The 57,671-nt window shown below is 32.8% G+C and carries 46 protein-coding genes (2 of these 46 running past the window's edge); 16 read left to right on the top strand and 30 right to left on the bottom strand.

Features of this window, described 5'->3' with window-relative positions; translation table 11 throughout:
• Both ABEB18_RS01025 and ABEB18_RS01020 read left to right on the top strand, forming a co-directional pair.
• Positions 1-96: the 3' portion of a GNAT family N-acetyltransferase gene (locus ABEB18_RS01025; RefSeq protein WP_348797143.1), read on the top strand. The gene continues 402 nt to the left of window position 1, outside the view; only the last 96 of its 498 coding nucleotides appear in the window; its start codon lies beyond the left edge, outside the window; the stop codon is at positions 94-96.
• A 60-nt stretch (positions 97-156) separates the two neighbouring features.
• Positions 157-1,104, top strand: coding sequence for a tRNA dihydrouridine synthase (locus ABEB18_RS01020; RefSeq protein ID WP_348797142.1), 948 nt, complete (start codon positions 157-159; stop codon positions 1,102-1,104).
• 71 nt (positions 1,105-1,175) lie between these two features.
• On the opposite strand, the gene ABEB18_RS01015 is transcribed toward ABEB18_RS01020, so the two are convergent.
• From ABEB18_RS01015 to ABEB18_RS00980, 8 genes are all read right to left on the bottom strand, one after another.
• The gene (locus tag ABEB18_RS01015) at positions 1,176-1,721 is read right to left on the bottom strand and encodes a glutathione peroxidase (RefSeq protein ID WP_348797141.1); all 546 of its coding nucleotides are present in this window, start codon (positions 1,719-1,721) and stop codon (positions 1,176-1,178) included.
• A gap of 112 nt (positions 1,722-1,833) precedes the next feature.
• Positions 1,834-3,741: an acetate--CoA ligase gene (acs, locus tag ABEB18_RS01010; protein WP_348797140.1), complete on the bottom strand. Its 1,908-nt coding sequence runs from the start codon at positions 3,739-3,741 to the stop codon at positions 1,834-1,836.
• Between the two features lie 418 nt (positions 3,742-4,159).
• Positions 4,160-5,632 carry a ketol-acid reductoisomerase gene (gene ilvC, locus ABEB18_RS01005; RefSeq protein WP_348797139.1) on the bottom strand — a complete coding sequence of 491 codons (1,473 nt, stop codon included), beginning with the start codon at positions 5,630-5,632 and terminating at the stop codon, positions 4,160-4,162.
• A gap of 87 nt (positions 5,633-5,719) precedes the next feature.
• Complete coding sequence (gene ilvN / locus ABEB18_RS01000) at positions 5,720-6,238, bottom strand: acetolactate synthase small subunit (RefSeq protein WP_348797138.1); 519 nt, start codon at positions 6,236-6,238, stop codon at positions 5,720-5,722.
• Positions 6,239-6,244: 6 nt separating this feature from the next.
• Positions 6,245-7,942 carry a biosynthetic-type acetolactate synthase large subunit gene (gene ilvB / locus ABEB18_RS00995; RefSeq protein WP_348797137.1) on the bottom strand — a complete coding sequence of 566 codons (1,698 nt, stop codon included), beginning with the start codon at positions 7,940-7,942 and terminating at the stop codon, positions 6,245-6,247.
• Positions 7,943-8,005: 63 nt separating this feature from the next.
• Positions 8,006-9,679 carry a dihydroxy-acid dehydratase gene (gene ilvD / locus ABEB18_RS00990; protein ID WP_348797136.1) on the bottom strand — a complete coding sequence of 558 codons (1,674 nt, stop codon included), beginning with the start codon at positions 9,677-9,679 and terminating at the stop codon, positions 8,006-8,008.
• Positions 9,680-9,953: 274 nt separating this feature from the next.
• The gene (gene leuB / locus ABEB18_RS00985) at positions 9,954-11,069 is read right to left on the bottom strand and encodes a 3-isopropylmalate dehydrogenase (RefSeq protein ID WP_348797135.1); all 1,116 of its coding nucleotides are present in this window, start codon (positions 11,067-11,069) and stop codon (positions 9,954-9,956) included.
• A gap of 30 nt (positions 11,070-11,099) precedes the next feature.
• Positions 11,100-12,269: a 2-isopropylmalate synthase gene (locus ABEB18_RS00980; protein ID WP_348797134.1), complete on the bottom strand. Its 1,170-nt coding sequence runs from the start codon at positions 12,267-12,269 to the stop codon at positions 11,100-11,102.
• Between the two features lie 154 nt (positions 12,270-12,423).
• Between ABEB18_RS00980 and ABEB18_RS00975 the strand changes: the two genes are divergently transcribed.
• Positions 12,424-13,968, top strand: coding sequence for a hypothetical protein (locus tag ABEB18_RS00975; protein WP_348797133.1), 1,545 nt, complete (start codon positions 12,424-12,426; stop codon positions 13,966-13,968).
• A 29-nt stretch (positions 13,969-13,997) separates the two neighbouring features.
• Here the strand turns inward: ABEB18_RS00975 and ABEB18_RS00970 are convergent, their stop codons facing one another.
• The 5 genes from ABEB18_RS00970 to lon all read right to left on the bottom strand — a co-directional run bounded on the left by ABEB18_RS00970 (position 13,998) and on the right by lon (position 21,733).
• Positions 13,998-15,656: a M1 family metallopeptidase gene (locus ABEB18_RS00970; RefSeq protein WP_348797132.1), complete on the bottom strand. Its 1,659-nt coding sequence runs from the start codon at positions 15,654-15,656 to the stop codon at positions 13,998-14,000.
• 217 nt (positions 15,657-15,873) lie between these two features.
• Positions 15,874-17,250: a nucleoside permease gene (locus ABEB18_RS00965; protein ID WP_348797131.1), complete on the bottom strand. Its 1,377-nt coding sequence runs from the start codon at positions 17,248-17,250 to the stop codon at positions 15,874-15,876.
• Positions 17,251-17,326: 76 nt separating this feature from the next.
• On the bottom strand, positions 17,327-18,019 hold the full coding sequence (gene cmk, locus ABEB18_RS00960) for a (d)CMP kinase (RefSeq protein WP_348797130.1): 693 nt from the start codon (positions 18,017-18,019) through the stop codon (positions 17,327-17,329).
• Positions 18,020-18,064: 45 nt separating this feature from the next.
• Positions 18,065-19,093, bottom strand: coding sequence for a type IX secretion system protein PorQ (porQ, locus tag ABEB18_RS00955; protein ID WP_348797129.1), 1,029 nt, complete (start codon positions 19,091-19,093; stop codon positions 18,065-18,067).
• Positions 19,094-19,279: 186 nt separating this feature from the next.
• Positions 19,280-21,733, bottom strand: coding sequence for an endopeptidase La (lon, locus tag ABEB18_RS00950; RefSeq protein WP_348797128.1), 2,454 nt, complete (start codon positions 21,731-21,733; stop codon positions 19,280-19,282).
• A gap of 573 nt (positions 21,734-22,306) precedes the next feature.
• Between lon and ABEB18_RS00945 the strand changes: the two genes are divergently transcribed.
• A complete protein-coding gene (locus ABEB18_RS00945) occupies positions 22,307-23,629 on the top strand; it encodes an ammonium transporter (protein ID WP_348797127.1) in 1,323 nt (440 codons plus the stop codon).
• 137 nt (positions 23,630-23,766) lie between these two features.
• The gene (locus ABEB18_RS00940) at positions 23,767-24,297 is read left to right on the top strand and encodes an NADPH-dependent FMN reductase (protein ID WP_348797126.1); all 531 of its coding nucleotides are present in this window, start codon (positions 23,767-23,769) and stop codon (positions 24,295-24,297) included.
• A 53-nt stretch (positions 24,298-24,350) separates the two neighbouring features.
• Here the strand turns inward: ABEB18_RS00940 and ABEB18_RS00935 are convergent, their stop codons facing one another.
• From ABEB18_RS00935 to ABEB18_RS00925, 3 genes are all read right to left on the bottom strand, one after another.
• Complete coding sequence (locus ABEB18_RS00935; protein WP_348797125.1) at positions 24,351-26,396, bottom strand: protein-disulfide reductase DsbD family protein; 2,046 nt, start codon at positions 26,394-26,396, stop codon at positions 24,351-24,353.
• Positions 26,393-27,706 (bottom strand): tRNA lysidine(34) synthetase TilS, encoded by a 1,314-nt coding sequence (gene tilS / locus ABEB18_RS00930; protein ID WP_348797124.1) that lies wholly within the window; start codon positions 27,704-27,706, stop codon positions 26,393-26,395. Before tilS ends, ABEB18_RS00935 begins: the two co-directional genes overlap by 4 nt.
• Before the next feature lie 87 nt (positions 27,707-27,793).
• Positions 27,794-29,080, bottom strand: coding sequence for an anthranilate synthase component I family protein (locus ABEB18_RS00925; protein WP_348797123.1), 1,287 nt, complete (start codon positions 29,078-29,080; stop codon positions 27,794-27,796).
• Between the two features lie 191 nt (positions 29,081-29,271).
• Between ABEB18_RS00925 and ABEB18_RS00920 the strand changes: the two genes are divergently transcribed.
• Positions 29,272-30,153 carry a DUF4349 domain-containing protein gene (locus ABEB18_RS00920; protein WP_348797122.1) on the top strand — a complete coding sequence of 294 codons (882 nt, stop codon included), beginning with the start codon at positions 29,272-29,274 and terminating at the stop codon, positions 30,151-30,153.
• A gap of 93 nt (positions 30,154-30,246) precedes the next feature.
• Positions 30,247-30,624 carry a DoxX family protein gene (locus tag ABEB18_RS00915; RefSeq protein WP_348797121.1) on the top strand — a complete coding sequence of 126 codons (378 nt, stop codon included), beginning with the start codon at positions 30,247-30,249 and terminating at the stop codon, positions 30,622-30,624.
• 61 nt (positions 30,625-30,685) lie between these two features.
• On the opposite strand, the gene lpdA is transcribed toward ABEB18_RS00915, so the two are convergent.
• From lpdA to ABEB18_RS00900, 3 genes are all read right to left on the bottom strand, one after another.
• Positions 30,686-32,089, bottom strand: coding sequence for a dihydrolipoyl dehydrogenase (gene lpdA / locus ABEB18_RS00910; RefSeq protein ID WP_348797120.1), 1,404 nt, complete (start codon positions 32,087-32,089; stop codon positions 30,686-30,688).
• A 360-nt stretch (positions 32,090-32,449) separates the two neighbouring features.
• Positions 32,450-34,051 carry an arylsulfatase gene (locus ABEB18_RS00905; protein ID WP_348797119.1) on the bottom strand — a complete coding sequence of 534 codons (1,602 nt, stop codon included), beginning with the start codon at positions 34,049-34,051 and terminating at the stop codon, positions 32,450-32,452.
• A 253-nt stretch (positions 34,052-34,304) separates the two neighbouring features.
• On the bottom strand, positions 34,305-36,236 hold the full coding sequence (locus ABEB18_RS00900; RefSeq protein ID WP_348797118.1) for an amino acid permease: 1,932 nt from the start codon (positions 36,234-36,236) through the stop codon (positions 34,305-34,307).
• Positions 36,237-36,631: 395 nt separating this feature from the next.
• Between ABEB18_RS00900 and ABEB18_RS00895 the strand changes: the two genes are divergently transcribed.
• The 6 genes from ABEB18_RS00895 to ABEB18_RS00870 all read left to right on the top strand — a co-directional run bounded on the left by ABEB18_RS00895 (position 36,632) and on the right by ABEB18_RS00870 (position 42,679).
• Positions 36,632-38,191: a glycoside hydrolase family 10-like protein gene (locus tag ABEB18_RS00895; RefSeq protein WP_348797117.1), complete on the top strand. Its 1,560-nt coding sequence runs from the start codon at positions 36,632-36,634 to the stop codon at positions 38,189-38,191.
• Between the two features lie 23 nt (positions 38,192-38,214).
• The gene (locus ABEB18_RS00890; protein ID WP_348797116.1) at positions 38,215-39,531 is read left to right on the top strand and encodes an MFS transporter; all 1,317 of its coding nucleotides are present in this window, start codon (positions 38,215-38,217) and stop codon (positions 39,529-39,531) included.
• Positions 39,532-39,541: 10 nt separating this feature from the next.
• Positions 39,542-41,140 carry a glycoside hydrolase family 3 protein gene (locus ABEB18_RS00885; protein ID WP_348797115.1) on the top strand — a complete coding sequence of 533 codons (1,599 nt, stop codon included), beginning with the start codon at positions 39,542-39,544 and terminating at the stop codon, positions 41,138-41,140.
• Between the two features lie 120 nt (positions 41,141-41,260).
• The gene (locus ABEB18_RS00880; protein ID WP_348797114.1) at positions 41,261-41,899 is read left to right on the top strand and encodes a peroxiredoxin; all 639 of its coding nucleotides are present in this window, start codon (positions 41,261-41,263) and stop codon (positions 41,897-41,899) included.
• 165 nt (positions 41,900-42,064) lie between these two features.
• Positions 42,065-42,373, top strand: a complete 309-nt coding sequence (locus tag ABEB18_RS00875; RefSeq protein ID WP_348797113.1) for a thioredoxin family protein — start codon at positions 42,065-42,067, stop codon at positions 42,371-42,373.
• 48 nt (positions 42,374-42,421) lie between these two features.
• Positions 42,422-42,679 carry a DUF6952 family protein gene (locus ABEB18_RS00870; RefSeq protein ID WP_348797112.1) on the top strand — a complete coding sequence of 86 codons (258 nt, stop codon included), beginning with the start codon at positions 42,422-42,424 and terminating at the stop codon, positions 42,677-42,679.
• A gap of 76 nt (positions 42,680-42,755) precedes the next feature.
• Here the strand turns inward: ABEB18_RS00870 and ABEB18_RS00865 are convergent, their stop codons facing one another.
• Both ABEB18_RS00865 and ABEB18_RS00860 read right to left on the bottom strand, forming a co-directional pair.
• Positions 42,756-43,421, bottom strand: a complete 666-nt coding sequence (locus ABEB18_RS00865) for a bifunctional 4-hydroxy-2-oxoglutarate aldolase/2-dehydro-3-deoxy-phosphogluconate aldolase (RefSeq protein WP_348797111.1) — start codon at positions 43,419-43,421, stop codon at positions 42,756-42,758.
• Between the two features lie 12 nt (positions 43,422-43,433).
• Positions 43,434-44,456, bottom strand: coding sequence for a PfkB family carbohydrate kinase (locus ABEB18_RS00860; RefSeq protein WP_348797110.1), 1,023 nt, complete (start codon positions 44,454-44,456; stop codon positions 43,434-43,436).
• A 180-nt stretch (positions 44,457-44,636) separates the two neighbouring features.
• Here ABEB18_RS00860 and ABEB18_RS00855 point away from each other — a divergent pair, with 180 nt between their 5' ends.
• Positions 44,637-45,671: a LacI family DNA-binding transcriptional regulator gene (locus tag ABEB18_RS00855; protein WP_348797109.1), complete on the top strand. Its 1,035-nt coding sequence runs from the start codon at positions 44,637-44,639 to the stop codon at positions 45,669-45,671.
• Between the two features lie 77 nt (positions 45,672-45,748).
• Here the strand turns inward: ABEB18_RS00855 and galE are convergent, their stop codons facing one another.
• Both galE and ABEB18_RS00845 read right to left on the bottom strand, forming a co-directional pair.
• Complete coding sequence (galE, locus tag ABEB18_RS00850) at positions 45,749-46,762, bottom strand: UDP-glucose 4-epimerase GalE (protein WP_348797108.1); 1,014 nt, start codon at positions 46,760-46,762, stop codon at positions 45,749-45,751.
• A gap of 56 nt (positions 46,763-46,818) precedes the next feature.
• On the bottom strand, positions 46,819-47,793 hold the full coding sequence (locus ABEB18_RS00845) for an aldose epimerase family protein (protein WP_348797107.1): 975 nt from the start codon (positions 47,791-47,793) through the stop codon (positions 46,819-46,821).
• A 227-nt stretch (positions 47,794-48,020) separates the two neighbouring features.
• On the opposite strand from ABEB18_RS00845, the gene ABEB18_RS00840 reads away from it, so the two are divergent.
• Both ABEB18_RS00840 and ABEB18_RS00835 read left to right on the top strand, forming a co-directional pair.
• Positions 48,021-48,680, top strand: coding sequence for an HAD family hydrolase (locus ABEB18_RS00840; protein WP_348797106.1), 660 nt, complete (start codon positions 48,021-48,023; stop codon positions 48,678-48,680).
• 209 nt (positions 48,681-48,889) lie between these two features.
• Entirely contained in the window at positions 48,890-49,471 is a 582-nt protein-coding gene (locus tag ABEB18_RS00835) for a pentapeptide repeat-containing protein (protein WP_348797472.1), read from the top strand.
• Between the two features lie 33 nt (positions 49,472-49,504).
• Here the strand turns inward: ABEB18_RS00835 and ABEB18_RS00830 are convergent, their stop codons facing one another.
• The 7 genes from ABEB18_RS00830 to glyA all read right to left on the bottom strand — a co-directional run.
• Complete coding sequence (locus ABEB18_RS00830; RefSeq protein ID WP_348797105.1) at positions 49,505-50,692, bottom strand: L-lactate MFS transporter; 1,188 nt, start codon at positions 50,690-50,692, stop codon at positions 49,505-49,507.
• Positions 50,693-50,720: 28 nt separating this feature from the next.
• The gene (pflA, locus tag ABEB18_RS00825; protein ID WP_348797104.1) at positions 50,721-51,497 is read right to left on the bottom strand and encodes a pyruvate formate-lyase-activating protein; all 777 of its coding nucleotides are present in this window, start codon (positions 51,495-51,497) and stop codon (positions 50,721-50,723) included.
• Between the two features lie 170 nt (positions 51,498-51,667).
• Entirely contained in the window at positions 51,668-53,902 is a 2,235-nt protein-coding gene (pflB, locus tag ABEB18_RS00820; RefSeq protein ID WP_348797103.1) for a formate C-acetyltransferase, read from the bottom strand.
• 426 nt (positions 53,903-54,328) lie between these two features.
• Positions 54,329-54,826: a GNAT family N-acetyltransferase gene (locus ABEB18_RS00815; protein WP_348797102.1), complete on the bottom strand. Its 498-nt coding sequence runs from the start codon at positions 54,824-54,826 to the stop codon at positions 54,329-54,331.
• A 25-nt stretch (positions 54,827-54,851) separates the two neighbouring features.
• The gene (locus ABEB18_RS00810; RefSeq protein ID WP_348797101.1) at positions 54,852-55,892 is read right to left on the bottom strand and encodes a GMP reductase; all 1,041 of its coding nucleotides are present in this window, start codon (positions 55,890-55,892) and stop codon (positions 54,852-54,854) included.
• Positions 55,893-56,004: 112 nt separating this feature from the next.
• Positions 56,005-56,598 carry a MiaE family protein gene (locus ABEB18_RS00805; RefSeq protein ID WP_348797100.1) on the bottom strand — a complete coding sequence of 198 codons (594 nt, stop codon included), beginning with the start codon at positions 56,596-56,598 and terminating at the stop codon, positions 56,005-56,007.
• 134 nt (positions 56,599-56,732) lie between these two features.
• Positions 56,733-57,671, bottom strand: partial view of a serine hydroxymethyltransferase gene (gene glyA / locus ABEB18_RS00800; protein ID WP_348797099.1) — the 3' portion only. The gene runs 336 nt beyond the window's last position; the window shows 939 of its 1,275 coding nt (coding positions 337-1,275); the start codon falls outside the window, past its right edge — the gene reads right to left on this strand; its stop codon occupies positions 56,733-56,735.

Here is a 57,671-nt window from a genome sequence, read left to right as displayed (position 1 = left end):
AAATTCGGATTTAAAGTCGTAGGAATCATAAAAGAATCTGGTTATAAATTTGACCGATGGCTACATTCAGTTTTTATGCAATTGATTTTAGAATAAAGCCAATTCTAAAAAGTTAAACTTATAAAGATATAGTACCTTTGCATTTTTACAACTATCATGAGTTTCACGTTACTTTCATCGCCCTTACAAGGTTTTACCGATTTTCGCTTTAGAAATGCTCAAAATAAATATTTTGGAGGAATCGATACTTTTTACGCACCATATATTCGTTTAAACGGAAAATTAGAAATCAAAAACTCGTATCAACGCGATTTACTACCCGATAATAATTCTAGTTTAGAAGTTATTCCGCAAGTCATTACTAACGATGCAGATGAATTTTTATTTGTTGCAAAATACGTTAAAGAATTGGGCTATAAAGAATTAAACTGGAACTTAGGTTGCCCTTACCCTATGGTTACAAAATCTGGAATGGGATCAGGACTTATAAGTAACACCGAAAGAATCAATCATATTCTCGACAAAGCACACTCTGAAGCCGATATAATTGTATCTATGAAAATGCGCTTAGGATATGACACTACAGAAGAAATTCTTGATGTTTTACCCATTTTGGATCAATATCCGATTAAAAATATTGCCATTCATGCCCGTATTGGTAAACAATTATACAAAGGAGGAGTCCATCTAGAAGCTTTTCAACAATGTATTGATAATACGAAACACAAATTATACTACAACGGAGATATTACCACAGTAGCAAAATTCCATGAAATGCAACAACGTTTTCCTACTATCGATCATTGGATGATTGGAAGAGGGCTAATTGCTGATCCTTTTTTACCGAGTATGATAAAAAACAACATCTCTGAATATCCAAAAAATAAAATGGATTTATTCAGTGCTTTTCATGACACTCTTTATGAAGGTTATAGTGAATCTCTATCAGGACAAACACACATTCTTTTAAAGATGCATCATTTATGGGAATACTTTTCAGTAATTTTCTCAAATCCTCATAAAATTCACAAAAACATTAAAAAAGCCAAAAGCATAAAGAATTACGAAGCCACAGTTAAGGAAATCATCAATAAAGAAAGGTGATTTTCATCTGGAATGAATATAAAGTCCAACAGCTAATTGGACTTTATTTTCAAAATATACAATTATAAACTTTAACCTTTAATCCAATTCACTATTTCAGGATCTTTTGGTAAAGTTTTCGGAGAAATAACTTTTACTAATTCTCCTTTTTCATTAATCAAATATTTCTGAAAATTCCATTTTACTTCCGAATCCTCAACTCCATTTATTTTTTTTTGTGTCAAAAATTGATAGACAGTACACATGTCATCCCCTTTTACAGAAACTTTTTCCATCATCGGAAAAGTAACTCCGTAATTCAATTGACAAAATGCCGCTATTTCATCATTGCTACCTGGTTCTTGTGAAGCAAAATTATTAGCCGGAAACCCAATAATAACAAACCCCTTAGCGGAATACTCTTTATACAAAGCTTCTAAATCTTTATATTGTGGAGTCAATCCACATTTTGAAGCTGTATTTACAATCATAACTTTTTTACCTTTTAACGAGGCAAAATCAAAAACCTCACCTGATAAATCTTTTACCTTAAATTGATAGATAGTCTGTTTTACCTGTGCTTGAATTTGAATATGATTTAAAAACAATGCTATGATAGCAATAATTAGTTTTTTCATGATTTATTTTTTTATAAAATTAAAAAAGAATTTCTGTTTATAAAAAAATCTGAAACTAAAAAATGGCTGCCTAAACAATAGACAGCCATTAGTATTTAATATATTCTCAAATTTACAATTTCCCTTTTATAATTTCATCAACTATTTCAGGATTTAATAATGTAGTAATATCACCAAAATTTGAAGTATCGCCTTCAGCTATTTTCCTCAAAATACGTCTCATGATTTTTCCTGATCTTGTTTTTGGCAAACCAGTAACGTATTGAATTTTGTCTAACTTAGCAATTGGCCCAATATGATCTGATATATATTGATTGATCTCTTTACTTAAGTTTTCTTTATTTCTAACTTCTCCAGTTTCCTTAAGAATCACATACCCATACAATGCATTACCTTTAATATCATGAGAAAAACCAACTATTGCTGACTCAGCAACAGCTGGATGCTCATTAATAGCATCTTCTATTGGAGCTGTACCTAAATTATGACCAGAAACAATTACAACATCATCCACACGACCAGTAATTCTATAATATCCTACTTCGTCACGCAATGCTCCATCTCCAGTAAAATATTTACCTGGGAATGCAGAAAAATAAGTATCCTTATATCTTTGATGGTCTCCCCAAATGGTTCTAGCTATTCCAGGCCATGGGAATTTAACACACAAACTACCTACAACCTGATTTCCTTCAATTTCATTGCGTTTTTCATCCATTAAAACGGGTTGAATTCCAGGCAATGGTAAAGTAGCATAAGTAGGTTTTGTTGGTGTAATAAATGCAATTGGAGCAATCATAATTCCACCTGTTTCTGTTTGCCACCAAGTATCTACAACTGGGCAACGTTTTCCACCAACGTGGTCATTATACCAATGCCAAGCTTCCTCATTAATTGGCTCTCCAACAGAACCAATCACTTTTAGAGATTTCAACGGAAACTTTTGAACGTATGATAAATTTTCTTTTGCCAATGCACGTATTGCAGTCGGAGCTGTATAAAATTGATTTACTTTATGCTTTTCTATGATTTCCCAAAAACGGCTAAAATCAGGATAAGAAGGAACTCCCTCGTAAATTACAGTTGTAGCACCATTTAACAATGGCCCGTACAAAATATAAGAATGTCCAGTAATCCAACCTATATCAGCTGTACACCAAAAAATATCATTTTCTTCGTAATTAAAAACGTTTTTAAAAGTATAGGCCGTATAAACCATATAACCAGCCGTAGTATGAACCATTCCTTTAGGTTTCCCCGTTGATCCAGAAGTATATAATACAAACAACGGATCTTCAGCATCCATAATTTCGGCAACACTATTATTTACAGCATTTTCTAACAATGGAGCCAACCATTGGTCACGACCAGACTTCATATTGATTTCAGCATTGGTTCTTTTTGCAACCAAAACATTAGTTACAGAAGGACAATTTTGTAAAGCCTCATCAATAATTCCTTTTAAATCAATAGTTTTATTACCACGAAAACCTCCATCAGAAGTAATAACCATTTTACATTGGCTATCATTTATTCTTGAAGCTACCGCAGAAGCCGAAAAACCTGCAAAAACAACAGAATGAATAGCACCAATTCTTGCGCAAGCAAGCACAGAAATAGCTAATTCTGGAATCATTGGCAAGTAAATACAAACACGATCCCCTTTAGAAATACCTTGTTCTTTTAAAACATTGGCCATTCTTGAAACGCGTTCATAAAGATCATTGTAACTAATGTGCAATGCTTCCTCACTTGGGTCATTGGGTTCAAAAATAATTGCCGCTTTGTCGCCTTTTTTTGCTAAATGCCTGTCAATACAGTTCTTAGTTATGTTAACTTTTGCATCAACAAACCATTTTACTTCTGCATCAGCCATATTAAAATCAACAACTTTGTCCCAGTACTGATACCAAGTGAAATTTTCTTCAGCTATTTTACCCCAAAATTTACGAGGCTCACGTATCGATTTATTGTAGTGTTTAAAATATTGTTCTAAACTGTCAATTTTAAAATAACTCATCTTTTTAAATTTTTTATAAAAGTATTAAATCTGTTTGGTATTCAAAACTATTAGTTTGTAAAGTAACATTAAAAATAATAAAAAAAAAGGTGTTTTTCTAAATTTAGTACTTTTTTCATAACGATTTTCAACCAACAACCGTTTTATATCAATAAAAGGCGAAATAGTCTAAAAACTAAAACACCTTTTAAAAATTTACAAATAAGCTAATAATCTTATTATATTTTTATAAAATATTTAAAAATAACTAGGGATTACTTCACTTAACTTGCAGTATATCGAAGTTAAGTGAATGTAATTTTATGCATAAATATCTTCCAATTATCAATAAGTGCTTACTAATTCAAAATATTTAAACCTTTAGGATATTTTATGCAAATCCCCTCACCCCCTCATGTGTGGTAATTCTAAATTTTGTTTATACAATTTTTTTCATTGCTGTCATTGACTCTCTCAACCAAGCTCCAACCTCTTCAACTGGATGATTTCTGATGATAGCATTAACATCAATTAATTCTTTGTTATCGACACCATTATTACCATTATTAAAAGGGCGACCAATTAAATTACTAGGTGCATTTTTCACATACTCAGCAATTAATGGCTTACAAGCATGATCAAATAAATAACATCCGTACTCTGCTGTATCAGAAATCACACGGTTCATTTCGAATAATTTCTTTCTTGCAATGGTGTTCGCAATAAGTGGTGTTTCGTGTAATGACTCATAGTATGCTGACTCTTCAATAATTCCTGAATCTGTCATTGCTTCAAAAGCCAATTCAACTCCAGCTTTTACCATAGCAACCATTAATACTCCATTATCAAAATATTCTTGCTCAGAAATTTCAACATTTCCAGCAGGCGTTTTTTCAAAATTAGTTTCACCAGTTGCAGCTCTCCAAGCTAACAAGTTAACATCATCATTAGCCCAATCTTCCATCATTGTCTTAGAAAAGTGGCCAGAAATAATATCATCCATATGTTTTTGGAATAATGGACGCATGATATCTTTTAATTCTTCAGAAGCATTGAATGCGGCAATTTTAGCAGGATTAGACAATCTGTCCATCATATTAGTGATTCCTCCATATTTCAAAGCTTCAGTAATTGTCTCCCATCCGTATTGGATTAATTTAGATGCATAACCAGCATCTATACCTTCTGCTACCATCTTATCAAAACATAAGATTGATCCTGTTTGTAACAATCCGCAAAGAATTGTTTGCTCTCCCATTAAATCAGATTTTACTTCGGCAACGAAAGATGAACGCAATACTCCTGCTCTATGTCCTCCAGTAGCAACTGCATAAGCTTTTGCTTGATCTAAACCTAAACCATTAGGATCGTTTTCTGGGTGAACGGCAATAAGAGTTGGCACACCAAAACCTCTTTTATATTCTTCACGAACTTCAGAACCTGGACATTTTGGAGCACACATAATTACTGTTAAGTCTTTACGAATTTGCATTCCTTCTTCTACAATATTAAAACCATGAGAATAAGCCAATGACGCTCCTTGTTTCATTAATGGCATAATAGCATTAATTACTGCTGTATGTTGTTTATCTGGGGTTAAGTTACAAACTAAATCTGCTGTTGGAATTAATTCTTCATAAGTTCCTACTTTGAAACCGTTGTCTGTTGCATTTTTAAAAGAAGCTCTTTTCTCCGCAATAGCATCAGCACGTAACGCATAAGAAATATCTAAACCTGAATCTCTCATGTTTAAACCTTGATTTAAACCTTGAGCTCCACAACCTACAATGACTACTTTTTTTCCTGCTAACGCATCTATTCCGTTTGAGAACTCTGATTGATCCATGAATTCACAAACTCCTAACTGTTCTAATTGTAATCTAAGTGGTAATGAATTGAAATAATTTGCCATTTTTTTTTAATATTTAATGAAAGTAAAATTTAATAATTGAATTATAATCGTTGTTAATTATATTTTAACAAAATCTTTGATTTTATTTTATAATGATTCTAATAATGCTGAAATTTCCATTTTCTCTTTGGAAACTGAAATCCTTCCTGAGCGAACAAATTGCATAATCCCATAAGGCTTCAATTTTGAATATAAATCCAAAATTTCTGCTCGCTTTCCTGTTTTCGAAATCACAAAAAAGTCTCGTGAAACCGTTACGATTTCAGAATGGCTTTCTTTAATGATGTTTTGAATTTGCCTTTCATCAAACAACAAATTAGAAGCTATTTTGAAAATGGCACTTTCTAAAAAGATTGTCTCTTCATCTACATGATAAAATGCTTTTATAACCTCTATTTGTTTTTCTATCTGCCCTACAATATTTTGCACCCATTTTTCAGTAGTTTTTACCACAACAATAAAACGGGAAACTCCTTCAATTTCTGATTCAGATACATTTAAACTCAATATATTGATATGGCGTTTCAGAAAAATTACTGAAATCCTGTTCAATAAACCAACGTTGTTTTCTGAATAAACAGAAATTGTGAATATTTTATTTTCCATAACTTTTTAACTTAATCTCATATCAGAAACCGAAGCTCCAGTAGGAATCATCGGGAATACGTTGTTTTCTTTTTCTACTAAAACTTCAAGGAAATAAGAATCTTTTGAAGCCAACATTTCGGCAATTGCTTCATCTAACTCCTCACGTTTTGTGACTTTTCTTGCTTTAATATAATATCCTTCGGCAATTGCACAGAAATTAGGATTTATCATTACAGTTGAAGCATAGCGATAATCAAAAAATAATTCTTGCCATTGTCTAACCATTCCTAAGTACTCATTGTTTAATACTACAATTTTCACAGGAACTTTTGTTTGATAAATAGTTCCCAGCTCTTGTATATTCATTTGAAAACCACCATCTCCAATAATTGCAACCACCTCTCTATTTGGCATTCCCATTTTGGCACCAATTGCGGCTGGTAAAGCAAACCCCATAGTTCCTAAACCACCAGATGTCACATTACTTTTGGTCGAATTGAATTTAGCATAGCGACAAGCAAACATCTGATGTTGTCCTACATCTGAAACCATAATAGCATCACCTTTTGAATGCTTATTAATCATTTCAATCGTCTCTCCCATTGAAATTCCTTTTCCATTAGTTGGAGTTAACTCTTCATTAATTACAGCATCAAACTCAACTTTATATTTTTCCTTGAATTCTTCATGCCAAGAATCATGTGATTTTTTATCAATTAACGGAATTAAAGCTGTCAAAGCTTCTTTAACATCAGCCACTACAGCAACATCCGTTTTAACATTTTTATCAACTTCAGCTGGATCAATTTCAAAGTGAATAACTTTTGCTTGTTTGGCATAAGTTGCTAAATTTCCTGTTACACGGTCATCGAAACGCATTCCTAAAGCAATCAATACATCGCATTCATTTGTCAAAAGGTTTGGTCCGTAATTACCATGCATACCGACCATTCCAACATTTAATGGATGATCTGTTGGCAAAGCCGAAAGACCTAAAATTGTCCACGCAGCTGGAATTCCTGATTTTTCAACAAACCTTTTTAACTGCTCTTCAGCTTCTCCAAGAATAATTCCTTGACCAAAAACAATATAAGGTTTTTTGGCTTGATTAATAATATCAGCTGCTTCTTGAACCTTTTGTAAATCTAAAACTGGTCTTGGATGATAACTTCTAATTCCAGTACACTTTTCATATTTAAAATCCAACTCATCAAATTGAGCATTTTTGGTAATATCAATCAAAACAGGTCCTGGTCTTCCTGAACGAGCGATATAAAAAGCCTTTGCAATTGCCGCAGGTATATCTTTAGCTTCAGTAACTTGAATATTCCATTTTGTAACTGGTGTAGAAATACCAATAATATCGGTCTCCTGAAAAGCATCAGAACCTAATAAATGTTTAGCAACTTGCCCAGTAATACAAACTAGTGGTGTCGAATCGATTTGCGCATCTGCAATTCCTGTAACTAAGTTTGTTGCTCCTGGTCCAGATGTAGCAATAGCAACACCTACTTTACCAGTAACTCTTGCATAACCTTGAGCCGCATGAGCAGCTCCTTGTTCGTGACGCACCAAAACATGGTGTAATTGATCTTGATATTTATACAACTCATCATAAACAGGCATAATCGCTCCTCCTGGATAACCATAAACCAAATCAACTCCTTCGGCTAATAAGCATTTAATAACAGCTTCTGCACCTGATATTTTATTATTTTCCATTTTATTTTTTTTTACTTTAAAACCTTCAACTGAAGATTTAAAAGAAGTTAGTTTTATTTTAAATTATTTGTCGGTAACACATCCTTGAGATGCACTAGAGACCGAACGCATATATTTAAGTAAAACACCTTGAGTAATTCCATTATCTTTACGTGTCCAATTAGCTCTACGTTTAGCTAATTCTTCATCAGAAACTTTCATGTTTATAGTATTATTAACAGCGTCAATAGCAATCAAATCTCCATTTTCTATTAATGCAATTCCACCACCTTCATAAGCTTCTGGAGTAACGTGTCCGACGACAAATCCGTGAGATCCACCAGAAAAACGACCATCAGTAATTAATGCAACGGTACTTCCTAAACCAGCCCCCATAATAGCCGAAGTTGGTTTTAGCATTTCAGACATACCTGGTCCTCCTTTTGGCCCACAGTAACGAATAATGACGACATTTCCAGGTTTCACTTCTCCACCTTGAATACCTCTGATAACATCTTTTTCATTTTCATAAACTATCGCAGTACCTTCAAAATACTCTCCTTCTTTTCCAGAAATTTTAGCCACACAACCTTCTGTAGCAATATTTCCGTATAAAATTTGGATATTCCCAGTTGCTTTTAACGCTTGTTCTACTTCAAAAACTACTTTTTGTCCATCATGTAAATCTGGAATTGAAGCTAAATTTTCAGCAATTGTTTTCCCTGTAACAGTTAAGCAATCTCCGTGTAAGAAACCTTCTTTCAATAAATATTTCATTACAGCAGGAACACCTCCTACATTATGCAAATCTTCCATCAAGTACTTACCACTTGGTTTCAAGTCAGCCAATAATGGCGTTTTATCACTAATATCTTGAAAATCTTTCAAAGTCAATTCGATACCTACTGAGTGTGCCATTGCAATTAAGTGCATTACGGCATTAGTAGAACCTCCTAAAACGGCGACCATCGTAATTGCATTTTCAAATGCTTTACGAGTCATGATATCTCTTGGTTTAATATCTTTCTCTAATAAAACTTTAATAGCTTTACCTGCGTTAGCACATTCTTCTCTTTTCTCTGGGCTCAAAGCAGGATTAGAAGAACTATATGGCAAACTCATTCCTAAAGCTTCAATCGCAGATGACATTGTATTTGCAGTGTACATTCCGCCACAGGCACCAGCACCTGGGCAAGCATTTTGAACAACACCTTTGAAATCTTCTGGTGAAATACTGTTGCTGAATTTTTTTCCTAATGCTTCAAAAGCTGAAACAATATTTAAATCCTGACCTTTCCATTTTCCTGGATGAATAGAACCTCCATACACCATAATAGATGGACGATTTACTCTACCCATTGCAATTAGAGCACCTGGCATATTCTTGTCACAACCTGGAACAGCAATCATACCGTCATACCACTGTGCACCCATAACAGTTTCAATAGAATCAGCAATAACATCACGAGAAACCAAAGAAAAACGCATACCGTCATTACCATTAGACATACCGTCACTTACACCAATAGTATTAAAAATAAGTCCAACCAAATCCTCTTTCCAGACACTATCTTTAATGTCTTTTGCTAAACCATTTAAGTGCATGTTACAAGGATTTCCATCATACCCCATACTCACAATTCCTACTTGCGCTTTTTTAAGATCATCCTCTGTTAATCCAAGTGCGTAGAACATAGCTTGAGAAGCCGGTTGTGTTTCGTCTTGAGTGATAATTTTGCTGTATTTATTTAATTCCATTCTATTTTTAATTTTGTGTATTCGATTTTATTTTAAAAAAAAACCTCCCAAATCACTGGGAGGTTTTATATATATTTTCACTTATATTTATACCAATCCCCTTTCATATGTGTTAACCACAATGACACTTACTACTACAAGGACGTTGATATTGTATTTCATTTCTTTTTTTTAACGTTGCAAAAATACACAAAAAAACTAAAAACAAAAACTATTTATCAACAAATCAACAGTAATTAGTGATATAATCTATTTTTTTTAAGACTTTTTATAATTAAACGATAGTTGACTGCCCAATTTGAACATTATCGTTTTTAAAATATAAATCATCTTTACTTAATATGACATTAGAAATAAAATCTCCAACATCATTTGTTCCAAATCTTGAATCTGGGTTTAAATCTACTGTAACTACCTTATACTCTATAGCCTTATCAACAGCTTCATAAACTTTCTGTGCTTCTTTTACTAATCCAAAATGCTCTAGTAGCAAAGCTGCAGATAAAATAGAAGCAATAGGATTAGCAATATTTTTCCCTTTTGCTTGTGGATAGGACCCATGAATTGGTTCAAATAGTGCTTTACTCTCACCAACAGAAGCCGAAGCCATTAGACCAATAGACCCCATAATCGCACAGGCTTCATCTGACAAAATATCACCAAACAAATTTTCAGTCAATATCACATCATATTGTTTAGGATCTGTAATAATCTGCATCGCAACATTATCAATATATTGACACTCCAATTCTACATCAGGGTATTCTTTTGCAATTTTTTTAACCAATGTTCGCCACAACCTTGAAGTTTCCAAAACATTAGCTTTATCAACTAATGTTACTTTTTTTCTTCTTTTTTGAGCTGCTTTAAATGCTTGATGTGTTATACGTCCGATTTCATTTTCAGAATATTCACAAATATCTGAAGCAAAATTTCCAGCTTCGTTTATAATTTTTTCACCATAATAAGACCCTCCTGTTAATTCTCGATAAATCACAAAATCAACATTCTCGATTACTTCTTTTTTTATTGGGGAAGCATCCAAAAGATTTTTAAATGGTTTGATCGGTCTAATATTTGCAAACAAACCTAATTCTTGTCTAAGCCTTAACAATCCTTGTTCTGGCCTTACTTTTGCTTCAGGATCATTATCATATTTAGGATTTCCTATTGCTCCAAATAACACTGCATCTGTATTCAAACACAAATTCAAAGTCTGGTCTGGCAAAGGATTCCTTGTTTTTTCTATAGCAACAGCACCAATAAAGGCGTCTTCAAAAATAAATTCATGATCATAGGCAACACTTATAGCATACAAAGCTTTTTTGGCTTGCAAAATAACCTCTGGACCTACACCATCACCCGAAAGCACTGCTATTTTTAAGTTCATTTTTTTTATTTTTTAAGTAAAAACTTTTTGCTAAAAATTGTTCACGTATATTTTACTAGCCTCTATAATTTGATGAATATCATTATCTAAAACTTCTTTTTTGATATCTGCAAATTTCAAAAACTCTACATATACAATATCTAATTGTGTTTTTGTAAGCTCATAACCTACTTTTTTAGCTCTATACGCTAAAGCAGCTCTACCACTTCTAGCCGTAAGGATAATAGATGACTCATTAACCCCAACATCTAGTGGATCCATAATCTCATAAGTCGCTCTGTTCTTAATTACGCCATCTTGATGAATTCCAGAACTGTGAGCAAAAGCATTAGCACCAACAATAGCTTTGTTTGGCTGTACTATCATCCCCATACTTTCAGAAACCAATCGACTCATTTCATTCAATTGCTTACTATTTATATCGGTATATAAATTTAAATAAGGGTGTTGTTTAAAAATCATCACAACTTCTTCTAGAGCAGTATTTCCAGCTCTTTCCCCTATTCCATTAATAGTACATTCAATTTGACGAGCGCCATTTATTGCACCAGCGATTGAATTGGCAGTAGCCATCCCCAAATCATTATGACAATGACAAGAAATAGTAACATTATCAATACCTTTTACATTTTCTTTAAGGTATTTTATCTTAGCTCCGTATTCTTCTGGTAAACAATAACCTGTAGTATCAGGAATATTAAGTACTGTAGCACCCGACTTAATAACTTCTTCGCAAACTTTTGCCAAAAACGCATTGTCTGTTCTACCAGCATCTTCGGCATAAAATTCTACATCTTCTACATATTTTTTGGCATGAGCAACTGCATGTTTTGCTCTCGCAATTACATCTTCTGGAGTTGTTTGCAGTTTGTGATAAATATGAGAATCTGAAGTCCCGATTCCTGTATGAATCCTTGCTCTTTTAGCATTTTTCAATGCATCGGCAGCAACATCTATATCTTTTTCTACAGCTCTGGTGAGTCCGCAAACTGTAGCATTTTTAACAATTTTACATATTTCAGAAACAGATAAAAAATCTCCTGGGCTAGAAACAGGAAAACCAGCTTCGATGATATCTACCCCCATTTCGTCAAGACGATTGGCTATAACTAGTTTTTGATTGGTGTCTAATTTACATCCTGGAACTTGCTCTCCGTCTCTTAAAGTGGTATCAAAAATTTGAACTTTGTCTCTATTCATTTTAATTTATTTAATGTAATTTCACATCTTGAAACAAATATAATTTTCATTTACTCAAAACTAAACCTACTTTTAAGTAAATATACTATTCATAAAACAAAAAAATACATATTAACTAATTGATTATCAATTATTTAAATACTATTATAATACAATGGCTAACCATCAAAAAGATTTTTTATTTGTCTTAATAAAATCCCTTTCCAAATCTGAAAAAAGACAATTTAAAATATTTGCAAGTAGATTAGAAACTAGTTCAAACACAAAGTTTATAGAATTATTCAACATTCTAGATAAATCCGAAACTTATGATGAGAAACTAATTCTAAAAAATGGGTTGATTAAGAAAGTTCAATTATCCAATTTAAAATCTTACTTATACAAACAAATTTTGGTTAGTATTCGATTGAATATTCCTAGTCAGAATATCAGATATCAACTTAGAGAACAAATTGATTTTGCTGTAATTCTTTACAACAAAGGACTTTACAAACAAAGCTTAAAAATCCTAGACAAAACCAAACAGCAAGCCATAGATAACGATGAAAAATATATGGCCTTTGAAATTGTTGAATTTGAAAAACTAATAGAATCACAATACATCACTAGGAGTATTCAAGGGCGAGCCGACGAACTTGTTATTCAAGCAAAAGAATTGAATTATCGCAATACAATTTCGAGTAAATTATCTAATTTATCCTTACAATTGTACGGCATAATGCTCAAAACAGGTTATGTTAAAAATGATGAGGAATTTAAATATATAGACGACTATTTTGTAAAACACACAGAACATTTAAACCAATCAAAATTTGGTTTCAGAGAGAAATATTGGTTTTATAATGCTAATTTGTGGCGTAGTTTTTTGGTACAAGACTTTTTATCTTGTTATAAATTTGCTTACAAATGGGTTACTTTATTTTACAACAATCCAAATATGATTTTTCTAAATCCTGTTTTTTTCTTAAAAGGAAATCATTATTTATTAGAATCACTATTTATGTTGAAATACAAGTCTAATTTTAAAAAATATTTGAACCTTTTAGAAGAAACCATAAAAGACCCAAGATTTCCTGTTAACGATAATATCTCTTCATTGTCGTTTCTTTACGTATATAACAACAAATTGAATTATCATATTTTAGAAGGTACTTTTGCAGAAAGTGAATATCTTATTCCAGAAATTTTGAACAAAATAAAAGTACACAACGAACACTTGGATGAGCATCACGAAATGATGTTTTACTACAAAATTGCAAGTATCTATTTTGGAAATGAAAAATATGATAAATGCATCGTGTATTTGGAAAAAATCATCAATAACAAAAACTTATATGTTCGAGAAGATTTAGCCTGTTTTGCTCGTTTATTGTGCTTAATTGCTCATTATGAATCTGGGAAAGATTTTAATCTGGAAAGCCAATTGTTAAGCACTTATAAATTTTTGATTAAAATGAATGACTTGCATAAAGTACAAAAAGAGATCATTCGTTTTCTGAAAAACCTAAGCAATTTATACCCAAGCGACATCAAAAAAGAATTTATTAAAATGAGAGAACGCTTTATCGAATTAGAAAAAGACACTTACGAAAAAAGAGCTTTTTTATATTTAGATATTATTTCTTGGCTAGAAAGCAAAATTGAGAACAAAAAAATTAGCGATATTATCAAAGAAAAAGCAAAACTGATAAACCGCTAATACATTCTAAAAATGTTGTAACTAACAAACTATTTGTTAGTTACAACGTTATTAAAAACATAAAAGTTTTTGTCAACTTCTACTTTTTCAATTTTTGTAGAATTCTCAAAATTTAACCAATCTGATTTTGGTTTCAAATTGACACTTACTCCATTTATAAATACATTAACAGGCATTTCAAAACCTGAAACAATGTTTGTCCATCTATATTTTAAAGCTTTTCCGTCATAAGAATATTCTAATGTTGGAATTCGTGTATCTCTTAGATATTGATTAAAGAAAGCATTCAAATCGAAACCTGTTTGTTGAATGATATAATCTTCAATTTGTTTAGTCGTAACTGTTTGATGGTAAAAAGTACTATTCAAACCTCTTAAAATACTTCTCCATTTCTCGTCATTATTTATCAATTGACGTAAAGTATGCAACATATTAGCTCCTTTGTAATACATATCCCCAGAACCTTCATTATTCACATCATAATGACCAATAATCGGTTTATCATTTTCGATGTTTTTACGAATCCCCTGAACATATTCTGCACCAGCATCTTTACCATAATAATACTCTACAAAAAGACTTTCGGAATAGCAGGTAAAGCTTTCATGAATCCACATATCAGCAATATCTTTGTAGGTAATATTATTTGCAAACCATTCATGTCCTGATTCATGTATGATGATAAAATCAAATTTCAATCCCCATCCTGTTCCGCTTAAATCATGCCCCAAATAACCGTTTTGATAACCATTACCATAAGTTACGCAACTTTGATGTTCCATTCCTAAATATGGTGTTTCGACAAGTTTAAAACTATCTTCATAAAACGGATAAGGTCCAAACCAATGCTCAAAAGCTTTAAGCATTCTAGGTACATCTTTAAAATGCTTTTTAGCCTTTTCTAAATTATCTTTTAGAACATAATAAGTACAATCTAAATTGCCTTTTTCGCCTTTATACTGTTCTGAAAACATAACATAATCCCCTATATTAATATTAACACCATAGTTGTTTATAGGATTTTTTACAACCCAAGTATAAGTTTTAGTACCGTCTTTTAATTCTTTTACATTTTTCAAGCGACCATTAGAAACATCAATTAAATTCTTCGGAACATTCACCTGGATAGTCATACCTTCAACTTCATCATACATATGATCTTTATTAGGCCACCAAACACTAGCTCCCAGTCCTTGACACGAAGAGGCTATAAAATCATTTTTATTTTTATCTTTTTTCCAAGTAATTCCACCATCCCACGGTGGATTAACAGCAATTTTAGGTTTGCCTTGGTAAAATATTTTAACTTCTTTGATCTCCCCTACTTTTGCTTTAGAAACCATTGTTATAAAAAAAACATTGCCGTCTCTTTTGTATTTTAATTCTTTACCATCTTGTAAGACCCTAGTAATTTGCATCGGATTTTGTAAATCTATCTGCATTATATTATAATTATCTAAGACTTTATACTGAATGGTATTTGACCCCACAATTGTACTATCAGAAGCGTTTACTTTGATATCCAAATTATAATGTTTCACATCCCACCATGCTCTTTCTTTGGTAACACTTCCTCTTAAAGTATCTTGATGTGTGAAAACTTTTTCTGACTTATTAAGAAGTCCTTGCGCATTTGATGCAAAACCAACCAAAAAAGTGGTAAAAAAACCAATAAAATATTTCCTCATTTTTTTAATAATTTGAAACAAATAAAAAGCCAATACTGACTTATTCTAAAACAAATGTACACATTTGAATCATTTCTTTATTGATTTTGTAATTTTTAAAATGAATTTTCATTAACCATTTCAACAACATTGCCTTATTTGTAAATAAATCTATTAGAGACAAAAAAATCCTAGTATCTAGCTAGGATTTATCGTAAGACATTTATTCAAAAAGAAATCAATGATGCAAATTTTCTACAGTGTTCGGATTATGTTCATGTTTGAATAAAATAGCAAAAGCAACCGCTATTATCAATGAATAAATAGCAAAAGCTAGCCAAATTTGATGCCAATCTTTCATCATAATTGTATTTTGCAATCCTCCTGTGTTTGTGATAGCATTTCCTTGACCTTGGATAAATTCAACTATTTTAGGATTCGCAACATCTGTTTTTAAAAAAGTAGCTAAATCAGACACCGAACTAAAAGACTTCGTAAAAAAACGATCAATTGCCCAGCCCGATGTAATACTCCCCAATATAGCGCCAACACCATTGGTCATCATCATAAACAATCCTTGTGCAGAAGAACGATTGGTTGTATCTGTATGTGTTTCTACAAATAATGAACCCGATATATTAAAGAAATCAAAGGCCATTCCGTAAACGATACAAGACAGAATTATCATCCATAATCCTTCGGCAGGATTCCCAAAAGAAAACAAACCAAAACGCAATACCCAAGCCAACATACTAATCAACATCACTTGTTTGATTCCAAAACGTTTTAAAGCAAAAGGGATTGCCAGAATAAATAATGTCTCAGAAATTTGCGAAATCGACATTATAATAGTTGAATATTTAACCACAAAAGAATCGGCATAAATCGGAAAATGTTTAAACTCATCTAGAAATACATCTCCATATGCATTTGTCAGTTGCAAAGCTCCTCCCAAAAACATTGAAAAAATAAAAAACAATGCCATTTTGTAATTAGCAAATAATTTAAAAGAACCTAAACCAAGTGTATCAATCCATGATGCGTTTTCTTTTATTAAACGTTGTGGTTTACAAGCAGGTAACGTAAAAGAATAAAATCCCAAAACAATTGCAGCAATTCCGGCTATATAAAACTGATAAGCAGTAGCCTTATTTCCAGTTAAATTAACAATCCACATGGCTACAATAAAACCGATAGTCCCAAAAACACGAATTGGAGGGAAATTTTTAACTACATCCTTATTATTAATTTTCAAGGCATTGTACGAAATTGAGTTACTCAAAGCAATTGTTGGCATATAAAAACACATCGCCAAAAGCATAACATAAATAAAAGCATTTGGAGTTTCTACCTGAGGCAGATAAAATAAGATTCCAGCATACAAAATTTGAAGTATTCCGTACAGTTTTTCAGCATTTACCCATCTGTCTGCAATTATTCCTGCAATGGTTGGCATAAATAATGATGCAATTCCCATCGTTCCGAACACTAAACCAAATTGGGTTCCCTCCCAATTTTTGGTTCCAAACCAATAATTTGCAATTGTAATTAACCAAGCTCCCCAAACAAAAAATTGGAGAAAGCTCATGAATATTAGCCTGTTTTTAATTCCCATAAGTAGATTTGAGTTTTATTTTTGAAGAATTTTGTAAGCCGTAAAACTACTATTTAAAATAAGATTAGCAAAAAAATTATAACGTATTAATAACATCGTTCACTAACTCTAAGACCGCATCAAATTGTTGCTTCCTATCCAGATAAGAATTATCAATCTCAATAGCATCACTGGCTATTACAAGAGGCGAATCTTCACGGTGAGTATCTACAAAATCCCTGTCAACCACATTTTTCAAAACCTCTTCATACGAAACACTGTCGCCTTTGGCTTGTAATTCCTCAAAACGTCTTTGTGCACGTGTTTCTGCAGCTGCTGTCATAAAAATTTTTAGTTCAGCATTAGGAAAAACAACTGTACCAATATCCCTACCATCCATAACAATTCCTTTGGCAATTCCCATTTCCTGTTGCTGCTCGACTAATTTTGATCTAACTTCAGAGATAGCAGCTATGGTGCTCACAAAACCAGAAACTTCTAAACTTCTAATTTCTTTTTCGACATTAATATCATTCAAATACATTTCTGCAAAACCTAATTCGGAATTAAAAACAAAACTCAATTTTACATTTGGCAAACTGTTAATTAATTTTTCTTTGTACAAAAAACCATTCCCTATATAATTGTTTTGCATTGCATACAAAGCTACTGCACGATACATTGCACCAGTATCTACATAAACATAACCTAAATGCTTAGCAAGTTGTTTTGCCAAAGTACTCTTGCCTGTTGATGAATATCCATCAATAGCTATAATTATTTTTTTCATATTTTAATGATTAGCTTAATTTTTTTTGTTCGCATTCATTTTGTCCTAAAATCCTTCTCCAAAATTTATAACCAACCCAAACAAGCTTGTATTTCCTGCCAAAGTATATTTTGAATACGAATAATTCAATTTTAATCTATTCAGTTTTAATCCAAAACCTAAAGAAACACCAGAAAAATTTCGTTGATCTTGAATTTGCAACTCCTGACCTCTTCTAAAATTATACCCAAATCTAAGATTAAAGGCTTTCTTAGGAAAAAGTTCGGCTCCAATTATGACATGTCGGAGTGCATTATTGAAAAAAGAGACTTTTTCTTCAGTTACAGTTCCGTCTAGAGAAGTTTCAGCATTCACAGGATTTGAAAAAGCTAAATTCCATTGCTGTAAATTTTCTAATGTTAAATACCATCGTAACGGAACATGTTCAAGTTCTTGAGAAACACCTGCAATAATCTCAAAAGGCAATTTTTCGCGAGTCCCGTCATAAGTGGTTAATTGTGTTCCTATATTTGTCAATGTCAATGCCCAGTTTATATCATTTTTTTCATCAATATAAACCACTCCAAAATCAACAGCTGCACCAAATGAATTGTATGTTTCTAAAGTAGAACCGATAAATTTCGCATTGGCTCCCAAATGAATGTCTGTGTATGGAATGTTATAAGCATACCCCAATGAAAGTGCAATTTCGCTTCCAGTAAACGAACTTGTCGGTAAACCATTTTCGTCATAACCGTCAAATTTCCCGTAATTTATATAATTGATACCAGCCTGGATTGTCTGTATATGTTGGTCATAGGTATAGGCGTATGAAGCCGTTCCGTAGGTAACTTCTTGATAGTAATTTCCGTAATTTAATGATAGGCGATTATGCATTTCGTCATTAATCGATGCGGGATTAAAAAGCGCCTGATTGACATCTTCATCATAAATAGTGATGACTTTTCCGCCTAGTGCAGCCTGTCTTGGAGATGTTATTAATGTTAAAAACTCATAAGTGTACTTCCCTCCTATTTGTCCGTAAGTAACTGAACAAATTAAGAATAAAAAGTAAAATAAAAGTTTTCGGAACATATAATTTAGAAAGAGAAAGTTCGAATTCAAGTATCAAACTTACGAAATAAAGAACGAATAAACTTAGAGTAATTTTCTAAAAAAAATCACAAGACATATTACAAGACTAAGGAATCAAAAAAAACACAAATTTTCACATTTGGATTTGTGAAAATTTGTGCAATCTATTTATTTAAATATGCCGTATTACTTTAAAACCTTTGCATTTTTAACTTTGTCTTTGGTAATAGCCAATTCTAGAACCTCACTCATTTCTTTTACATAATGAAACGTAAGACCCTCTAAATATTCTGGCTTAATTTCATCGATATCACTTTTGTTTTCATGGCATAAAATAATCTCTTTAATATTAGCTCTTTTGGCGGCTAATATTTTTTCTTTTATCCCACCAACAGGCAATACCTTACCTCTCAAAGTAATCTCTCCAGTCATGGCTAAGTTTTTCTTTACTCTTTTTTGAGTCAATAAAGAAACCAATGAAGTAAGCATTGCAATACCGGCACTTGGCCCATCTTTTGGAGTAGCTCCTTCTGGAACATGCAAATGGATATTGTATTTGTTCAATATTTCAGGATTCAATCCCATTATTTCGGCATTGGCCTTAATATATTCTAAAGCAATAGTAGCCGATTCTTTCATTACTGTACCTAAATTTCCAGTAATTGTCATAGAACCTTTTCCGGCAGAAAGCAACGATTCAATAAACAAAATATCGCCACCAACACTAGTCCAGGCAAGTCCGGTTACTACACCAGCCACTTCGTTATTTTCGTATTTATCTCTCTCTAATCGAGGAATTCCAAGAACTTTTACAATATCTTCTTCGGTTACTTTTTTGTTGTATTCCTCTTCCATAGCAACTGACTTCGCTGCATTACGAACAACTTGAGCAATTTTATTTTCCAATCCACGTACTCCAGATTCACGGGTGTAACCTTCGATAATCTTTTCTAATTGTTTTTTACCAATTGATAAGTCTTTAGATTTTAACCCGTGTTCGGTTAATTGCTTTGGAAATAAGTATTTTTTTGCGATTTCTACTTTCTCTTCAATCGTATATCCAGACATTTTTATCACTTCCATTCTATCAATAAGTGCAGGCTGAATAGCCGACAAATTATTAGAAGTAGCAATAAACATTACCTTAGACAAGTCATATCCCATTTCGAGAAAATTATCATAAAAAGCATTGTTTTGTTCGGGATCCAAAACTTCTAACAAAGCAGATGAAGGATCTCCGCTATGACTTGATGACAATTTATCTATTTCGTCTAAAACAAAAACTGGATTCGAAGTTCCCGCTTTTTTTAAACTTTGAAGAATTCGACCTGGCATTGCTCCAATATACGTTTTACGATGACCGCGAATTTCAGCTTCATCACGTAAACCTCCTAATGAAATACGAACATATTCTCTACCCAAAGCTTCGGCTACAGATCTACCAATTGAAGTTTTCCCAACACCTGGAGGTCCTGTCAAACATATAATTGGCGATTTCATATCATTTCGTAGTTTCAAAACTGCCAAATGTTCGATCATTCTTTTCTTAACATCCTCTATTCCAAAATGATCTTTGTCTAATATTTTTTGAGCATGCTTTAAATCAAAGTTATCTTTAGAGAACTCACCCCAAGGTAAATCCAAAAACAATTCCAAATAATTTCTTTGAATTCCAAAATCAGGTGCTTGCGGGTTCATTCTACGCATTTTTGATAATTCTTTATCAAAATGTTTTTGCGTTTTATCATCCCATTTTTTGGTTTTCGCTTTCAGACTCATTTCATCCATTTCCTCCTCTTGCGAAACGCCACCTAATTCTTCTTGAATCGTTTTCATTTGCTGATGCAAGAAATATTCTCTTTGCTGTTGGTCTAAATCAAATCGAACTTTAGATTGGATATCGTTTTTCAATTCTAATTTTTGCAACTCTATATTCATATAGCGAAGCGTTTCCAATGCACGCTCTTTTAATCCATTAATAGACAAAAGTTCTTGTTTTTCCTTAACAGACAAATTCATATTAGAGGAAACAAAGTTTATCAAAAATGAAGGACTACCAATATTTTTAATAGCAAATGTAGCCTCAGTAGGAATATTAGGGCTTTCGCTAATGATCTTAACTGCCAATTCTTTTACCGAATCAATAATTGCACTGAATTCAGTATCTTTTTTGGTTGGTCTTTTTTCAGGAACTTCTTTAATTTTAGCTTTCAAATACGGTTCTTCAGACACAACTTCGCTAATCTCAAAACGCTTTTTCCCTTGAAGAATAACCGTTACATTACCATCTGGCATTTTTAACACACGTAAAATACGAGCAACTGTACCAACTTTATTAATATCATTTATTGTTGGATCTTCATCTTCTTCATTATATTGAGCAACCACCCCAATTACTTTTCCATCAGCATTAGCATCGTTTATCAATTTGATAGATTTATCTCTTCCTGCAGAAATAGGAATAACTACTCCTGGGAATAAAACAGTATTTCGCAATGGTAAAATTGGTAGAAAATCAGGTAATTCTTCATTATTCATTTCTTCCTCATCTTCTGGAGTCAATAATGGAATCAATTCTGCCTCCGAATCAAGTTCTTGAAGTGACAAATTGTCAATAGTAAGTATTTTATGATTTGACATAATAGTATTTAAGTCTTTTTGTCATTAATTTATTAGATGGGAAGGCAAATATAAGCTATCACAACTAAATTTTAGGTTAATATCTGTATAGAAATACATTAATTTCTTGAGCCCTAAAATAAGGCAATCATTATGCCAAAATAAAAATCTTGATGATATAAATACCTTTTCTAGGAGTATCTAACACTTTACTATATCCAAAATGAGAATCTTCATTTAAATTCTGCAATAAAATATTTAAATCAGTTACTTATATATAGTGTCAAAAATCAAAAGGGTTTGAATATTCTTAAATCAATTTTAGAAATAACCATTATTGTGTTAACAAAATAATCGTTTAAAAGCAAAAAACAACGTTCAGATTACAAATTCACCATCAATTTCAAAACAAACCTTAAATAAAACTTAAAATTTAGTTAACACATTCTTTGTTTTTAAACTAAATTTTACCTACCCCTCAAAATACAATAGTCTAAATTGAAAAATTCACAAAAGTAACAGCGGCACCCCCGTATTTTTTGGCAGGTATTATATGATTTAATACTTTTATCAAAAATTAATAAATCAAAAACTATGCGAAAAATTATTTTAACTGTAACACTAATTACAATTCTGTTACTATCTGTATTCTCAATTTATTTCCTTGTAGAATCTCCAAAATTAGGAGCTCACGTTGTTGAATTAAAACTAGACACTGGTGACACAGCATGGATGATTGTTGCTACTGCCTTTGTATTATTAATGACTCCAGGTCTTGGTTTCTTTTATGGTGGTATGGTTGGCAAAAAAAATGTCATTAGCACAATGCTACAAAGTTACATGGCCATGATTATTGTAACTATTTTATGGGTTGTTATAGGGTTTGGATTATGTTTTGGTCCATCGATTGGTGGTTTAATTGGAGATCCATCATCAAATTTATTTTTTAATGGTGTAAGCGCAAATACTGCTTGGGAATTAGCTCCAACGATTCCAATGATATTATTTGCATTGTTCCAAGCTAAATTTGCAATCATAACACCAGCCTTAATAACGGGAGCTTTCGCTGAGAGAGTACGTTTTTGGGCTTACTTATTATTCATGATTTTATTCATATTAGTTATATATGCTCCATTATGCCACATGACATGGCATCCTGATGGATTATTCTTCGGATGGGGAGTATTAGATTTTGCAGGAGGAACTGTAGTTCACATGAGCGCTGGATGGGCTGCTCTTGCTGGTGCAATCTTCTTAGGAAAAAGAAAAGTACAAAAAACGAATCCTGCTCGTATTACTTATGTATTACTAGGTACTGCATTATTATGGTTTGGCTGGTTTGGTTTCAATGCTGGATCTGCTGTAGGTGCTGGTAGCCTTGCCGCTCAAGCCCTTGGAACTACTACTGTAGCTGCTGCTGCTGCTGCCATGGGATGGGTATTCCTTGATAAAATTTTAGGACACAAATTATCTGCAATGGGAGCCTCTATTGGTGCAGTTGTTGGTTTGGTTGCCATTACTCCAGCTGCTGGATTCGTAACTATTCCGCATGCAATGGCAATTGGTCTTATTGCAGCCATCATTAGTAACCTTGTAGTTAGCAAATTCCCTAAAGGAAAAATTGATGATGCTTTAGACGTATTTGCTTGTCATGGAGTTGGTGGTATGGTTGGTATGTTGTTAACTGGTGTTTTTGCATCTAAATCTGTTAACGGTGCTGTTACCAATGAAGGATTAATTTATGGAGACCCAACATTATTCTTAACTCAATTTAAAGCATTAATTCTTGTTTCTATTTTTGCTTTTGTTGCTTCTTATGTTTTGTTTTTTATTGTGAACAAAATTACACCTCTTAGAGTAACTGAAGAAAAAGAAGAGTTAGGATTAGACATCTCTCAACACGGAGAATTCTTATAAAAAAAAACACTCAAATTTCCTAAATACTACACTAAAACACTCTAGATGATTTTCTAGAGTGTTTTTTTTATACAATTTTATTTTTGCCTCCTTACCAACAATCTACTATCTTAGTAGTAACGATTTTATAATTAACTATGATAACTAAAAAAACAATTTTTATAATAATTGGCAGTGCAAGTGCAAATTCCGTAAATGAAAAAATCATCCATCACTTAGTCAACACAACAACTACTTATTGGGAGACAATTGTTTTCAAAGATTTAAAATCACTACCTCACTTTGATCCAGAACTTTCTATTGACAACACACCACAAGAAATAATTTCATTTAGAAACAATATCGAAAAAGCTGACGGAGTTATAATTTGTACTCCCGAATACATCTTTAGTATTCCAAGTGGATTAAAAAATGCAATTGAATGGTGTGTCTCGACAACTCTTTTTACAGACAAACCTACAGGATTACTTACAGCTTCTGCCAGTGGCGAAAAAGGACATGCAGAATTGCAGCTTATTTTTCAAACCTTGATGGCAAAATTCACAGATCAAACTACATTATTGATTCAAGGAGCAAAAGGTAAAATAAATGAAGAAGGCAATTTTACCCATGAAAAAACTAAAGAGGATTTTTATTTGTTTCTAAATTCATTTAAATCCTTACTATAAAAAATAAGGACACTCCAAGAGCATCCTTAAATTTTATCATTCTTATAATGGTATTATTTTTCGAAATTTGAAATCCCAATTTTTAACCATTTTTTATATTCAGCTATACTTACATAACTAATAGTAGGCTGTTGAGTATTAAGATTATTCCCTTCTAAATCCGTCAAAACATACAATGGTTGCGTATTAGTATTGTATTTTGTAATCATAAAGTCAGTCCATTTATCACCAATTGTTTCAATTTCTGAACCTGTCGTTTTCGAAATAAATTGTTCTGTTTTTGGCAATTCCCTTTGATCATCTACATACAAAGAAATCACTACCACATCATTTTTTAGGATTGAAAGAATTTCCTTTTCTGACCAAACATTATTTTCCATCAATCTGCAATTCACACATGCATGACCGGTAAAATCAAGCATTATAGGCTTATTTACAGTTTTTGCATAAGCCAATCCTTTGTCATAATCATCAAAAACAATAATTTGATGTGGCCCTAATTTTGCCCCATCTGGTAAAGCAGTGTTAGAACCATTTACTATTCCAGAACCTCCTCCTACACCAAGTGGGCTCTCACTATAAGACATTGGTGGAGGAAAAGCACTAATTAATTTAAGCGGAGCTCCCCAAAGACCCGGAATCAGATAAATCGTAAACGACAAAACCAACAATCCTAAATACAATCTTCCAACGGAAATATGAGTTATTGGACTATCATGAGGCAATGTGATTTTACCGAATAAATAAAAAGCCATTGCTCCAAAAATAGCAATCCAGATCACCAAGAAAACTTCTCTTTCTAGTAAATGCAATTGCAAAACCAAATCGGCATTGGATAAAAATTTAAAAGCAAAAGCCAATTCCAAGAAACCTAAAACCACTTTTACCGTATTCAACCAACCTCCAGATTTAGGCAATGAGTTTAACCACCCTGGAAACATTGCAAATAGCATAAAAGGCAACGCTAATGCTAATGAAAAACCAAACATTCCAACGATAGGTGCTATTCCTCCTTTGGATGCTGCATCTACCAAAAGTGTTCCTACAATAGGTCCTGTACATGAAAAAGAAACTATTGCCAATGCCAATGCCATAAACAATATCCCAATTACCCCTCCTCTATCAGCTTGACTATCTACTTTATTAGCCCAAGAATTTGGCAACATAATTTCAAAAGCTCCCAGAAACGAAGTTGCAAAAACAACCAAAAGAATAAAGAAAATGATATTAAAATAAACATTTGTTGATAATGCATTTAAGGCATCTGCACCAAAAATCCAAGTAACCACAAAACCTAATAGTACATAAATCAAGATAATAGAAATACCATACAGAATTGCATTTCTTATTCCTGCAGACTTCGTTTTGCTCTGTTTGGTAAAAAAACTTACCGTCATTGGGATCATTGGAAACACACAAGGTGTTAACAATGCTGCAAATCCCGAGAAAAAAGCGATGAAGAAAATCGACCATAAACTTCTATCCGAAGCTGCTTTGGGTTGCTCAACTGCATTGTTATCATTAGTTACAACCTTTTCCTTAGCCTCTACAGAAACTAAACTTGCGGAATCCTTTTGTACAACATCTAACTTAGCAGTGTCTTCTTTTACCGATTCGACAATAGTTGTTTTCACTGGTTCAATTACAGTCGAGGCTGGAATATTAAATGTGAATTTTTTCTCTAAGTTGATACAAACTTCTTTACAAATTTGATAATTCAACTCAACCTTAATCACTGTAAACTTAGGATTTACAAGTTTGATTTCTTGTTGAATTTGCGCTTTATCATGAAAAAATATTTCATTGACACCAAAAACATCATTGAATGCCGTAGTGGTTTTACTCTCTTTGGCTTTGCCTATCAAATCAAAATTTCCTTTTTGATCTTTAAAAATAATTTCTAATGGAAGAGGACCTCCATCGGGAGTAAATTGTGAATAGATATGCCAATCTTTTTCGATTACGGCATTGAAAGTTAAAATATAATTTGTTTCTGATTTTTTTTCGATTGAAGTAGTCCATTTTGCAGGATCTAAAACCTGAGCATTAATTTTTGCAAAAGCTAAAAAAGCAAAAACTATAAAGAGTAATTTTTTCATTCCAAGAATTCTATTTTAAGTATATTTTTTGTGTTATTATCAATTTTGAATCGGTGATCGGCTCGTAATCCAATGATCCAAACAATTTGATTATTCGAACATAAAATCCACGCATTTTCCTTTTCAATCAAAGACATTTTTTCGTCTTTAAAAAGTTTGCTTACTTTTTTAGATTTGCCCTCCATCCCGAAAGGCATAAAAACATCGGCTTCTTTCCATTTTCTAATTATCAAGGGATAAACCAATAAATCCGCATCGACAAATATAGCTCTATTTGAATTGTTATTTATGTGACTTACGTTACAGAACTGCAATTTTATAGGAAAATTAACTTCTGTTTGACTTTCAGATATGACAAACTCATCTAAACCTTGCTCTCGAACCAATGGATAAACTATGAGCGAATTTCTATCTTTTAATAATCGATAATCGGGTGCAAAAACCTGTTTTCCTGACTGACTATTGACTAAATCATAAATATCGTCCCAAGCCATAAACCCAAACTCCTTTAGCCATTGGTACAAATAAGATTGATAATTTGGTAGTTGTAGTAACTTTTTTAAATCAATATGAATTTCATCACCAACCTCAGTTGCAACTTGCTGATACACCATAATTGTAGCATCCTCAACCATTGCAAATGATTGTTGCAGGTAACTTTCGGTTTTTGAAAACGAAGTCATAAAATTAGAATTCAATTCCTTCAAAATTGGAATCAAATGATGACGGATTTTATTTCTCAGATACTTATCCGATGCATTACTGCTATCTTCTCTCCATTGAATATCATTTGCTTTGGCATAATTCTCAATTTCGGTTCGAGTCATAAAGAGTAAAGGCCTAACAATTTTGTCATTTTGCATCGGAATACCTGTTAAACCCTCCAATCCAGTACCGCGAGTAAAGTTAATTAGAAAAGTTTCTAAATTATCATCGGCGTGATGAGCCGTCAAAAGATAATCAAAACCTTCCTGCTCTAACAACTCATAAAACCAATTGTATCGTAATTCTCGAGCAGCAACCTGAGTCGATAATTTATAATCTTTAGCAAAAGCTTCTGTATCAAATTGGGTAACAAAAATTGGAATTTGATTAGTATCTGCATAGTCTTGAACAAATTTTTGATCTCCAAAACTTTCGATACCTCGAAGTTGAAAATTGCAATGTGCAATGGCCATTTCAAAATTTAAATTCTGAAATAAATGCAGTAAAACCATACTATCCAATCCTCCGCTCACTGCAAGAAGTAGCTTTTTTGAATTTAAAAAAGGAATCTCTTTTTCGATATGATTTTGAAGTGTGTCTTTCATTTATCAAAAGTACTATTTTTTTTAAAGACCGAGTTAGCTTGAAATACTACTTGAACAACCTTAAACTTTAAACTCTTAAACCCAAAACTACTCTAAAACTTCTCGCATTGCTTTGGCTTTAAGCAAACATTCTTCAAATTCTTTTTCTGGATCAGACAATGAAGTTATGGCACTTCCTACAGAAAATGATACATATCGACGTTCTTCATTGTACAAAATACTGCGAATTACGACATTAAAATCAAAGTCACCCGTTGGAGTAAAATATCCAACCGCTCCGCTATACAAACCCCGTTTGGTTTCTTCAAATTCTTCGATAAGCTTCATGGTCATAAATTTTGGAGCTCCTGTCATACTTCCCATCGGAAATGTAGTTTTTAAGGCATCGACTGGAGAATATTTAGGATCCATTTTGGCAGTTACTGTCGAAATCATTTGATGTACTTGCAAAAAAGAATAAATTCCGCAAAGTTCTTTAACTTCAACAGTTGCTTTTTGTGCCGTGCGTGATAAATCATTTCGAACCAAGTCCGTAATCATAATATTTTCGGCTTTTTCTTTAGGATCCTGAGATAAAGTCTCTTTAGAAATTTCGTCTTCAAAAGGATCAACAAAACGTTTTGAAGTACCTTTTATCGGTTGGGAAATCAAAGTCTCTCCCACTTTTTTCAAATAACGCTCTGGAGAAGCCGAAAGCAAAAATTGTTTGTTATTTTTTAAAAAAACTGAAAAAGGTGCTTGTGAAATCTCATTGAGTTTCAAGAATTTTTCCAGTGGATTTAGAGTAGTATTTTCGGCAAAAAACTCCAGACAAAAATTAGCTTCATACAAATCGCCTTGATGAATATGCTCTAATAATTTAGTCACTTTTTGACAATACTTTTCTTTAGAAATGCGTTGCCTAATTTCAATACCAGAATTGTGAACACTAAAATCTAAGTTCTGAACACTTATTTCACGAAAATCATCTTCGATTTCGTCATCACACATGTTCAGGTAAAGGATTTCGAGTTGATTTCCTTTTAACTGAAATATTTTTTTGGGTTGAAAAAAAAACAAATCTGCAAATCCCAAACCGTCAAAATTTTCGGATTTTAAATGCTCTACATCATTCTTTAAATCATAAGACAAATACCCAAATAACCAGTCTTTGGTCGATTGCTGGTATTGTTTCAAATCCTCAAAAGCATTATGGTAATCGGTCTTTATAGAGGTAAAAGCATCTACAGCCAGAACACAATCAAAACTAGAATACTCATCCGAAAATGAATTACTATCCAGAAATGCTATTTCTCGAAATTGTTGTCCCCAACACACAAGCTGCTGCTTAAATAAAATAGGGTTGTCAATAATTTTACAAATGGAAGTTCTCAAAAAAATAATCAATTTAGGAACCTCAAAATTACAATAAAAAACGGCTCTTCTCAATAAGAAATTTCACAAAACTCAAGCTTAGTTAAATAAATATTAAAAAGAATTTTTCCTGTTAAAACCTCCTATATTTGATATTCAATTCAAGCTTGAAAATCAATCCAAAAACAATCATTAATCCTCAAAAAAAATCTATGAACAAAATCGTAAAGCTCAGTTTTATACTACTGGCAATTGGGACACTATTAGTTAATTGCAAAAAAAGCGAAGCCATGGAAGAAGCAGCAGACATCAAAACTGCAGATAGCATTTCATCATCGGCAGCGGTTGAAAAAGAAGGAAGTGGCAGAAAATTTATCCGCACAGCCGATATTAAATTCAAAGTAAAAAATGTTACTCAATCTACTTATGCTATTGAAAATATCACTTCAAAATTTGATGGTTTTGTTACTTATACCAATCTGCAAACCAACATAACAGAACAATACAAAACCAAAATAAGTCAGGATAGCACACTCGAAACTACACATTATAACGTAGAAAACAATATCACGATTCGAGTCCCCAATAAACGTCTTGATACGGTTTTAAAAACTATTGCCAAACAAATTGATTTTCTAAATTATCGCATTATAAAAGCCGATGATGTTTCTTTGAAATTAACTTCGAATCAACTTTCGCAAAAAAGAAGTGCCGAAAACGAAAAAAGAATAACCAAAGCTATCGATAATAAAGGCAAAAAAATCAACGACATTATGGAGGCTGAAAACACATTGGCCAACCAAAAAGAACAAAAAGACAATACAAAATTAGAAACCTTATCAATCGAAGATCAAATCAATTTTAGCACGATAACTATCCAAATATACCAACAAGAATCCGTCAAACAGGAGCTAATTGCCAACTCAAAAGATTCAAACTATTATAAACCCAACATTGGAATTCGCCTATTGGATTCAATCCAAACAGGTTGGTATGCATTATTAGAAGTTGTTGTTTTCTTATTTCAAATTTGGTGGTTGCTACTATTGCTAATTGGTGGGTATTTTTGGTATAAAAAATCAAAACAAAAGTAATTTCTATAATTTTAAATAATAATTCGTTTCGGAAAATTTAATTACATTTGAAACAACCTATTAATTATTTAACAAACTTTAAACCAAAGAATTATGAGAATAGCGACAATTATTATTCGTTCCTTAGTTGGATTATTATTACTTTTTGCTTCAATAAGCTATTTTTTACAATTGTATCCACAACCAGTTATTACTGGTGATTTGAAAACTTTTAATGAAGGACTAGCTGCATCAAAATATTTAATGCCACTAGTAAAATCGGTAGAATTGTTATGTGGATTAGCTTTTATAACAGGGAAATTCAACAAGATTGCCAATATAATTTTGATGCCAATTAGTATAAATATTCTTCTCGTTCATGTTTTCTTGGATCCTCAAAATATTGGTGCGGCAATTTTCTTGTTTGCAGCAAATATTTTCTTAATCTATACCAAATGGGATAGCTATAAAAACTTATTTACAGCAAATTAAATCAAAACAAAAGCCCCGATAAATTGAGTTATCGGGGCTTTATTTTGAAAAAACTTTACTACTAAACGTGTAAAGCTCTATTATCTGTAGCTGCCAATGCTGCTTCTTTTACTGCTTCTGCAAAAGTTGGATGCGCATGAGACATTCTAGAAATATCTTCTGCCGATGCTTTATATTCCATTGCAACAACAGCTTCAGCAATCAAGTCTGCAGTTCTAGCTCCAATCATGTGAACCCCAAGAACTTCATCCGTTTTAGCATCGGCAAGGATTTTTACAAAACCATCCAAATCAGCACTTGCACGAGCACGTCCTAAAGCTTTGAAAGGGAAACTTCCAGATTTGTAAGCTACCCCAGCAGCTTTTAGTTGCTCTTCAGTTTGTCCAACAGCGGCAACTTCAGGCCAAGTATAAACTACACCAGGAATCAAATTATAATCGATATGTGGTTTTTGTCCAGCCAAGATTTCAGCAACCATAGTTCCCTCTTCTTCTGCTTTGTGAGCCAACATTGCTCCGCGAACTACATCTCCAATAGCATAAATATTTGGAGTTGATGTTTGTAAATGGTCATTCACTTCAACTTGACCTCTCTCTGAAATTTTAACTCCTGCATTTTCGGCATTCAATCCATCTGTATAAGGACGACGACCAACCGAAACTAATGAATAATCTCCTTCAAGAGTGATTACTTCCCCTTTAGTATTTTCTGCTTTTACAGTTACTACATCACCAGCTCTTTCTACCGATTGAACTTTGTGAGAAGTATAGAATTTCATTCCTTGTTTTTTCAATACTTTAGTCAATTCTTTAGACAAAGCACCGTCCATTCCTGGAATAATTCTGTCCATGAATTCAACAACAGAAACCTGAGCACCTAAACGCAGGTAAACTTGTCCAAGTTCGATTCCGATAACTCCACCACCAATTATTACAAGGTGTTTTGGTACTTCTTTCAAAGCCAAAGCCTCGGTTGAAGTGATGATTCTTTCTTTATCAATTGTAATAAAAGGCAATGAAGAAGGTTTAGAACCAGTAGCAATAATAATATTTTTAGCTTCAATGGTTTCTGATGTTCCATCAGCCTTAGCAATAGCCACGTGAGTAGCATCAACAAAAGACCCCAAACCATTGTAAACAGTAATTTTATTTTTTTCCATCAAGTAATTAACTCCACCTGATGTTTGATCAACAACTGCTTGTTTACGAGCAATCATTTTCTCTAAATTAATTTTTACATCTCCAGAAACTTCGATTCCGTGATCGGCAAAATGCTTAATTTCATCATAATGATGTGAAGAAGACAACAATGCTTTTGATGGAATACAACCTACGTTTAAGCAAGTTCCTCCCAAAGTTGAATATTTTTCAATAATAGCGGTTTTGAAACCCAATTGTGCACAACGAATAGCCGAAACATATCCACCTGGTCCAGAACCTATAATAACTACGTCAAATGAACTCATAGTATGTGATTTTTATTTTTAGTGTTGCAAAATTAAGGAATTAAGTTTTGTTTAAAGTTTAAATTTCAAGGTTTTTTGTTCGAATTATAACGATTTCAATAAGAATTTTCAAGAAACCCTTTTAATAACTCAAGTAAACCCAACAAACCTATTTGATCATTTTTTTTAGAAGCAAAAAATTTGTTTTTCATAGCAACATTACTTCCGCAATGCGTTGCAATATTTTACAAAGACGAGTTTAAAACTCATTTCTAAAAAGCTTTTCCTCTTTCATCGGGTATAACAAAAAACCCCTAAAAGCACTTGACTTTTAGAGGTTCTTTTTTAGTATTGAAATCTTCTTAAAAGGATTTCTACCATTTAATATTTAATATCTTCAGGTAATTTCATTCCTTTTTCTTCTAGCATTTTTTTAGCTTCTTGAATGTTTCTAAATCTAACTATGCTTTCATTACCCATATAAGTTTCTCCTTGTAATTGTCTTGGAGGATATTGAACATACGTTTTCATTAATTCCTGAATTGCTTTATTAAATACAACAAGAGTCCACGTTTTTTCAGTAAAACTATTCATAAATAAATCGTAGCGTTCCTGTGGATCTTGCCATAAATCATAAATAGCAGGAACTGTTGCTACGTATGTTTCGTCACCTCTCCAACCCAATTGTTGTCCTGGCATATCACTTCCAGCCATCGCTCCATTATCACCTCTTGTATTATATACTGCTTTGAAGTGGCTAAATCTTACAGCACCAGGAGATAATTCACTTTCTGTAAAATAAAACCAAGAATTACGAAGTGGTTTTCCTTTCTTGAACAACACATTAGACATATCATAACTATCAAACACCATTCCTTTTCCTTCACGATCCACTTTAGGCAATTCTACACCTGCAAGACTTGCAAATGTTGCCATTAAATCTAAACCTCCAACAATATCATGACTTGAACTACCAGCTTCAATTTGACCTGGCCACCAAGCAATAGCTGGTACACGGCTTCCTCCTTCTCTATCCGTTCCTTTAGAACCTCTAAATGGTGTATAACCAGCATCTGGATGTACATCTTGCCAAGCACCATTATCAACTGTATAAATTACAATAGTATTATCTGCAATTCCAAGTTTATTAATTTCGTCCATTACACGACCAACATTATAATCCATTTCCATTACACAGTCAGCATATTTACTAGCTCCAGGAGATTTCCCTTTAAACTGTTTTGATGGCAAGTTTGGCTGATGATTTTTAGCAAAATTCACACACATAAAAAATGGACTTCCTCCTTTTACATTTGAATTAAGTTCTTTCAAAACATTGTCAGTCATCATCATATCTAACTCTGCAATATTTTCCTCGGTAACTTTAGAAACTTCTCTTACTTTTCCTCCAGCCTCACCTTCTAACACGCCAGTTGTTACTTTTTTGAAGAAATTTAGCATCTCTGGAGTCATGTCTGGATTCCAAGACGGAAAAGCATAAGTATATGCGTTCAAGTGATACAATACAACATTTTGCATTTTATCAAAACCATGAGCCGTTGGCATCGCATAATCAGCTTCTCCTAAGTGCCATTTTCCTGAAAAATAAGTTTTGTAATTAGCTTTCTTTAAGACAGAAGCCAATGTCCACTCTGGAGCAGGAAGACCTCCTCCTTGACCTTGAAAAGCAACCGTAGTCATACCGCTTCGATTCGGGATACGACCTGTTAACATAGCAGCTCTTCCAGGTGTACAACTTGGTTGACCATAAAAATTCCAGAATTGCATTCCTTCTTTGGCCATCTTATCTAGATTTGGAGTAGGCATCCCGCGACCAGCTCCTCCTCCATAAACTCCTAAATCTCCCCAACCAGTATCATCAGAGATCAACATAATAATATTAGGCTTTTTCTTAGTTTGCGCATTTACAAGTGTAAAAGACAACAAAACTACAACTACCGACAAAAAACTTCTTTTGTTCATAATTTTAAAGATTTGTGTTTTTATAATAAATTGTTTGTAGGAAAAATATACAGATGAGGCATATCAAATATAAAACAAAACTAAATAAACAACAAGTGTATTACATTAAAAATTAGCTCATAAGGGGGCATAATTTAAATATACAATACTAAAACAATTATTGTCTTTATAACACGAACTAAAAAAGCCCTAAATAATACTATCTAAGGCTTTTTTAGTTTCTACAAAGTCATATTTTTATAATCTTAAAAAATTACTCGGTTTCCAAATTTAATTTACTATTTTTTCGACTATAAGTAAAATAGATAATCAAACCTATTATTAACCAAATCGTGAAATAAATCCAGTTCCAAACGCTTAACTCCGCCATCATATACAAACAACAAATAAGTCCCAAAAGGGGAATCAAAGACAAATTTTCTTTCCAAGACCAAACCATTAATCCAATAATTGTGAACAAGAAAATCCACATCGGAATTTTATGTTTGAACAAAGTAAATCCGCTTTCATATTTTAAATTATCCGAAATTGGCAATCCTGCAACAACATTAGTATATTTCACATCATCTTTTTGATATTGGCTCAATAAATGCTCAACATCAAGACTTTTAACATCAATAGATTCGTTTTCGATACTCACTAAGTAATCATATACTTTTTTGGTTTCTTCTTTATTTAAAGAAGTAATGATAAACTCTGAATCATTAATTTTTCTTTCATTAGTAATAAAATCCATTGTAGCTTTATTATTATAAGTAAAAGCAATTACCAATCCTACAATAACCAATAATGGAAAAATGAATTTAGAATTCACATAAGGGGTTTTGAATTTCCCTCTTGGAATATCGGTTCTATTTTGTAAAGCCAAAACTCCCGCACAAACCAAAACGAAGGCAAACAAAGTTCCAATACTACACAAATCGGTCACCATGGTCAAATTCATAAACAAAGCTGGAACGGCCACAACAAAACCAACCACTATAGTTGCAAAAGAAGGGGTTTTGAATTTTGGATGCACATTAGAAAACTTTTTCGGTAACAATCCGTCACGACTCATACTCATCCAAATACGAGGTTGTCCCATCTGGAAAACCAACAAAACACTCGCCATAGCAACCACTGCACTAACTGCAATAATTCCAGACATCCATTTTAAATGCAATTGATCGAACACAAAAGCCAACGGATCACCAACATCCAATGTATTATAACTTACCATTCCTGTTAACACTAGAGCAATAGCAATATAAAGAATCGTACAAATAATAATGGCCCACATCATGCCCCTAGGCAAGTCACGCTGCGGATTTTTACATTCTTCGGCAGTTGTAGAAATAGCATCAAAACCAATATAAGCAAAGAAAACCGCCGAAACTCCTTTTAAAACTCCCGAAACACCATTGGGCGCAAAAGGATCCCAATTATCAGTATCGACATAAAAAGCACCAACAGCTATTACTAATAAAACAATACAAAGCTTGACAATAACCATCAAATTACTAGCGTTTCGAGACTCTTTCATTCCTCTATAAATCAACCAAGTAATTAAAACTATTATCAACAAAGCAGGTAAATCGGCTACAAAATGAAAAGAACCTATCATTGGTGAAGTTGTCCAAGCGGTATAAGCATTTTGTAAACTAGTACTTAAATTTTCAAAAGATTTTCCGCCCTCCATCAATGCTGTTGCATCGTTAAATCCGTTTGAAGCAGTTAAATAATCCATTTGTACCCATTGAGGCAAATCAATTCCTCCACTAGAGAGTAAAGTGGTAAAATAATCACTCCAAGAGATGGCAACAGTAATATTTCCTACTGAATATTCCATAATTAAAGCCCACCCAATAATCCAAGCAATTAATTCTCCAAAAGCAACATACGAATACGTATAAGCACTTCCTGAAACTGGAACCATCGAAGCAAATTCGGCATAAGCAAAAGCGGCAAAACCACAAGCAATGGCAGTAAACAAGAATAGAAAAATTACGGCTGGACCTCCATCGAAACTAGCTTTCCCAATGGTGCTAAAAATCCCAGCACCAACAATAGCAGCAATACCAAAAGCAGTTAGATCTTTAGTTGTCAAATGTTTTCCAAGCGACTCGTGACCGTCTGATTCATTTTTCTCAACCTGCTTTAAAATGTCTTGTACCGTTTTTTTCCTAAAAAGATCCTTTAATGCCATGTTTAAATTTTTATTGTTTACAGCTGTAAATCAGCTAATTTTCTATTTTTTCAAAATATATCTGACTGAAATAAATAGTGTTTTCAAATATATAAAACAAATTTTACCTTCAAAATCAAGACTTATGCTTTTTTAAAATATTACAATCAAAAACTATTTTTTATCGTTTTTCTCATAAAAAAATCCAAAGATACATCCTAAAAAATAGAATAAACAAAATACAGAGCTTAATTTCATTACTGTATAGTTACCCTAAAATAACAAACCTTAAAAAAATATCACTTTCCGAATTATTCTGTCCTAATACAAACATTAACTCTTAAATTATTAAACAATTAATTTAGTAAACTTATCTAAAAAAACTACTTTTGATTCCGTTATAAAAATCACAACAAATGCATTTGAAAAAATCATCATTATTCCCTATCATATACCTATTTCTATCAACATTTATTGGGTTTTCCCAAAGAAGAGAAATGCATCCTAAAAATGAATTTAGAGCTGTTTGGATTGCAACAGTTGCAAATATTGACTGGCCAAAAAACAATACAGATCCTGTAGAAAAGCAAAAAGCAGATTTTATCCAAATTTTAGATACTTATCAAAAACTCAATTATAACGCAGTTGTTGTACAAATTAGATCTGCTGGCGACGCTTTATACCCTACCATTTTAGCTCCTTGGTCTAGATATTTAACTGGTGTAGAAGGGAAAGCACCAAACCCAAAATATGATCCTCTTGAATGGATGATCGAAGAATGTCATGAGCGTGGTTTTGAATTTCACGCTTGGATGAATCCTTATCGAGCAACAATGGATTTAAAAACAGAAAATTTAAGTATTGACCACGATTATAACAAACATAGAGAATGGATGATTGAATACGGAGGGAAATTCTATTATGATCCTGCCCTACCCGAAGTACAAAAACATTTGACCGCAATTGTGGAAGAAGTGGTCATCAAATATGACATAGACGCCATTCACTTTGATGATTATTTTTATCCTTATAAAATAAAAGGAATCGATTTTAATGACAAAGCCTCATTTCAAAAATATGGGAATGGGCTATCTCTAGAAGATTGGAGACGTTCAAATGTTACGGCTTTTGTCAAAAATATTTCTTTTGGCATCAAGAAACTAAAACCTTGGGTACAATTTGGTATTAGCCCATTTGGAGTTTGGCGGAATAAATCGGTAGATCCCAAAGGATCTGACACCCAATCTGGTCAAACCAATTATGATGATTTATTTGCCGACCCTATAGATTGGATGAACAACAATTGGATCGATTACCTCATTCCGCAATTGTATTGGAGCATCGATCATAGAACAGCATCTTATTCTAAATTAATAAAATGGTGGTCAGAGAATGTTCCCGCCAATACTGCTCTCTACATGGGTAACAGTACCTATAAAATCAGAAACGATTCGGATAAACATTGGAATTACATTAGCGAAATTCCAAATCAAATAGACCTCACTCGCAATTATCATAATGTACAAGGAAATGGTTATTTTAGTGCCAAATGGTTTATCAATAAAAACCTTGATGTAGTAAGATATTTAAAAGAAAACCAATACAAGTATCCAGCCTTGCCACTTCCAGTACCCAACTTTAAAAAAGTTCTTACAGAAAACCTACTAATTGACTCGATAACAAAAGACACAGATAACTATTATATCTCTTTCCAAAAACCAAAAGAGCTAATACAAATTCGTTATATCGTTGTATATGCAGCCAAGGACGCTTCAAAAATAAATACTAAAGATCCCTCACAAATTTTGGAGAAAATTGCTGTTTATGAGGAAAACAACAAATTCAACATCGAAGTTCCTGCCTACAAAATGATAGGCAAAAAAGCTTTTGCTTTTACTTATGTAGATTTTTATGCCAATGAAAGTCCTGAAACTGTAATTGATTTAGAAGTTGAAGTAGAATCTGTAAACAAATAAACCTCAAAACTAAACTATAGAAAATGAAAGACAAAAACCCTTGGTATTGGATTCCGTTATTAAATTTTGCTTCTGGATTACCGTATGCAGTAATCATCTCTGTTTCGGTAATTATGTATAAAAATTTAGGGATAAGTAATGAAGATATAGGTTTTTATACCAGTTGGCTTTATTTACCATGGGTTGTCAAACCGCTTTGGAGTCCTTTTGTTGATTTATATGGAACTAAGCGAAAATGGTTTTTATCAATGCAATTACTCATTTCTATCGCTTTCTTGTTAGTAGGTTTTACCATACCAACCAACGGTTTTTTTATGATGAGTTTAGCGATTTTTTGGGTAGCCGCATTTGCATCAGCCTCAAATGATATTGCCAGTGATGGTTTCTATTTGTTAGCATTAAAAAAAGAAGAGCAATCTTATTTTTTAGGAATTAGAAGTACATTTTACCGACTTTCAATGCTTGCTGGAAACGGACTGATTGTTTTATTTGCAGGTTATCTCGAACACAAATACGGAGACAACACCAAAGCCTGGTCTTATACCATGATTGCAGTTGGTTTATTGATGACGATCATCACTGTTTACAATTTCATTTTTACACCAAAAAAAGAAATAAATACTATCGAAAACAATGACGTTCATTCCCATCAAAATTTTGCAACGGTATTTATTAGCTTTTTCCAGAAAAAACAAATCGGACTGGTATTGGCTTTTATATTACTGTTTAGATTAGGTGAATCGCAATTACTCAAAATGTTGAGTCCTTTTTTACTCGACAAAAAAGAACTTGGCGGAATGGGATTAGATACCGAATCGGTTGGAATAATTTATGGAACCTTAGGGATATTTGCTTTAACAATTGGTGGAATTTTGGGTGGTATGGCTATCTCAAAACACGGTCTAACCAAATGGATGCTTCCTATGTTTTTAGCCATGCATTTACCAATTCTTGGATTTATTGGGTTGGCTCATTTTCAGCCACAGGAGGTTTTTCATCTTCATATAAACCTGTATTTTTTTGAGATAAATTCACCTTTAAATCTTTACACCTGTATTACCGTAATTCTGGAACAATTTGGTTACGGATTCGGATTTACGGGCTTTATGATGTATTTAATTCATGTTGCCGAGGGTGAATCCAAAACTGCTCATTATGCCTTAGCAACAGGATTTATGGCACTAGGAATGATGCTTCCGGGAATGATTAGCGGACATATTCAACAATTTTTAGGATACCACAATTTCTTTATTTGGGTGTTTATTGCAACAATCCCAGGATTAATTTTATCTCGATTTTTAGATTTTCCGAAAGATTTTGGAAAAAAAGTTGAAGCATAATTTTTAAAAAATGACACTAAAACAAAAAATAGGACAATTCTTTTTCCCTGCGGTTTTCATCAACGATACCGAAGAAAACATTCAGGCAATGGAACAATTAATCCGTGATTACAATATAGGGGGATTAACTTTTTTTCACAGTCGTGCCAGTGCTGCTACCAATTATGAAGCTAAGAAAAAAGTAGAATTTAACGACGATAGCTATCAGCGATTAAAGGATTTAATTGTTCGGTATCAAAAATGTGCTCCTACTCCACTTTTGATGAGCATTGATGCCGAATGGGGATTAGCAATGCGTGTTGAGAAAACACCACAATATCCCTATGCCATTACTCTTGGAGCATTACCCGATACCGATAAAAATCTAATTTACGAAGTTGGAAAGCAAATTGGCTTGGACTTAAAATCGGCTGGAATTCATTACAATTTGGCTCCATTAGCCGATATTAATAACAACCCAAATAATCCCGTAATTGGGTATCGTTCTTTTGGTTCCAATAAAGAAAAAGTTGCCAATTTTGCTTTAGAATACCTTAAAGGAATGTCTGAAGTTGGAATTTTAGGATGCCTAAAACACTTTCCAGGTCACGGAAACACCAGTGTCGATTCGCACTTGGGATTACCTGTTTTGGAAGAAAACCTTGAGCAATTGCTCGAAAACGAACTTTATCCTTTTATCAAAGGAATAGAAAACCAAGTTGACTCGATTATGATTGGTCATTTAGCTGTCCCCGCTTTAAATGATGGAAAAAACACATCGGCTACATTGTCTAAAAATATTATCGAAGAAATTTTAAGAAAGCAGTTAGGTTATGATGGTCTTGTCATTTCGGACGCTTTGAACATGCATAGTGTTTCTAAACTGTATGAAATTAAAGGACAACTAGAATGGGAAGCCTTTAACGCTGGAAATGATGTGCTTTGTTTTGCCGAAAATGTTCCTGAAGGTATTGAAGCTATTTTAAAAAATGCAACACCCGAACGAATTGAAGCAAGCCTAAACCGAATACTGAAATGCAAACAAAAAGCTGGTCTTTTTGATGAAAATGAAACTTCTGTAGGTAATTTCGATTTTGATATTACTTCAAACATAAATCGTAAAATTGCTTCAAATTGCATCACATATATTAGAGATCAGCATAATACTTTGTTACTTTTTGAAGCAAAAAACAAAGAACGTTTAGCAAAAATTAGTTTTTACAAAACTATAGATAATCCATTTTTTAAAAATTTGGGGGCTTTCTTACCTTCTCCTGAATATGAAATCGAGAATGCTATAGACTTAGTCAAAACTAATATCAAAGAAGATCTTACTCCATTTGATACTTTACTGATCTCCGTATTTGTTCCAAAAGCAAAACCTTTAAATAAGTTTGAACTTGAGGATACTGTTTTAGAATATTTAGGAGAATTACTCCAATCCAAGAAGTGTATTTTGTATGTATTTGGTAATCCTTACGCTTTGCAAGTACTACCAAATCTAAATCAAGCAGTGGGAATTGTTGAAGTGTATCAAGATTTTGTAGAGTTTCAAGAAGTCGCAGCTCAACAATTATTAGAAAATAAAACAGCCACAGGAAACCTACCTGTTTTATTAACAGGATTTTAGCTTTAAATATAATCAATCACTATAGACACATAAATAATAATAATAAAAGTTTATTTATCAAAGCTTTCTTTATAGTCTATATTTGCACCTGTAAAAAATAAACAACAAAAATCAATAAATATGTCTTTAGTAGGAAAAAAATTCCCAAGTATTGCAGTAGATGCTATCTCAGAAATGGGAGATAATTTAAAAATCAACATTTTTGAAGAAGCAGTAAACAACAACAAAAAAGTACTTTTATTTTGGTATCCAAAAGATTTTACTTTTGTTTGCCCAACTGAATTACACGCTTTCCAAGCTGCTTTACCAGAATTCGAAAAAAGAAATACAATCGTAATTGGAGCATCTTGTGATACAAACGAAGTACACTTTGCTTGGTTAAACACTCCAAAAAACAACGGTGGAATCGAAGGGGTAACTTACCCAATCCTTGCCGATACTAACCGTAACTTAGCTAATATCCTTGGAATTCTTGATGTAGAATCTACAGAATACAGCGAAGAAACTGATTCAGTAATCGTTGAAGGTTCTTATGTTCCTTACAGAGCAACTTACTTAATCGATGAGACTGGAAAAATTTTCCACGAAAGTGTAAACGATATGCCATTAGGACGTAACGTAAACGAATACTTAAGAATGGTTGATGCTTACACGCACATTCAAGTAAAAGGTGAAGTTTGTCCAGCAAACTGGGAAGCTGGTAAAGAAGCAATGACAGCTGATAGAAACAGTACTGCTGCTTACTTAAGCGTAAACTAATTTGCAGTAACAATTTCAATGGCAATTTCAATATTTAAACCTGACTTTGCCATTGAAATTCAAAATTCTCTTCAAAAACAAACCCTAATTTCAATTTAAATTCAAATATCAGTCTCTTAAAAATTGATTTTTGACATTGAAATTGATATTGAAATTTCAAAAAATATGTTAATAGACTTAAACGAAGATACATTAGCGGATTTAGTTACTAAAAACGAAAAAGTAGTAGTACAATATTCTGCTTCCTGGTGTGGAAATTGCCGTATTATGAAACCAAAATTCAAAAAATTAGCTACCGAAAATGAAGCTATAACTTTTGTTTTGGTCGATGCAGAAAATGCTCCAGAATCTAGAAAATTGGCTAATGTGAGTAATTTACCAACATTTGCAACATTTGTAAACGGACAATTGGTGAATGAAACTCAAACCAACAAACAAGAAGTTTTAATCGAATTGGTAAACGAAATTGTGTAAATTGTTTATTCCGTATTATAAACAATCACAATACAAAAAGAACAAACAATGAAGTTACCTGTAATAAAACAACTTACCCAGTTTATCGAAGAAAACGATCAAGATTATATCATCGAAACCATCGAAGTTCTGGAAGCTATGACTGAAATTCCTTCACTAAAAGACGAAGAATTGGACGTAATAGGAGAATTAATTTCGAATATGTACGGTGCTCTTGAAGTTCATAAAATGACACAACAAGGAACCGACAAAAAAGAAGCTTTGAACGCTTTTATGAAAAGAGTTTTAGGTTCAATCGATAAATAAAATCGGTTTAAACGATACAAAAAATGCACTCCAATAACCAGAGTGCATTTTTTTTTTTAGAGTAACTTTCTTTGTGTTATTTTAATTTCGAAATAATTTCGAAAACCTCTTTAACTTTTTTAGTTAATCCCTCATAATCTTTATTGGCAATAATTTCTTTAGTGATTAGCTGAGAACCCATACCAACACAAGTAACACCTGCACTAAACCAACTCTTAAGATTTTCTTCGCTTGGGGTTACTCCGCCAGTAGGCATGATAGACGTCCAAGGTTGCGGTCCTTTTATCCCTTTGATAAATTCAGGTCCATAAATATCACCAGGGAAAAGTTTTACTACTTCACAACCTAATTCTTCTGCTTTGGTAATTTCGGTCAAAGTACCACAACCTGGCGACCATAATACTTTTCTACGATTACAAACAATTGCAATATCCTCTCTTAAGACAGGAGTTACAATAAAATTTGCTCCCAACTGCATATACAAAGAAGCTGCAGCAGCATCTGTAACAGAACCAACACCCATAATCATTCCAGGTAATTCTTTGATCGCATATTTGGTAAGTTCTCCAAAAATTTCATGAGCAAAATCACCTCTAGCCGTAAACTCCATCAAACGAGCACCACCATCATAACATGCTTTTAAAATATTCTTACTCAATTCTATATCACTACTAAAAAACAAAGGAATCATTCCGGTTCTTTTCATTTCTTGTGCAACCTCTATTCGTGTAAATTGTGCCATTTTTATATTTTTTTATCTTGATACTTTTCCTGAAAAATCACCATTAATTAATTTTTCAACTTCCTCTTTAGTTACTAAATTATAATCCCCTACAATAGTATGTTTTAAACAACAAGCAGCTACCGAAAAGTCAAGAGCCCGCTGTTCGTTTAAAGGTTCCTCGTTCAATCCATAAATTAATCCTCCCATAAAAGCATCACCACTACCTACACGATCAATAACAGGAGTAACATCCTGAACTTCGGCGTTGAAAACTTTTTTACCGTTATACAATATTCCGCCAATCCTCTGATGAGATGCATTAATTGAATATCGTAAGGTAGTCGAAATATAGTTCAAATTTGGACAAAGCTCGTAAATCTGATTGTATAAAACTGGTAATGCTTCAAGATTTTGATAATCAGGATTTACAGCATCTTTACCTAACATAAAAAATGCAGTATCAATATCACCAAGAATTACATTACTGTATTGAAGCATTTTAGGCATAACCTCTTTTGGTTCTTTGCCATACTTCCAAAGTTTAGATCTGTAATTCAAATCAGTCGAGATAGTTATTCCCATTTCATGAGCAATTTCGACAGCTTCTAAACACGCCTCTGCAGCAGATTCAGACAAGGCCGGAGTGATTCCGCTCCAATGAAACCAATCAGCATCTTTTAGAATTTCTCTCCAATTAAACATTCCTTTTTCAAGAGTAGCCATAGCACTATTAGCTCTATCATATATAATGTTGCTTGCACGAGTACCTGCGCCAATTTCTAAATAATAAACTCCCATTCGCTCACCATCTAACAAAACATTATCATTGGCAACGTTTAATTTTCGCATTTCTTTGACAGCGCAATTCCCAAACTCATTATTGGGTAAACGTGTAACATATTCTGCATTTAGACCATAATTTGCTAAAGACACAGCAACATTAAACTCACCACCACCATAGGTAGCCTTATACGAATCTGATTGAGAAAATTTTAAATTCCTTTCAGTCGAAAGGCGCAATAAAATTTCACCAAAAGTGACTATTTTTTTCATCTATAAATATTTTAATAATTCAAACAGTTCAATCGATTGAACAAAGTGCGAAAAAATAAAGAATCTCTCAATTCTCTACCACTCATATTGTTTTATACTAACTACAATTTCTTCAATGCATTGCTAATTTAAAAAAACAAATTATATTTGTTCAAACGTTGGAACAAATATAGAAAAAAATTGGACTTACAAAAAAAAACAACGATAAAAGATATTGGCGACCTCTTAGGTCTAACCCCTTCTGCAGTTTCTAAGGCATTAAACGATCATCCTCGTATAAGTGCTAAAACAAAAGCTGCCGTAAAAGAAGCAGCCATAAAATTGCATTATCAACCCAATTTTTTATCCAGTGCTTTACGTAAAGGAAAAAGTAATATGGTTGGTTTAATCGTACCTAGAATCAACACCAATTATTATGCTTCTGTAATAGAAAACATTGAAGATGTTCTGAATAAAAATGGTTATAATGTCATTATGGCACAAACCAATGAGTCTTATCTAAAAGAATGCAAGAGTATCGATAATTTACTCAATATTCAAGTTGATGGTATCATTGCCTCTATTGCCCATGAAACTGTAGATTTTGACTATTACCGAAAAATAAAAGAAAAAGGAGTTCCCTTAATTTTGTTTGATAGAGGGGAAAATGATCTAGACGTAGATTATATTGGAATTGATGATTACAATTGTAGTCAATTAATTGTTGAGCATCTGGTAAAACAAAAATACACTCGAATTGCTCATATTACAGGTTTCAGACATACACGTATTTTCAACAATAGAATTAGGGGTTTTAAAGATGCTTTAGAAAAATTTGGGTTACCCATTCAAAATGAGTTAATTATCGAAAGTAATTTGCAAATTGAAGATGGCAGACGCATCATGAAATCATTGTTAGAACTTGATATTCGACCAGATGCCATATATGCTGCTAGTGACAATGTTGCTTTAGGAGCATTACAAGTTTTACTGGAGGAAAAAATTAAAGTCCCTGACGAAATTGCTATTGTAGGATTTGGGAACGAACCTTTTGGAACTATTATCAAACCAGAAATCTCGACTATAAATCAGTTTAGTGCCGAAATCGGGAAGCAGGCTGCATTAGCATTTTTGGAGCGCATTAACCATCCAAAAAGAAAAGTATCCCTTAATAAAATAATTCTTGATGCCGAACTTTTAATTCGTAATTCATCAAAAAAACAACCTTTCGATTAATATCAGGTTACAGATTTCGATCAAAAAAAAAACAGCTTCACAAAAATCAATATTTGTGAAGCTGTGGTCAAAACATATTAACTTCTAATTTTTTGTTCCCATTTCCAAGCACTAGAAATAGCATCTTCTAAACTAGATTGTGTTTTCCAACCTAAAACTGTATTGGCTTTATCCGTATTGGCAAATGCTCGAGTTACATCCCCTTCTCTTCTACTTACAATTTTATACGGCAATTTTTGATTACTCACTTTTTCAAAAGCATGAATCACTTCTAAAACAGAACTTCCTACACCAGAACCTAAATTGAAAACCTCAACTTTTTCTTGATTCTTTTTATTGATTAAACGCTGTAAAGCAACAACATGTGCTTTGGCCAAATCGACTACGTGAATATAATCACGAATACAAGTTCCGTCAGGAGTATCATAATCATCACCATAAACCGAAAGTTCTTTACGTAAACCAATAGCGGTTTGCGTAATAAATGGAACTAAGTTTTGCGGAACTCCCAAAGGCAATTCTCCAATCGCTACTGACGGATGTGCTCCAATTGGGTTAAAATAACGCAATAAAATAGCTGCTATATCACTTACTTTGGCAGCATCAGTTATAATCTCTTCACCAATTTGTTTCGTATTACCGTATGGTGAAAGTGCTGGTTGAATTGGTGTATTTTCATCAATTGGCATTTTTTCAGCTTGACCATAAACGGTACAAGAAGAACTAAAAATAAAATTCGCACCAGGAATATTTTGCAATTCTTGTAACAAATAAACCAAGCTACCAATATTATTTTCATAATAATCTAAAGGCTTTTCAACACTCTCCCCTACCGCTTTGGAAGCAGCAAAATGAATCACACCAGACAAATCTGAATGCTTTTTAAAAAATTCCTGAACTGCTGATTTACTTCTCAAATCAATGTTCTCAAAAATAGGTTCTTTTTGAGTAATTGACTTAATCCCTTGTAAAACATCTATCGAAGAATTTGATAGATTATCTATAATTACGACTTCAAATCCTTCTTGTTGCAATTCAACAACAGTGTGAGAACCAATAAAACCTAAACCCCCTGTTACTAATATTTTCATTTTTTTTATTTAATATAATACGATTTCTAAGTTATAAATTATTTTCTGGGCTATTCTTATAAATTTTGAAATTTATAAGTTGTTTTATGAAAGTACTTTTCGCCTTTGCGTAAGATAGCCGATGGGAAATTTTGATGATTGGGAGCATCAGGGAAATTTTGAGTCTCGAAACAAATTCCACTCAATGTATGATATTCAATTCCTTCTTTTCCCTTTAATTCCTCAGTACATTTACCTCCAACATAAATATGAACTCCAGGCTGATTGGTAATTACATCCATTTTGATTCCATTTTTACTACTCATCAAAGTTGCAGCAATCTTATCATCATTTTGAACAACAAATGTATTATCAATTACAGTTGGACATTTTTTAAATTTTGTAAAATTGAATGGATGACCTTTTAAATCGATGAGTTTACCAGATGGTATATTATCAGTGTCAGTTTCTACAAACTGTTTGGCATTAACATACAATTCTTGATTATCAATCGATCCTTGATGTCCATCTAAATTAAAATAACTGTGATGAGTTAAATTGATAATAGTATCCTCTAATGATTCAGCATTATATTCAATCGTAACTTCATTGTTTTCGGATAAGCTATAGGTAATTATAACAGCCAATTCACCAGGAAAATTTTCTTCTAAATGTGGGCTTAAATAACCAAAAGTAACCGAAGGATCATCTCCAGATTTTTGAGAAATAATTTTCCACTCTTTTTGACTAAAACCAGTTTTACCACCGTGCAAAGCGTTTCCATTATTATTTTGGTACAATTGATATTGTTTTCCATTTAAAGAAAAAACACCTTCTTTAATTCTACCAGCATATCTTCCTACTGTTGCACCAAAATAAGGTGCTCCTTGAATATTATATGATTTTTCATAATTATCTAGTGTATCAAAACCAAGAACAACATCTATAATTTCACCATTGTTCAAAGGCAATTTCAATGATTTGAGTGTTGCACCATACGAAAGTAATTCAACCTCAACACCATTTTTGTTTCTTAATATATAAGTATCCATTTGTTTTCTAATAATCCTTTTTGCTATAATTTATTGAAACAAAACTAAGACAAAAAAACAAAACAAACCCACTAGTACCTACCAGTTTTAGAATCAAATTTCATGTTCATCAAGTCTATTTACACAATAGAATTGCAAAAACAGAGAAACACCTTTAAAAATATTCCATTTTCAAATTCGGCTATACAGTAGAAATGATTGTATCTTGCGCCCCAAAAACAAAAACAATGAAACAACAATGTGTTATTTTTGATATGGATGGGGTGATTTGTCATACAAATCCGCATCATGCAAAAGCTTTCGAAGCCTTTTTTGACAAATACCAAATCCCTCATTCTGAGAAAGAGTTTGAAGATCATATGTATGGTAAACACAATGGGTATATTATGAGTCATTTCTTTGAGCGTCCTATTTCAGGAATAGAACTCAAAGAACTAGAAAACGAAAAAGAATCAATGTTTCGCGAGATATACAAAGATAAAGTAAAAACTATTCCTCATTATTTAGATTTTCTAAAAAAACTAAAAGCTCACAACTTTAAAACTGCAGTTGCTACCTCGGCACCTCGTGCCAATCTTGACTTGATTGTAAATACTTTAGGAATAGCGGATAAAATGAACTCTATGATGGCAAGTGAAGATGTAACAGCTCACAAACCTAATCCAGAAGTATATTTGAAATCAGCTGAACGTGTTGGGGTTTCTCCTTCGGATTGTGTTGTTTTTGAGGATTCCTTTTCGGGAGTAACGGCTGGTCTTAATGCTGGAATGAAAGTGGTTGGGGTTTTGAGTTCGCACACCAGAGAACAATTACCTCCATGTCACTTTTACATAAACGATTATAGTGAAATAAACATAGATAAAATTTTGGAGTTATTGAACAACTAATGGTTTTGTATTACTCAAAAGTAAAAAAGTGATCTAAAAAACAATTGTTCTAATCTAGCCCCGATAGAAATGGCATCTCCCGGTTTAGAAAAACAAGGCTTTTTCGGCCGCAGTTTTACTAAATCGGGAATATAATGGATAGCGGGACTACTGTTGTTAAATACCTTACTGTTCTGCTCCTAAAAAAAGCTCTAAACTTTATTATAAATATGCCTGAGTATTTCTTTGATATTGAATACAACAATAAAACTTATACTATCGATGAATTGAATTTTAAGGAATTTGAACGTTGTACTTTTAATCATTGCAATTTTTCGGCCTGTAATTTTATAGATGTAACTTTTATCGATTGTGTTTTTAATGACTGTATATTTAACCAAGCCAACATCAACCATGTTGCTTTACGAACTGTAACTTTTAATCATTGCGAAATCAAAGAAGTAAATTTTGCAATGTGCAACCGAATTATTTTTGAAATTCGTTTTCAGGACTGTGTATTAGACTTTTCAAAGTTTTATACTTTAAAATTAAAAGCTACGCCGTTTATCAATTGTAGTTTGATTGCTGTAGATTTTATGGCTGCAGATTTAACAGAAGCTATTTTTGACAACTGTGATTTATATAAAAGTGAGTTTGCAAAAGCAAATACCAGCAAAGCCGACTTCAAAACCAGTTATAACTATACCATCGACCCAACAAAAACTAAAATTAAAAAAGCAGTTTTTTCACTTAATGAAGTAAAAGGACTGCTTTTCAAACATGAACTAATAATAAAAAAAAACATTGGTTGAAGTAAATAACTCTTAATTCTTAAAACAAAAAGGTTACAGATAATTAGACTGCACGGCTGATCTAACCAATAATCCCCTCAGCCAGAATCCAACAACTAAACCAATAAGCAATAGTATAGAAAACAGGTAAAAAATAGTAATTTCGGTACTTAAGCTTAACAACAAAGGTCCAACAAAGGCTGCAGCAGACCACGCAGTCAGGATATAACCAAAAACCTGTCCATATTTTTCAGCTCCAAAAATACTTTTTACAAACGATGGCATTGTCGCAAAACCTGCTCCATAACCTGCAATGATAATGTAAGTAAGAGCTTGAAAAGAAAACATATTTGTTGAAAAACTAGGAATCAAAATAAAACAAATTGCATTAATTCCTATAAAAATCATAAAAGTAGTCCAGCACCCTATTTTATCCGAAATACTAGACCAAAATAAACGCCCTAACCCATTGAATAATCCGATAATGGCAACAAAAATTGTGGCCTCTGCAGCACTCATTCCTACAACTTCTCCTCCTAAAACAGCTGCTTTTGAAATTATTGCAATACCACCACAAACATTCAAAAACAATAACAACCAAAGAGCAATAAAACGCTTGTCTGTTATGATTTCTTTTGGAGCCAAATCATTTTCATTCGTATTTGCTATACCTGTACCAATAGGATTTTCTAGATACAAAGCGCTTAATAACATACAAACTCCGTAAACTGTTCCTAATATTGAAAACGCTCCCGATAATCCAAAAGAAGCAATTAATGGACTAATTAAAAAAGAAGCCAGCAGAGATCCTAATGCAAAAGACATAATAATAATACCCGAAGCCAATCCTGGACGATCAGGAAACCATTTTACAACAGTATAAACCGGAACTACATATCCAAATCCTAATCCTATTCCCTGCAAAACACCAAATGTCAGGTAAAACATATAAATAGAGTTGACATCAACAGCCACAGCACTGCCTAATAACCCTAAAGATACAAATGTTGTAGCCAATAATCCAGCTTTTGAAGGGCCTATCTTTTGAGCATATTTCCCCATGAAAGCAGCTGTTAATCCTAAAAAACAGATAGCAAGACTGAACCCAGTTTTAGTATCATGAGCATTCCAATTTAATTTTTCTGTCAAAGGCACAATCCATTTGCTATAGGCATAAATAGAACCTATAGACAACTGCATTATCATTCCTGCCAATACAATCAAATATTTATTTTTCTTCATTTTCTAACTTCTTAAAAAAGGTTTGTGCTTATTTTATATTCACATTATCTAAATACAAACTGAAAATTTCTTTCGCTTTTTCTAAAGCTACTGCAGTTGGCAAAGGAGTCTCATTAAGAGCATATTCTAAATTCATTAATTGCCATTTGTGTTTTCCTAATTGATGAAAAGGAATAATCTCAACTCTTTCTATCGTTTTATAACTCGAAAAATGCTTTGCCCATTCGTGTAAATATTCTTCTTGATCTGTCCATCCAGGAACAAAAACATAACGTAGCCACATTGGTTTTCCAGTACTTTCACGATATTCAGCAATTTTTAAGGTGGTAGTATTATTTAAACCAGTCAATTTTTTATGCCATTCAGGATTGATATGTTTTACATCGAGAAGTAACAAATCTGTTCGATCTAAAAGATTTTTGGTTTGAGAATCTAGCACTCTTCCGTTTGAATCCAAACAAGTATTGATTCCGTGTTCGTGCAAACGGTCAAAAAAATGAATTAATTTAGCTCTTTGTAATAAAGGTTCGCCACCAGAAACTGTCACTCCTCCTTTTTTACCAAAATACATTTTTTGTTTTATTGCTTTGGTAGCAAGTTCATCAATAGTAACAAGAGTACCCCCATTTACATCTATCGAATCTGGATTTTGACAATACAAACATCTAAACTGACATCCTTGAACAAAAACAACCATACGTATTCCAGGGCCATCATGCGTACCAAAAGTTTCTAAAGAATGTATTCTTAATAAATCAATATCAGATTCGTTCAATAAATGAGTATCTTGTTCTGGGAAATACATACTTTTTTATATTTAAGTTTTTAAATAGAAACCCACCCGCTTATACAGTTCTTTCGTATCTAAGCTGAATTTCTCTCAACGGACAACAGATAATACAATTCTATTCCTTTAAAAAAACAAAGGAATAGAATTAGTATAATCAAAATTCGCCTTTTTTAAAATCAGTTTCATTACATGTTTTCATGAAATGTTCTGCTGATAACTTCTAATTGATGAGCTTTAGACAAACGCACAAAATTAACAGCGTAACCAGAAACACGAATAGTCAATTGAGGATAATTCTCAGGATGATTATACGCATCCAATAAGGTTTCTTTGTTTAAAACATTCACATTTAAATGATGCGCATTTCTTCCAAAATAAGCATCCAGAATCGTAGTCAGATTCACTATTTGTTCCTCTTTATTATTTCCCAACGATTTTGGAACCATTGTAAAAGTATATGAAATCCCGTCTTGAGCATCATTATAATTCAATTTACTAACTGAATTTAAAGAAGCAATTGCACCATTTTCATCTCTTCCGTGCATTGGATTTGCCCCAGGAGCAAAAGCTTCACCTGCTTTACGACCATCTGGTGTAGCCCCTGTATTAGAACCATACATCACATTAGAAGTAATGGTAAGCAATGAAAGAGTTGGAACAGAATTTTTATAGGTTTGATGTTTTCTCAACTCATCAATGAATATTTTTGTTACCTCTTGTGCGATACTATCCACTCTATCATCGTCATTTCCAAATTTCGGATAATCTCCTTCAATTTTAAACTCTACAGTCAATCCTTTTTCGTTTCTGATTGGAGTAACCTTTGCATACTTAATGGCAGAAAGCGAATCTGCAATAATCGAAATTCCTGCAGCTCCATAAGCAATATCAATATTTGGATCAGAATCAATCAAAGCCATTTGAGCTCTTTCGTAGTAATATTTGTCATGCATATAATGAATGATATACATTGATTTAGCATAAACACGAGCTACTTCGGCCAAGGTTTTTTTGAAAGAATTCATTACCGTATCATAATCCAATATTTCATCTTCCAGTTCTGGAATATTGTTTACTATTTTTACTCCTTCAGATTCTTCTCTTCCTCCATTTAAAGACATCAAAAGTGCTTTTGGTAAATTAGCACGTGCTCCAAAGTGCTGAATTGTTTTTCCAATATGCTGATACGAAACACAACAAGCAATACCATAATCATCTGAACCACGATTTTCTCTCATCAAATCATCGTTTTCATATTGAAGTGAAGATGTATCGATAGAAACCTTAGCACAGAAATCTTTGAATCCCTGAGGTAAATTTTCAGACCATAAGACAGTTAAGTTAGGCTCTGGTGAAGCTCCTAAATTATAAAGTGTCTGAAGGAAACGGAAAGAAGTTTTGGTAACTTTAGTTCTTCCATCTTTTAGTTGTCCGCCAATAGCCTCTGTAACCCAAGTTGGATCCCCTCCAAAAATAGCATCATAAGCTCCTGGACGAAGATGACGCACTAATCTCAATTTCATTACAAACTGGTCAATATATTCCTGAGCCTGTTCTTCATTAATTATTCCTTCCTCAATATCATTTTCTATATAAACATCCAAAAATGAAGAAACATTACCCAATGACATTGCTGCACCATCCTGTTCTTTAACAGCACTCAAATAAGCTAAATAGGTAAACTGAACTGCTTCATGAGCATTTTCAGCAGGATCCGAAATATCGATTCCATAAGAAAGCGCCATGGCTTTCATATCCTGAAGAGCATTAATCTGATCTGCTATTTCTTCTCGTAAACGAACTTTAGCGTCGTTCATAGCCCCAGAAACTTTTTCTTTATCTAGTTTCTTTTCGGCAATCAATCGGTCAATTCCATATAAAGCTACTCTTCTATAATCACCTATAATTCTTCCTCTAGCATAATTATCTGGTAAACCAGTTAGTACATGTTTAGATCGATACGTTTTTATTTCACTGTCATAAGCTTCGAATACAGCTTGATTATGATTTTTTGCATAATTAAAGATATCAATCACTCTATTCGAAACTTTTAAACCTTTTTCTGCTACAGCACCTTCTACCAGTTTGATTCCTCCAAAAGGTTTCATAGCACGTTTCAAAATCTCATCCGTTTGAAGTCCTACAATTGTTTCATTCTCTTTTTGGATATATCCTGGTCCAAAAGAAGTAATATTAGAAATCACTTCTGTATCTATAGCTAGACACCCATCATTTTGTCTTTCTTTTAAAAGAGCTTCTTTACAAACATCCCACAATTTAATTGTTCTGTTAGATGGCCCTGAAAGAAACCCAGCATCTCCTTCATAGGATTTAATGTTTTTCAAAATGAAATCATGTACATCTATACTAGTTTTCCAAACACCTTCTTTAAATTCTGTTTTTTTTAATAAATTTTCCATGTTTTTATATATTAATTATTTATTGTCTTTTTTAATATGCATCTACTAATTTACCCTTATTAAATTTACGAAATATGCAAACAGACTGTTAACTAAAAGTGTTTTTTACCAAAACTGAATCCTTTATTCCAAAATGATAACTTTAATGAAGTGTTTTTATGATTTAAATTTAGTATGTGTTTTTTTAAATCATTTTAATAATCAAAATCGCAAAATAACGCTATCGTTATAGTTTTTGCAATTTTAAAACTGAAGGCATTTTTCTTCTGAGAAATACAATTACGGCTCTTTTTTTTAAGCAAAACTTAGACTCATTTCCATTCCTAAACTATTCAAAAGCATCATTTTTATCTAAATTATGAACAAAAAAAATCCCCTTTTGAAGTAAACTCTTCAAAAAGGGACAATACTATTTGAGATAAATGATTAAATTATTTTTTTCATTACATAATCTTCCATCAAATATCCATTTCCAATTTCAATATCAACTTCATCGATGATTTCAAAACCTATTTTTTTATAAAAATTCAATGCTGTATTAAACCGGTTTACATTTAAAAAGAGCTCTTTTGAATTATTTTCTAATGCCAACTTTTCTATCGAACCAAAAACCTCTTTCCCATAACCTTTTCCTTGTGTTTCTGGCAAAAGATATATTTTATGAATTTTGGTAATCAATTCATCATTATAATGATGCTCTATTCCTATAAAACCAATTATTCCTTCAAAATCAGAGATCAAACAAAACAATTGTTCGTTATACTGAATTTGTCGGGTCAAAAGTACTTCTGAATAAATTAAATCCAACATATAATCCAATTGTACTTTGGTTAAGATTTCTCCATAAGTACTTGGCCAAGTAACATTAGCAATTTCTTGAATTGTTTTAATATCATTTAATCCCGCTTTTGAAATGCTAATCATATATTCTAAACTATTTGTATTTAAATTATTTACTAAAGATTTGATTTTCCTGCTCGCTAACCCTTATAAAGGTTGTCCGTTTGGTGAGTTCCTTTAATCTCGAAGCCCCAACATAAGTACAAGTGCTTCTTAATCCACCCAAAATATCCAAAACAGTATTGATAACTTTTCCTTTATAAGGAACTTGAACAGTTTTACCTTCACTTGCTCTATATTCTGCAACACCTCCTACATGTTTATCCATTGCAGTAGTAGAACTCATTCCGTAAAATTGTCTAAATTTCTGTCCTTCAATTTCGATCATTTCGCCACCACTTTCGGCATGACCAGCTAGCATCCCTCCCAACATTACAAAATCAGAACCAGCTCCAAAAGCTTTTGCAACGTCACCAGGGGTTATACATCCACCATCGCTAATAATGTGACCTCCTAAACCATGAGCTGCATCGGCACATTCAATAATAGCTGAAAGCTGAGGATATCCAACTCCAGTTTTTACACGAGTTGTACAAACAGAACCTGGTCCAATTCCGACTTTAACAATATCAGCTCCAGCTAACAACAGTTCTTCTACCATTTCACCAGTAACAACATTACCAGCAATAATCACTTTGTCAGGATATTGTTTACGGGTTTGTTTTAAAAACTGAACAAAATGTTCCGAATAACCATTGGCAACATCAATACATATAAATTTAAGCTGCGGATTTGCTGTAATAATTTCGGATATTTTTTTAGAATCTTCTTTTCCGGTTCCAGTACTTACAGCTATGTAATTATAAAAATCATCTGGAACATTTCTCAGATAAATACTCCATTCCTGAGGGGTATAATGTTTATGTATAGCGGTAAAAAGTTTTTCTTTAGCCAACGCTTTAGCCATTTCAAAAGTTCCTACAGTATCCATATTGGCAGCCATAATCGGGATTCCTGTCCAACTAGTTGTGCTATGCAAAAATTTAAAATTCTGCTCTAAAGAAACTTCAGATCTACTTTTCAAAGTTGACCTTTTGGGTCTAATCATTACGTCTTTAAATCCCAATTTCAAATCAGCTTCTATTCTCATGGCTTAAAATTTTTGGTTACTCTCAAATATACTATTTTTGAAAAATAACAGATTAAAAGCGCTTAAAAACTAATTACCCATTTATCAACAATAAAACTTTAAAAACAATAAATTAACCATGAATTGTTTCTCCCTTACCGTAATTGGTAATAATAGATTCTTCAAAAGCCAACCATTCTCTCCAACGCTTTTCAACATCTATTCCAACACCGTATTTTCTGGCATAAGTAATAAAAGTAGTATAATGTCCAGCTTCACTTTCCATTAATTCGCGGTAAAAAACAGCTAATTCTTTATCGTTAATATTTTCCGACAAGACTTTGAATCGTTCACAGCTTCTAGCTTCAATCATAGCCGAAAACAACAAACGTTCTACCAAACCAGAAACCCTGCTACCGTCACCACTTCTTTTCATATACAAATACAATTCATTTACATAATCGTCTTTACGCTCACGTCCTAATTTTAGTCCACGCTGGATGATGATATTGTGTACTTGTTCAAAATGATCTATTTCTTCTTTGGCCAAAGCCAATAAATCCTTTACTAAATCTTGATGCTCTGGATTATTGGTAATAATTGTAATGGCATTGGTAGCAGCTTTTTGCTCGCACCAAGCATGATCTGTTAGAATCTCTTCTATGTTTTTTTCAACAATATTTACCCATCTGGGATCAGTTGGTAATTGTAATCGTAATACGCCCATTTCTTTTTTTGTTTAAAGTTTAATTTTGTTGAACCGTTTAAAGTTGTTTGAAAATGAAAAAAGTTTAAAGTTTCGGAATGCTTTTAGACAAACGCAAAACTTTAAACTTTAAACCTGAAACTTTAAACAAAAATTTAGAAAACGAAAATAGCTCTTTCGCTCATCATTTCGTTAACTTCTGTTGCTACTTGTTCGATAACATCTTCGTTTGTATGATCAACCAAAACTCTATCAATCAAATCTACAATAGTTTCCATATCTTCTTCTAGCAAACCACGAGTTGTGATTGCAGCAGTTCCTACACGAATTCCAGAAGTAATAAATGGTGATTTATCATCAAAAGGAACCATGTTTTTATTTACAGTAATTTCTGCTTTTACAAGAGCATTTTCAGCTTCTTTTCCAGAAATGTTTTTATTTCTCAAATCAATCAACATCATGTGGTTATCTGTACCACCAGAAATGATGTTGTATCCTCTTTTCACAAAAGCTTCGGCCATTGCTTTAGCATTTTTTTGCAATTGCATAGCGTATGTAAAGAATTCATCTTGCAAGGCTTCACCAAATGCTACCGCTTTTGCAGCAATAATATGCATCAAAGGTCCCCCTTGATTTCCAGGGAAAACAGCCAAATCTAACAAGTTAGACATCATTCTAATTTCACCTTTAGGAGTTGTTAATCCCATTGGGTTTGGAAAATCTTTACCCATCAAAATCAAACCTCCACGTGGTCCACGTAACGTTTTGTGAGTTGTAGTAGTCACGATATGACAATGTGGAATTGGATCGCTTAATAATCCTTTTGCAATTAACCCAGCTGGATGAGAAATATCAGCCATTAAAATTGCCCCAACACTATCTGCAATTTGTCTAAAACGAGCAAAATCCATATCACGAGAATATGCAGAAGCTCCAGCAACAATTAACTTTGGTTGTTCTTTAGTTGCTATTTCTTGGATTTTATCATAATCTAATCTTCCCGTTTCTTTATCTACACCGTAGAAAACTGGATTATAAAGACGTCCTGAAAAGTTAACAGGTGAACCATGAGTTAAGTGACCTCCATGAGACAA

Origin of the sequence: Flavobacterium adhaerens (assembly GCF_040045115.1) — a bacterium.
GTDB lineage: Bacteria > Bacteroidota > Bacteroidia > Flavobacteriales > Flavobacteriaceae > Flavobacterium > Flavobacterium adhaerens.
This window is presented reverse-complemented; position numbering and strand designations above follow the sequence as displayed.

What these genes read in the sequence shown, in the direction of transcription:
- ABEB18_RS00870 (WP_348797112.1), top strand. Translation starts at nt 42,422, where the DNA reads ATGAAGTTACCTGTAATAAAACAACTTACCCAGTTTATCGAAGAAAAC.
- ABEB18_RS00965 (WP_348797131.1), bottom strand. Translation starts at nt 17,250, where the DNA reads ATGGGAATTAAAAACAGGCTAATATTCATGAGCTTTCTCCAATTTTTT.
- ABEB18_RS00980 (WP_348797134.1), bottom strand. Translation starts at nt 12,269, where the DNA reads ATGAATAGAGACAAAGTTCAAATTTTTGATACCACTTTAAGAGACGGA.
- leuB (WP_348797135.1), bottom strand. Translation starts at nt 11,069, where the DNA reads ATGAACTTAAAAATAGCAGTGCTTTCGGGTGATGGTGTAGGTCCAGAG.
- pflA (WP_348797104.1), bottom strand. Translation starts at nt 51,497, where the DNA reads ATGTATTTCCCAGAACAAGATACTCATTTATTGAACGAATCTGATATT.
- lpdA (WP_348797120.1), bottom strand. Translation starts at nt 32,089, where the DNA reads ATGAGTTCATTTGACGTAGTTATTATAGGTTCTGGACCAGGTGGATAT.
- ABEB18_RS00810 (WP_348797101.1), bottom strand. Translation starts at nt 55,892, where the DNA reads ATGAGAATAGAAGCTGATTTGAAATTGGGATTTAAAGACGTAATGATT.
- ABEB18_RS00835 (WP_348797472.1), top strand. Translation starts at nt 48,890, where the DNA reads ATGCCTGAGTATTTCTTTGATATTGAATACAACAATAAAACTTATACT.
- ABEB18_RS00970 (WP_348797132.1), bottom strand. Translation starts at nt 15,656, where the DNA reads ATGAGGAAATATTTTATTGGTTTTTTTACCACTTTTTTGGTTGGTTTT.
- ABEB18_RS00890 (WP_348797116.1), top strand. Translation starts at nt 38,215, where the DNA reads ATGAAAGACAAAAACCCTTGGTATTGGATTCCGTTATTAAATTTTGCT.
- ABEB18_RS00915 (WP_348797121.1), top strand. Translation starts at nt 30,247, where the DNA reads ATGAGAATAGCGACAATTATTATTCGTTCCTTAGTTGGATTATTATTA.
- pflB (WP_348797103.1), bottom strand. Translation starts at nt 53,902, where the DNA reads ATGGAAAATTTATTAAAAAAAACAGAATTTAAAGAAGGTGTTTGGAAA.
- ABEB18_RS00840 (WP_348797106.1), top strand. Translation starts at nt 48,021, where the DNA reads ATGAAACAACAATGTGTTATTTTTGATATGGATGGGGTGATTTGTCAT.
- ABEB18_RS00860 (WP_348797110.1), bottom strand. Translation starts at nt 44,456, where the DNA reads ATGAAAAAAATAGTCACTTTTGGTGAAATTTTATTGCGCCTTTCGACT.
- ilvD (WP_348797136.1), bottom strand. Translation starts at nt 9,679, where the DNA reads ATGGAATTAAATAAATACAGCAAAATTATCACTCAAGACGAAACACAA.
- cmk (WP_348797130.1), bottom strand. Translation starts at nt 18,019, where the DNA reads ATGAAAAAAATAATTATAGCTATTGATGGATATTCATCAACAGGCAAG.
- ABEB18_RS00900 (WP_348797118.1), bottom strand. Translation starts at nt 36,236, where the DNA reads ATGGCATTAAAGGATCTTTTTAGGAAAAAAACGGTACAAGACATTTTA.
- acs (WP_348797140.1), bottom strand. Translation starts at nt 3,741, where the DNA reads ATGAGTTATTTTAAAATTGACAGTTTAGAACAATATTTTAAACACTAC.
- ABEB18_RS00975 (WP_348797133.1), top strand. Translation starts at nt 12,424, where the DNA reads ATGGCTAACCATCAAAAAGATTTTTTATTTGTCTTAATAAAATCCCTT.
- ABEB18_RS00905 (WP_348797119.1), bottom strand. Translation starts at nt 34,051, where the DNA reads ATGAACAAAAGAAGTTTTTTGTCGGTAGTTGTAGTTTTGTTGTCTTTT.
- porQ (WP_348797129.1), bottom strand. Translation starts at nt 19,093, where the DNA reads ATGTTCCGAAAACTTTTATTTTACTTTTTATTCTTAATTTGTTCAGTT.
- ilvB (WP_348797137.1), bottom strand. Translation starts at nt 7,942, where the DNA reads ATGGAAAATAATAAAATATCAGGTGCAGAAGCTGTTATTAAATGCTTA.
- ABEB18_RS00830 (WP_348797105.1), bottom strand. Translation starts at nt 50,692, where the DNA reads ATGAAGAAAAATAAATATTTGATTGTATTGGCAGGAATGATAATGCAG.
- ilvN (WP_348797138.1), bottom strand. Translation starts at nt 6,238, where the DNA reads ATGGAAAATAAAATATTCACAATTTCTGTTTATTCAGAAAACAACGTT.
- ABEB18_RS00875 (WP_348797113.1), top strand. Translation starts at nt 42,065, where the DNA reads ATGTTAATAGACTTAAACGAAGATACATTAGCGGATTTAGTTACTAAA.
- ilvC (WP_348797139.1), bottom strand. Translation starts at nt 5,632, where the DNA reads ATGGCAAATTATTTCAATTCATTACCACTTAGATTACAATTAGAACAG.
- ABEB18_RS00865 (WP_348797111.1), bottom strand. Translation starts at nt 43,421, where the DNA reads ATGGCACAATTTACACGAATAGAGGTTGCACAAGAAATGAAAAGAACC.
- ABEB18_RS00880 (WP_348797114.1), top strand. Translation starts at nt 41,261, where the DNA reads ATGTCTTTAGTAGGAAAAAAATTCCCAAGTATTGCAGTAGATGCTATC.
- ABEB18_RS00935 (WP_348797125.1), bottom strand. Translation starts at nt 26,396, where the DNA reads ATGAAAAAATTACTCTTTATAGTTTTTGCTTTTTTAGCTTTTGCAAAA.
- ABEB18_RS01020 (WP_348797142.1), top strand. Translation starts at nt 157, where the DNA reads ATGAGTTTCACGTTACTTTCATCGCCCTTACAAGGTTTTACCGATTTT.
- ABEB18_RS00920 (WP_348797122.1), top strand. Translation starts at nt 29,272, where the DNA reads ATGAACAAAATCGTAAAGCTCAGTTTTATACTACTGGCAATTGGGACA.
- ABEB18_RS00885 (WP_348797115.1), top strand. Translation starts at nt 39,542, where the DNA reads ATGACACTAAAACAAAAAATAGGACAATTCTTTTTCCCTGCGGTTTTC.
- ABEB18_RS00815 (WP_348797102.1), bottom strand. Translation starts at nt 54,826, where the DNA reads ATGATTAGCATTTCAAAAGCGGGATTAAATGATATTAAAACAATTCAA.
- ABEB18_RS00945 (WP_348797127.1), top strand. Translation starts at nt 22,307, where the DNA reads ATGCGAAAAATTATTTTAACTGTAACACTAATTACAATTCTGTTACTA.
- ABEB18_RS00805 (WP_348797100.1), bottom strand. Translation starts at nt 56,598, where the DNA reads ATGGGCGTATTACGATTACAATTACCAACTGATCCCAGATGGGTAAAT.
- ABEB18_RS00845 (WP_348797107.1), bottom strand. Translation starts at nt 47,793, where the DNA reads ATGGATACTTATATATTAAGAAACAAAAATGGTGTTGAGGTTGAATTA.
- lon (WP_348797128.1), bottom strand. Translation starts at nt 21,733, where the DNA reads ATGTCAAATCATAAAATACTTACTATTGACAATTTGTCACTTCAAGAA.
- ABEB18_RS00940 (WP_348797126.1), top strand. Translation starts at nt 23,767, where the DNA reads ATGATAACTAAAAAAACAATTTTTATAATAATTGGCAGTGCAAGTGCA.
- tilS (WP_348797124.1), bottom strand. Translation starts at nt 27,706, where the DNA reads ATGAAAGACACACTTCAAAATCATATCGAAAAAGAGATTCCTTTTTTA.
- ABEB18_RS01015 (WP_348797141.1), bottom strand. Translation starts at nt 1,721, where the DNA reads ATGAAAAAACTAATTATTGCTATCATAGCATTGTTTTTAAATCATATT.
- galE (WP_348797108.1), bottom strand. Translation starts at nt 46,762, where the DNA reads ATGAAAATATTAGTAACAGGGGGTTTAGGTTTTATTGGTTCTCACACT.
- ABEB18_RS00895 (WP_348797117.1), top strand. Translation starts at nt 36,632, where the DNA reads ATGCATTTGAAAAAATCATCATTATTCCCTATCATATACCTATTTCTA.